The organism is Pseudoflavonifractor hominis (assembly GCF_014288125.1).
In the GTDB taxonomy this organism is placed as follows: Bacteria; Bacillota; Clostridia; order Oscillospirales; family Oscillospiraceae; genus Pseudoflavonifractor_A; species Pseudoflavonifractor_A gallinarum.
In genome coordinates, this window is record NZ_JACOPR010000002.1 from 278,401 (window position 1) to 334,706 (window position 56,306).

57 protein-coding genes and 1 riboswitch (2 of these 58 only partly in view) are annotated in these 56,306 nt (G+C 60.8%); of the genes, 20 read left to right on the forward strand and 37 right to left on the reverse strand.

The features are described from left to right. From thiE to H8S34_RS04215, 19 genes are all read right to left on the reverse strand, one after another. Window positions 1-356 carry the 5' portion of a thiamine phosphate synthase gene (gene thiE, locus H8S34_RS04125; RefSeq protein ID WP_186963117.1) on the reverse strand. 304 nt of this gene lie to the left of the window's left edge, so only the first 356 of its 660 coding nucleotides appear in the window; the start codon lies at window positions 354-356; the stop codon falls past the left edge of the window. After that, entirely contained in the window at window positions 337-1,173 is an 837-nt protein-coding gene (gene thiM, locus H8S34_RS04130) for a hydroxyethylthiazole kinase (protein WP_186963118.1), read from the reverse strand. Before thiM ends, thiE begins: the two co-directional genes overlap by 20 nt. Window positions 1,174-1,181: 8 nt before the next feature. Continuing rightward, entirely contained in the window at window positions 1,182-1,718 is a 537-nt protein-coding gene (thiW, locus tag H8S34_RS04135) for an energy coupling factor transporter S component ThiW (RefSeq protein WP_186963119.1), read from the reverse strand. Between the two features lie 13 nt (window positions 1,719-1,731). Then, entirely contained in the window at window positions 1,732-2,028 is a 297-nt protein-coding gene (locus H8S34_RS04140; protein ID WP_186963120.1) for a thiamine-binding protein, read from the reverse strand. After that, window positions 2,025-2,825 (reverse strand): bifunctional hydroxymethylpyrimidine kinase/phosphomethylpyrimidine kinase, encoded by an 801-nt coding sequence (gene thiD / locus H8S34_RS04145; RefSeq protein WP_186963121.1) that lies wholly within the window; start codon window positions 2,823-2,825, stop codon window positions 2,025-2,027. Before thiD ends, H8S34_RS04140 begins: the two co-directional genes overlap by 4 nt. A gap of 121 nt (window positions 2,826-2,946) precedes the next feature. Then, window positions 2,947-3,053: riboswitch (TPP riboswitch) on the reverse strand. 53 nt (window positions 3,054-3,106) lie between these two features. Beyond that, window positions 3,107-4,501: a sodium-dependent transporter gene (locus tag H8S34_RS04150; RefSeq protein ID WP_101692360.1), complete on the reverse strand. Its 1,395-nt coding sequence runs from the start codon at window positions 4,499-4,501 to the stop codon at window positions 3,107-3,109. A 163-nt stretch (window positions 4,502-4,664) separates the two neighbouring features. Next, window positions 4,665-4,943 carry a DUF6514 family protein gene (locus tag H8S34_RS04155; protein WP_101692361.1) on the reverse strand — a complete coding sequence of 93 codons (279 nt, stop codon included), beginning with the start codon at window positions 4,941-4,943 and terminating at the stop codon, window positions 4,665-4,667. Between the two features lie 261 nt (window positions 4,944-5,204). Further along, complete coding sequence (locus tag H8S34_RS04160) at window positions 5,205-5,651, reverse strand: hypothetical protein (RefSeq protein ID WP_101692362.1); 447 nt, start codon at window positions 5,649-5,651, stop codon at window positions 5,205-5,207. Window positions 5,652-5,663: 12 nt separating this feature from the next. Then, window positions 5,664-6,728 (reverse strand): type IV pilus twitching motility protein PilT, encoded by a 1,065-nt coding sequence (locus H8S34_RS04165; RefSeq protein WP_101692363.1) that lies wholly within the window; start codon window positions 6,726-6,728, stop codon window positions 5,664-5,666. 32 nt (window positions 6,729-6,760) lie between these two features. Next, the gene (locus H8S34_RS04170) at window positions 6,761-7,162 is read right to left on the reverse strand and encodes a hypothetical protein (RefSeq protein ID WP_145996844.1); all 402 of its coding nucleotides are present in this window, start codon (window positions 7,160-7,162) and stop codon (window positions 6,761-6,763) included. After that, complete coding sequence (locus tag H8S34_RS04175; protein ID WP_186963122.1) at window positions 7,155-7,484, reverse strand: type IV pilus modification PilV family protein; 330 nt, start codon at window positions 7,482-7,484, stop codon at window positions 7,155-7,157. Before H8S34_RS04175 ends, H8S34_RS04170 begins: the two co-directional genes overlap by 8 nt. Next, entirely contained in the window at window positions 7,481-7,978 is a 498-nt protein-coding gene (locus H8S34_RS04180) for a DUF4860 domain-containing protein (protein WP_101692366.1), read from the reverse strand. Before H8S34_RS04180 ends, H8S34_RS04175 begins: the two co-directional genes overlap by 4 nt. 35 nt (window positions 7,979-8,013) lie before the next feature. Next, window positions 8,014-8,349 carry a hypothetical protein gene (locus tag H8S34_RS04185; protein WP_186963123.1) on the reverse strand — a complete coding sequence of 112 codons (336 nt, stop codon included), beginning with the start codon at window positions 8,347-8,349 and terminating at the stop codon, window positions 8,014-8,016. 27 nt (window positions 8,350-8,376) lie between these two features. Next, a complete protein-coding gene (locus tag H8S34_RS04190; RefSeq protein ID WP_101692368.1) occupies window positions 8,377-9,423 on the reverse strand; it encodes a type II secretion system F family protein in 1,047 nt (348 codons plus the stop codon). Window positions 9,424-9,447: 24 nt separating this feature from the next. Next, window positions 9,448-10,368 (reverse strand): transglutaminase-like domain-containing protein, encoded by a 921-nt coding sequence (locus tag H8S34_RS04195; protein WP_235964110.1) that lies wholly within the window; start codon window positions 10,366-10,368, stop codon window positions 9,448-9,450. Continuing rightward, complete coding sequence (locus tag H8S34_RS04200; protein WP_186963124.1) at window positions 10,365-11,120, reverse strand: sortase; 756 nt, start codon at window positions 11,118-11,120, stop codon at window positions 10,365-10,367. Before H8S34_RS04200 ends, H8S34_RS04195 begins: the two co-directional genes overlap by 4 nt. Window positions 11,121-11,143: 23 nt before the next feature. Continuing rightward, complete coding sequence (locus H8S34_RS04205) at window positions 11,144-12,358, reverse strand: AfsR/SARP family transcriptional regulator (RefSeq protein ID WP_186963125.1); 1,215 nt, start codon at window positions 12,356-12,358, stop codon at window positions 11,144-11,146. 188 nt (window positions 12,359-12,546) lie between these two features. Further along, window positions 12,547-13,164, reverse strand: a complete 618-nt coding sequence (locus H8S34_RS04210; RefSeq protein ID WP_186963126.1) for a TatD family nuclease-associated radical SAM protein — start codon at window positions 13,162-13,164, stop codon at window positions 12,547-12,549. 48 nt (window positions 13,165-13,212) lie between these two features. Beyond that, window positions 13,213-13,983 carry a TatD family hydrolase gene (locus H8S34_RS04215; protein WP_101692372.1) on the reverse strand — a complete coding sequence of 257 codons (771 nt, stop codon included), beginning with the start codon at window positions 13,981-13,983 and terminating at the stop codon, window positions 13,213-13,215. A gap of 105 nt (window positions 13,984-14,088) precedes the next feature. Here H8S34_RS04215 and H8S34_RS04220 point away from each other — a divergent pair, with 105 nt between their 5' ends. After that, window positions 14,089-15,045, forward strand: coding sequence for a hypothetical protein (locus H8S34_RS04220; RefSeq protein ID WP_186963127.1), 957 nt, complete (start codon window positions 14,089-14,091; stop codon window positions 15,043-15,045). A gap of 81 nt (window positions 15,046-15,126) precedes the next feature. On the opposite strand, the gene H8S34_RS04225 is transcribed toward H8S34_RS04220, so the two are convergent. Beyond that, entirely contained in the window at window positions 15,127-16,071 is a 945-nt protein-coding gene (locus H8S34_RS04225) for an NAD(P)-dependent oxidoreductase (protein WP_101692374.1), read from the reverse strand. A gap of 411 nt (window positions 16,072-16,482) precedes the next feature. Here H8S34_RS04225 and H8S34_RS04230 point away from each other — a divergent pair, with 411 nt between their 5' ends. The 5 genes from H8S34_RS04230 (at window position 16,483) to H8S34_RS04250 (ending at window position 20,434) form a co-directional block, all read left to right on the forward strand. Further along, the gene (locus H8S34_RS04230) at window positions 16,483-16,719 is read left to right on the forward strand and encodes a hypothetical protein (RefSeq protein ID WP_101692375.1); all 237 of its coding nucleotides are present in this window, start codon (window positions 16,483-16,485) and stop codon (window positions 16,717-16,719) included. Between the two features lie 88 nt (window positions 16,720-16,807). Next, complete coding sequence (vanR, locus tag H8S34_RS04235; protein ID WP_186963128.1) at window positions 16,808-17,497, forward strand: VanR-ABDEGLN family response regulator transcription factor; 690 nt, start codon at window positions 16,808-16,810, stop codon at window positions 17,495-17,497. 94 nt (window positions 17,498-17,591) lie between these two features. Next, complete coding sequence (locus tag H8S34_RS04240; protein WP_186963129.1) at window positions 17,592-19,112, forward strand: Mur ligase family protein; 1,521 nt, start codon at window positions 17,592-17,594, stop codon at window positions 19,110-19,112. Then, window positions 19,099-19,938 (forward strand): epoxyqueuosine reductase, encoded by an 840-nt coding sequence (locus tag H8S34_RS04245; protein WP_101692378.1) that lies wholly within the window; start codon window positions 19,099-19,101, stop codon window positions 19,936-19,938. Before H8S34_RS04240 ends, H8S34_RS04245 begins: the two co-directional genes overlap by 14 nt. Before the next feature lie 67 nt (window positions 19,939-20,005). Further along, window positions 20,006-20,434 (forward strand): CBS domain-containing protein, encoded by a 429-nt coding sequence (locus tag H8S34_RS04250; protein ID WP_101692379.1) that lies wholly within the window; start codon window positions 20,006-20,008, stop codon window positions 20,432-20,434. A 12-nt stretch (window positions 20,435-20,446) separates the two neighbouring features. On the opposite strand, the gene H8S34_RS04255 is transcribed toward H8S34_RS04250, so the two are convergent. Continuing rightward, the gene (locus H8S34_RS04255) at window positions 20,447-21,487 is read right to left on the reverse strand and encodes a M42 family metallopeptidase (RefSeq protein ID WP_186963130.1); all 1,041 of its coding nucleotides are present in this window, start codon (window positions 21,485-21,487) and stop codon (window positions 20,447-20,449) included. Between the two features lie 85 nt (window positions 21,488-21,572). Between H8S34_RS04255 and ybaK the strand changes: the two genes are divergently transcribed. Both ybaK and H8S34_RS04265 read left to right on the forward strand, forming a co-directional pair. Next, a complete protein-coding gene (gene ybaK / locus H8S34_RS04260) occupies window positions 21,573-22,049 on the forward strand; it encodes a Cys-tRNA(Pro) deacylase (protein ID WP_186963131.1) in 477 nt (158 codons plus the stop codon). A gap of 145 nt (window positions 22,050-22,194) precedes the next feature. Beyond that, window positions 22,195-24,351 (forward strand): YcdB/YcdC domain-containing protein, encoded by a 2,157-nt coding sequence (locus H8S34_RS04265; protein ID WP_186963132.1) that lies wholly within the window; start codon window positions 22,195-22,197, stop codon window positions 24,349-24,351. 79 nt (window positions 24,352-24,430) lie between these two features. Here the strand turns inward: H8S34_RS04265 and H8S34_RS04270 are convergent, their stop codons facing one another. Continuing rightward, window positions 24,431-25,375, reverse strand: a complete 945-nt coding sequence (locus H8S34_RS04270) for a putative ABC transporter permease (RefSeq protein WP_186963133.1) — start codon at window positions 25,373-25,375, stop codon at window positions 24,431-24,433. Window positions 25,376-25,547: 172 nt separating this feature from the next. Here H8S34_RS04270 and H8S34_RS04275 point away from each other — a divergent pair, with 172 nt between their 5' ends. From H8S34_RS04275 to H8S34_RS04285, 3 genes are all read left to right on the forward strand, one after another. Continuing rightward, window positions 25,548-26,342 (forward strand): DUF4358 domain-containing protein, encoded by a 795-nt coding sequence (locus tag H8S34_RS04275; protein WP_186963134.1) that lies wholly within the window; start codon window positions 25,548-25,550, stop codon window positions 26,340-26,342. 146 nt (window positions 26,343-26,488) lie between these two features. Next, the gene (locus tag H8S34_RS04280; RefSeq protein WP_101692385.1) at window positions 26,489-26,974 is read left to right on the forward strand and encodes a MarR family winged helix-turn-helix transcriptional regulator; all 486 of its coding nucleotides are present in this window, start codon (window positions 26,489-26,491) and stop codon (window positions 26,972-26,974) included. Next, complete coding sequence (locus H8S34_RS04285) at window positions 26,955-28,337, forward strand: MATE family efflux transporter (protein WP_186963135.1); 1,383 nt, start codon at window positions 26,955-26,957, stop codon at window positions 28,335-28,337. Before H8S34_RS04280 ends, H8S34_RS04285 begins: the two co-directional genes overlap by 20 nt. 61 nt (window positions 28,338-28,398) lie before the next feature. Here the strand turns inward: H8S34_RS04285 and H8S34_RS04290 are convergent, their stop codons facing one another. Next, on the reverse strand, window positions 28,399-30,183 hold the full coding sequence (locus tag H8S34_RS04290) for an ABC-F family ATP-binding cassette domain-containing protein (RefSeq protein ID WP_186963136.1): 1,785 nt from the start codon (window positions 30,181-30,183) through the stop codon (window positions 28,399-28,401). Between the two features lie 83 nt (window positions 30,184-30,266). Next, entirely contained in the window at window positions 30,267-31,127 is an 861-nt protein-coding gene (locus H8S34_RS04295) for a LysR family transcriptional regulator (protein WP_186963137.1), read from the reverse strand. A gap of 109 nt (window positions 31,128-31,236) precedes the next feature. Here H8S34_RS04295 and H8S34_RS04300 point away from each other — a divergent pair, with 109 nt between their 5' ends. Next, a complete protein-coding gene (locus H8S34_RS04300; RefSeq protein ID WP_186963138.1) occupies window positions 31,237-32,268 on the forward strand; it encodes a YeiH family protein in 1,032 nt (343 codons plus the stop codon). A 56-nt stretch (window positions 32,269-32,324) separates the two neighbouring features. Here the strand turns inward: H8S34_RS04300 and H8S34_RS04305 are convergent, their stop codons facing one another. Further along, a complete protein-coding gene (locus H8S34_RS04305; protein ID WP_243207906.1) occupies window positions 32,325-32,693 on the reverse strand; it encodes a hypothetical protein in 369 nt (122 codons plus the stop codon). Window positions 32,694-32,905: 212 nt separating this feature from the next. On the opposite strand from H8S34_RS04305, the gene H8S34_RS04310 reads away from it, so the two are divergent. After that, window positions 32,906-33,391: a deoxycytidylate deaminase gene (locus H8S34_RS04310; protein ID WP_101692391.1), complete on the forward strand. Its 486-nt coding sequence runs from the start codon at window positions 32,906-32,908 to the stop codon at window positions 33,389-33,391. Between the two features lie 58 nt (window positions 33,392-33,449). Here H8S34_RS04310 and H8S34_RS04315 read toward each other — a convergent pair whose 3' ends face one another. From H8S34_RS04315 to dpaL, 8 genes are all read right to left on the reverse strand, one after another. Beyond that, window positions 33,450-34,787, reverse strand: coding sequence for a uracil-xanthine permease family protein (locus H8S34_RS04315; RefSeq protein WP_186963139.1), 1,338 nt, complete (start codon window positions 34,785-34,787; stop codon window positions 33,450-33,452). A gap of 207 nt (window positions 34,788-34,994) precedes the next feature. Further along, entirely contained in the window at window positions 34,995-36,335 is a 1,341-nt protein-coding gene (locus H8S34_RS04320) for a uracil-xanthine permease family protein (RefSeq protein WP_186963140.1), read from the reverse strand. Window positions 36,336-36,480: 145 nt separating this feature from the next. After that, the gene (locus H8S34_RS04325) at window positions 36,481-37,890 is read right to left on the reverse strand and encodes a uracil-xanthine permease family protein (protein ID WP_101692394.1); all 1,410 of its coding nucleotides are present in this window, start codon (window positions 37,888-37,890) and stop codon (window positions 36,481-36,483) included. Between the two features lie 354 nt (window positions 37,891-38,244). Further along, window positions 38,245-38,619, reverse strand: a complete 375-nt coding sequence (locus H8S34_RS04330; RefSeq protein ID WP_186963141.1) for a Rid family detoxifying hydrolase — start codon at window positions 38,617-38,619, stop codon at window positions 38,245-38,247. 95 nt (window positions 38,620-38,714) lie between these two features. Continuing rightward, window positions 38,715-39,656, reverse strand: coding sequence for a carbamate kinase (arcC, locus tag H8S34_RS04335; protein ID WP_101692396.1), 942 nt, complete (start codon window positions 39,654-39,656; stop codon window positions 38,715-38,717). A gap of 299 nt (window positions 39,657-39,955) precedes the next feature. Continuing rightward, window positions 39,956-41,155, reverse strand: a complete 1,200-nt coding sequence (gene ygeW, locus H8S34_RS04340; protein WP_101692397.1) for a knotted carbamoyltransferase YgeW — start codon at window positions 41,153-41,155, stop codon at window positions 39,956-39,958. Between the two features lie 145 nt (window positions 41,156-41,300). After that, a complete protein-coding gene (locus H8S34_RS04345) occupies window positions 41,301-42,713 on the reverse strand; it encodes a YgeY family selenium metabolism-linked hydrolase (protein WP_101692398.1) in 1,413 nt (470 codons plus the stop codon). Window positions 42,714-42,840: 127 nt separating this feature from the next. Next, a complete protein-coding gene (gene dpaL, locus H8S34_RS04350; RefSeq protein WP_101692667.1) occupies window positions 42,841-44,094 on the reverse strand; it encodes a diaminopropionate ammonia-lyase in 1,254 nt (417 codons plus the stop codon). Window positions 44,095-44,452: 358 nt separating this feature from the next. Between dpaL and xdh the strand changes: the two genes are divergently transcribed. The 3 genes from xdh (at window position 44,453) to H8S34_RS04365 (ending at window position 49,785) form a co-directional block, all read left to right on the forward strand. Continuing rightward, window positions 44,453-47,026 (forward strand): selenium-dependent xanthine dehydrogenase, encoded by a 2,574-nt coding sequence (gene xdh / locus H8S34_RS04355; protein WP_186963142.1) that lies wholly within the window; start codon window positions 44,453-44,455, stop codon window positions 47,024-47,026. 487 nt (window positions 47,027-47,513) lie between these two features. Next, on the forward strand, window positions 47,514-48,587 hold the full coding sequence (locus tag H8S34_RS04360) for a BMP family lipoprotein (RefSeq protein WP_180956809.1): 1,074 nt from the start codon (window positions 47,514-47,516) through the stop codon (window positions 48,585-48,587). A 154-nt stretch (window positions 48,588-48,741) separates the two neighbouring features. After that, window positions 48,742-49,785: a BMP family lipoprotein gene (locus H8S34_RS04365; protein ID WP_101692401.1), complete on the forward strand. Its 1,044-nt coding sequence runs from the start codon at window positions 48,742-48,744 to the stop codon at window positions 49,783-49,785. Between the two features lie 59 nt (window positions 49,786-49,844). On the opposite strand, the gene H8S34_RS04370 is transcribed toward H8S34_RS04365, so the two are convergent. Next, window positions 49,845-50,783: a selenium metabolism-associated LysR family transcriptional regulator gene (locus tag H8S34_RS04370; RefSeq protein ID WP_186963143.1), complete on the reverse strand. Its 939-nt coding sequence runs from the start codon at window positions 50,781-50,783 to the stop codon at window positions 49,845-49,847. A gap of 115 nt (window positions 50,784-50,898) precedes the next feature. Between H8S34_RS04370 and selD the strand changes: the two genes are divergently transcribed. The 4 genes from selD to H8S34_RS04390 all read left to right on the forward strand — a co-directional run bounded on the left by selD (window position 50,899) and on the right by H8S34_RS04390 (window position 53,800). Beyond that, entirely contained in the window at window positions 50,899-51,954 is a 1,056-nt protein-coding gene (selD, locus tag H8S34_RS04375; protein WP_186963144.1) for a selenide, water dikinase SelD, read from the forward strand. A gap of 311 nt (window positions 51,955-52,265) precedes the next feature. Then, the gene (gene yedE, locus H8S34_RS04380; protein WP_101692404.1) at window positions 52,266-53,330 is read left to right on the forward strand and encodes a YedE family putative selenium transporter; all 1,065 of its coding nucleotides are present in this window, start codon (window positions 52,266-52,268) and stop codon (window positions 53,328-53,330) included. Between the two features lie 22 nt (window positions 53,331-53,352). Further along, on the forward strand, window positions 53,353-53,556 hold the full coding sequence (locus H8S34_RS04385) for a sulfurtransferase TusA family protein (protein WP_186963145.1): 204 nt from the start codon (window positions 53,353-53,355) through the stop codon (window positions 53,554-53,556). 1 nt (window position 53,557) lies between these two features. Continuing rightward, on the forward strand, window positions 53,558-53,800 hold the full coding sequence (locus H8S34_RS04390; protein WP_101692406.1) for a putative Se/S carrier protein: 243 nt from the start codon (window positions 53,558-53,560) through the stop codon (window positions 53,798-53,800). Window positions 53,801-53,850: 50 nt separating this feature from the next. Here the strand turns inward: H8S34_RS04390 and cuyB are convergent, their stop codons facing one another. The 3 genes from cuyB to H8S34_RS04405 form a co-directional block, all read right to left on the reverse strand. After that, window positions 53,851-54,567, reverse strand: coding sequence for a cysteate racemase (gene cuyB / locus H8S34_RS04395; RefSeq protein ID WP_186963146.1), 717 nt, complete (start codon window positions 54,565-54,567; stop codon window positions 53,851-53,853). A 20-nt stretch (window positions 54,568-54,587) separates the two neighbouring features. Further along, window positions 54,588-55,796 (reverse strand): carboxylate--amine ligase, encoded by a 1,209-nt coding sequence (locus H8S34_RS04400; RefSeq protein ID WP_186963147.1) that lies wholly within the window; start codon window positions 55,794-55,796, stop codon window positions 54,588-54,590. 76 nt (window positions 55,797-55,872) lie between these two features. Then, window positions 55,873-56,306: the 3' end of a RelA/SpoT family protein gene (locus H8S34_RS04405; RefSeq protein WP_101692409.1), read on the reverse strand. 1,804 nt of this gene lie beyond the right edge of the window; 434 of the gene's 2,238 nt are visible here — the last part of the coding sequence; the start codon falls outside the window, past its right edge; it ends in the stop codon at window positions 55,873-55,875.

Here is a 56,306-nt window from a genome sequence, read left to right on the forward strand (position 1 = left end):
ACCGTGTTGGCCGAGATACCCAGGATCTTATCCGGGCCGATCATGGCGCGCACATCCTTGCCTACGATGTCGCTCTGGCCCACATGGACGCCGTCGGCATCGCACTCCAGGGCCACTTCAATGGAGTCGTTGACCACAAAGGGCACGTGATAGCGCCCGGCCTGCTCTTTGAGGATCTCGGCCTCAGCTAGAAAGGCGTCGTGGTCCATCCCCTTCTCCCGGACCTGAAGGAAAGTGGCGCCGCTGCGCAGCACCTCCTCGGTCACCTCGGGGAGGGTGCGCTCCCCCAGCCAGCTCCGGTCGGTCACGGCATAGAGCAGCATGGCGCTGCGGATCTCATCCCTGGTAAATTTCATAGCGTACTCCTTCTCTCAGTTCGTCCTCGGTCAGATTAAACACCGCGTCGATCAGATCGGTGCGGAAGGTGGCGTTTCCGGTGCCGTTTTGGAGGCGGCGGGCCTCGGCCCGCTCTCCCGCCAGATCCATGGCAGCCACGGCGGCAGCCGCTGCCGCCAGCGGGCGCTCCGGGTTGGCCCCGCAGAAGGCCCCCAGCAGGGCGGTGAGCATACACCCGCTCCCCGTCACCCGGCTCATGGTGGGCACGCCGCCCCGGATCAGAACGGTCTGTGTTCCGTCGGACAGGATGTCCACCTGGCCCGAGAGGGCGGTCACCGCCCCCGTAGACTCCGCCAGACGGCGGCACAGCTCCACGCCCCGGGAGAGATTCTCCTCGGTGACCGCGTCGCCGGCCGACACATCCACGCCGCTCCCGCCCTCTGCGCCCAGGGCCAGGGCGCGGATCTCGGAGGCATTGCCCCGGATCACGGTGAAGCGCAGCTCGGCGAGGAGGCGGCGGCAGGCCTCCCGCCGCAGGGAGGTGACCCCCGCCGCCACCGGGTCCAGTACCACCGGGATGCCCAGCTGGTTGGCCCGCTTTCCGGCCAGGAGCATGGCCTCCACATCCCCGATGGCGCCCAGGTTCAGGACCAGGGCCTGGACCCCCGCCACGGCCTCCTCCACCTCACGGATGTCATGGGCCATGGTGGGAGAGCCGCCGGCGGCCAGCAGGATATTGGCGCAGTCGTTGACGGTCACAAAATTGGTAATGCACTGGACCAAGGGGGTACGCTCCCGCACCGCCCCCAGGCAGGAGGCAAGTTCCGTTCTCTCCATGCTTCACCTCAGCGCTTGAGCTGCTCCAGCATCCGATCCAGTGCACCGGAACGCTTAAGGAGCAGGATAACGGCGCAGCCCATCAGGCCGCCCACAGCGGAGGAGGGCAGGTAAGCCGGGATGTAGAAGAAGGGGGACTGGGCGTCCAATCCGTAGAACTGCTTCATCAGGGGATAGGCCACCATGGCGCTGATAAAGCCGGTGCCGATGACCTCACCCACATAGCCCATCCACAGTTTCTGGGTCTTCTGATAGAGCAGCCCCGAGAGGAACGCGCCGAACACGGCGCCCACCACCGCCTGGATGGTCCGCCCGGTAAGCATCCGCAGCAGTCCCGTGAGGAGGGCCGCCGCAAAGCCGTACCAGGGCCCCAGGAACACCGCGCCCAGGATGTTGCAGAAGTGCTGGAAGGGCGCCATGGAGGGGAAGTAGACAAAGGTGGAGAGTACAAAGCCCAGGCCCGCCAGCATGGCAGCCAGTACCATCCGGCGCACGGAAAGGCTGTTGGCACGGGTCATGGTATGAGTATCCGCAGTCACTTTCATTTCGGCAGCCTCCTCAACGATTCTGATATTTGCCCGTCTTGTCGTCGATGGTCCACACGCCGTCGGGCTTATAGCTGATCTTCACATAGCTCATCACGCCGGGGGCGCCGGCCTCCACGCAGATACGGCAGCACTGTTTGACGATGTCCAGAAGCTCCTCCAGATCGCCCTCCAGCGTGGTCTCGAAGGGCCCCACCACATAGTGCAGCCCCGTGGAGGCCAGATAGGCGATGACCTCGTCCACGATCCGCCGGGTCTCCTCCTGCTCCATCACCTTGGGCAGGACCTGAATGGCAATGCTTGCGTTCATCGTACGCTTCCTCCTTCTGCAATGGCGTAGTTGTGCTTGAGCGGGCCGCTGCCCTGGCCCAGATCCAGCTGGGCCTCCATGGCCGCGGTAATATAGGCCTTGCCCTTCCGCACTGCCTCGGGCAGCTCCTCCCCCAGGGCCAGGAAGGAGGCGATGGCGGAGGAGAGGGTGCAGCCCGAGCCGTGGTTGTTGGGATTGTCTACCCGGGGGGAGCGGAACCAGATGGCCTCGCCCTTCCACCAGAGGAGGTCATCCGCCGTATCGCTCCGATGGCCGCCCTTGACCAGTACGCCCCCGGGGATCCGCTCTCCAATGGTGCGGGCGGCGCGGAGCATGTCTGCTTCGCTCTCCACCGCAAAGCCGCACAGCCGCTGGGTCTCGGGGAGATTGGGCGTGATCACCGCCGCCAGGGGGAAGAGCTCCTCCATCAGCGCGGTGAGGGCGGTGTCCTGCATGAGAGCGCTGCCGCTGGTGGCCACCATCACCGGGTCCACCACAATACGCTCCGCCCGGTATTCCCGCAGCTTGGCGGCAATGACGCGGATGATGTCAGCGTTGGAGACCATGCCGATCTTTACCGCATCGGGCCGGATATCCTCAAACACGCAGTCCAGCTGTGCGCCCACAAAAGCCGGGGTCGCCTCCAATACCTCCCGCACGCCGGTGGTATTCTGGGCCGTCAGGGCGGTGATTGCGCTCATGCCATACACCCCCAGGCAGGTCATGGTCTTCAGGTCGGCCTGGATCCCGGCGCCGCCGCTGGAATCACTGCCCGCGATAGTCAAAACTCGTCTCATCTGCTTGCCTCTCCTTTTTTCGTTTGGATTTCTGTGGGGCAGACCAAAAAAGGCGGGATGTCCCAACTGGGACATCCCGCCTCAAGCGTTTCTCTATGCTCCTCCGTACGAAGGAGAACCGCACGAAGTCTGTGCCGCGTCCCTACGTTGGCATTACCCACATCAGGTAAGGTCGAGGGACTCGCCCCTCCTCTCAGCCCCCTCGCGGGAGCTCCCTTGCGTGTTTTATTGTAGGACTAACGAAACCTTCTGTCAATCCCTATTTCCGGGGATACAGGCAATCAGCCCTTGGGGGCAAACTTATCCCAGTAGCCCATGAAGAAGATGATGAGCACGATCACGGGAAGGACAAAGGTAAAGTAAACGCGCAGCTTTCCGGGGAAGCGGGCGCCCTCACCCTGGTTGGCCTCCTTCAGGAAGTTCTCATAGCCCCAGCCGTATTTGTCGGAGACACAGCAGAAGAGCAGATAGACCACCGAGCCCAGAGGCAGCAGGTTGTTGCTGACCAGGAAATCCTCCAGGTCCATGATTCCCATGCCCAGCACCTTCACGCCGCTCCACAGGTTGTTTCCCAGCAGGCAGGGCAGGCTCAGCAGGAAGATGAGCACCAGGTTGGCCAGCACCGCCTTGCGCCGGGAAATGGCCCACTTGTCCATCCAGCAGGCCAGAATGTTCTCAAAGACCGCCGTCACGGTGGAGAGGGCCGCAAAGAAGAGGAACACAAAGAACATGGCGCCCCACAGCCGGCCGCCGGGCATGGCGTTAAAGACATTGGGTAGGGTGACAAAGATCAGATTGGGGCCCGCGTCGGGCTGCACCCCGAAGGCAAAGGCCGAGGGGAAGATGATCAGACCCGAGATGAAGGCCACACAGGTATCCAGGATACCCACGCTGATGGCCTCGCCGAACAGGCGGCGCTCCTTGCCGATGTAGCTGCCGAAGATGGCCATGGCGCCGATGCCCAGGCTCAGGGTAAAGAAGGCCTGACCCATAGCGTCATAGATGGCACGGAACAGGCGGAAGTTCCCCTCGCCGTCGTACATCAGGTTGTGGAAATTGGGCACCAGATAGAACTTCAGGCCCTCTATCGCCCCGGGAAGGGTGACGGCGCGCACCGCCAGCACCACCAAGAGCGCCAGCAGGCAGAGCATCATGGCCTTGTTGATCTTCTCCACGCCATTTTGCAGTCCCCGGCTGCACACCAGCATGCCCAGCACCACCACAATGGCCATAAAGAGCAGCTGGATACCAGGGGTGGCCACCATCTGTCCATAGGCATCCGCCACACCGGCGGTATCCAGACCCTCAAAGCGACCCAGCACCATCTTGCAGAAGTACAGCAGAAGCCAGCCGGCAATGGTGGTATAGAACATCATGAGCAGGTAGTTGCCCGCCATACCGAACCAGCCGTACCAGTGCCACTTGCTGCCCTTGGGCTCCAGCTGCTGGAAGGAGACGATCACACTCTTCCGGCTGGCTCGCCCCACCGCAAACTCCATGGCCATGATGGGCAGACCCATCACCACCAGGAAGGCCAGGTAGATCAGCACAAAGGCTGCGCCGCCATACTGTCCCACAATATAGGGGAAGCGCCACACATTTCCCAGGCCAATGGCGCACCCGGCTGAGATGAGCACAAAGCCCAGCCGGGACGCAAAGGTCTCTCTCTCTTTCACATCCGTTTCCTCCTTGCCTCTTTTGGGCACAACGCCCACACATATGTTGACATTTTACCCCGTTTTCCCATCAACTGTCAACCTTGCTTCTTTCCCTTTGCACACCCTGTTTCCATAAAAATACCGGAGGCCGGATCATCGATCCGGCCTCCGGTATCCATGCTTATGCGAGCCAATCCAGGACCACATCTCGCAGGGTGGAAGGAGTTACCGTGTTGCGCAGCAGGAGTTCCATTAATTCATCAATGCGGGAAACGCTTACGGTGACATGGGGGAGCTGTGCTCCCTCACTTCCATCCGCAGCCGCGATCTTTACGCCGTAGCTTTCACAGGCGAACCCATCACTCACACACATTTGGTCCACCAAGATGTAATAGTCGAAGCAGTACTTTTGACCGTCCTCACCCTCCTCAGTGCGCTGCCCGACGTACAATTCCCTCATCTTGCGCCTTCCCCTCCTTATATCAGATCACTTCCAATGCAATTATATTGTATTTCCTACGGCACGGAAAGAAAAATCGTTCGCAATTTTCCCACGGAACTGCCATTTTTCCACACATTTCCCCCAATTCCACGACCGTCAACCGCGACATTTGTCAGATTATGACGCCTTATCGGGGACTTGGTCGCACACTTTTTCTTTTCTGGCTGCAAAAATCCCGCCGGGCACCCGGAAAAACCGGGCCCGGCGGGCTGCTCTCTATTACGCTTTTCCGCTCAACCGTTCATCCACACATTTGATGAGCTCCAGTACGCTGGCATACTCCTGCCGCGGCGTCCCATCCAGCCAGTCCAGAAATCCCTGCCAGGTGGTATTCCGCCGGGTGATGACATACAGCTGAAAGGTGGCTGCTTCGCCCCGGGCGGCCTCCACCTCTTCCCGGGACATGCCGCTGTTCAGATCTTTGGCGACCAGATCGCTGCACCCCTCTCCCCGTCCGGGGCAGAAGGTACGGGTGCGCTCAAAGGCCTGAGGAAAATTCTGTGTATCAAGCACTTCCTCCAGCTGGAGCAGAAGTCCGCCGATATCGGAAAAGGAAAAGGGACGCAGCAGGCGGCGGCTCACGACCCGGCCGCAGATACGCCCGTCCGTCACCTGATCCACACAGATCCGGATGGCTGCGTCATAGTGGTTCATATTTGCCGGCATAGCTTCTCCTCCTCACCGTACTGCGGCAAGCCGTTTTTGCATCCATTCGCTGTTGATGCTGTGGCGCAGGGCCTCCTCTTGGCTGATGCGTCCATTCTGCACCAGGCGCAGCAGGCTCTGGTCCATGGAGACCATGCCCTCCGCCGCACCCTGGGAGATCACATTGTCGATCTGATGGGCCTTGGACTCCCGGATCATATTGCGGATGGCGCTGTTGACCACCATCACCTCAAAGGCCGGGGTCAGCCCCCCATCCACGGTGGGCACCAGCTGCTGTGAGACCACGCCTTCCAGCACCATGGACAGCTGGGTGCGGATCTGCTGCTGCTGCTCCGGCGGGAAGGAATCCACGATCCGGTCAATCGTACTGGACGCCCCCACCGTGTGCAGCGTGGAGATGACCAGATGGCCGGTCTCGGCGGCGGTGACCGCCGCCCGGATGGTGTCGGCGTCCCGCATCTCGCCCAGAAGGATGATATCTGGGGCCTCCCGCAGGGCGGCCCGCAGCGCGGCATCGTAGGATGCCGTGTCGGTGGACAGCTCCCGCTGGGTCACCACGCTCTCCTTGTGGTGGTGGAGGTATTCAATGGGGTCTTCAATGGTGATAATGTGGCTGTTGCGGGTGGAGTTGACTGCGTCCACCAGACAGGCCAGTGTGGTGGTCTTGCCGCTGCCCGCCGGGCCAGTGAAGAGCACCATACCCCGGGTGTAGCGGGAAAAGGCCATCACATTGTCCGGGATTCCCATGGCCTCCCGGTCAGGCAGCGCAAAGGAGACCACCCGGATCACCAGTCCCAGGGAGCCGCGCTGCTTGAGGGCGTTGACCCGGAAGCGGGAAAGGCCCCGCACGGCAAAGGAGAAATCATCGTCCCCCACCTCCAGCAGGCGCTTCATATCCCGCTCTCCCGCCAGGTGGTAGAGCTCTTCCACCAGGGCCTGAATGTCAGGGGGGAGGAGGCGTTCCCCCTCTCGCCGGATCAGGCCATGGATCTTATAGGCTGCCGGCATACCGGCAATGATGAGAATATCTGAGGCAGAGCGGGCCACGGCCCCCTCCAGGATCTCCAGAATGGTCATGCTGTTTCCTTCTTTCAGCGGGCGGGGCCGGTTCACTCGCCCAGGCCGCCATCCCACAGGTTCCACTGGTCTTGGATCTCACTCTCGTCGGGCCCGCTGGCCACCACTTCCCAGTGTTCAATGGTAACGCCGCCCTCCATCGCGCCCGACGGGATGCGTCCCAGCGTGATGTGAAGAGACTGATTCCCCTCCATGGGGATCCACTCGTCCAGCTCGGTCTCATTCCCGGAGGCAAAGGCGGCATACCGCTGGGCTGCCTCCCGGTCGGCGGCATAGTAGGACTGCACCGTCTCTGCATTGATCTCCGAGAGGGCCAGGTCCGCCTTGGCGGTCGTCAAAGTCAGTGCCGCAAAAATAGACAGAGTGAGCACCAGCAGCACCGTAATGATGGTGATGATCCCCACTCCAAAGGGAGATTCCTGCCGTCTATCCAAGGTAGGTCACCCCTTCCAGCTCATAAACCTGGATATCGTCTTGATAGATGGCGATATCCAACTCGTTCCCACGCACCGCGCACTGGGCACTAAATCCATTGTCCTCTTCCCTGCGCTGCGCGGGCTCCTCCCCGGTGGCCTTCCACTCCTCGGCGATGGATTGGGCGAGATAGACCGCCTGGGTGAGACGCGTGCTCTCCTGGCTGATACGGCGGGCATGGACCAGAAGACCCACGCAGACCGCCGCGCACAGGGCGAAGATCAGGAGATTGCACACCAGCTCGATGAGAAAGAGGTTGGCTTTTTTCGGTCCGTAACTCATCCCAACACCTCCCCGCCGGGTACCGTGTTCACGCCCATCCGGGACGTGACGCTGGCGGAACAGACCTCGCCATCCTCCGCCGTCACGGTGATGGTGAGAAGATCTCCCTCCAGCGTCAGCTCCATACGATCCAGAGGCAGAATGGCTACGCCGTCCTCGGCCTTCATGCCGCTGTCCTTCTCGGCGTAGAGCTCCCGCAGCTGTCCGTCATAGACATACAGGACCGTATGGTAGTCGCTCTCGCCGGAATCGGTCAGCTCCAGGGCGGGCAGATACTCAAAGGAGCCTACCCCCACACTCCAGGACCGGCGAACCTGATTGATCAGATAGGACAGTGCCGTGCGCTCCGTCTCATTCCCGTCGGAGACCGCTACCACGTCCCGATAGACTCCGCTGCCCAGCAGGGTGATCCCCATGGCCAGGATAAAAAAGAGGGCACACAACACCACGACCAGAGCGGAACGCAGTCCGCGCCCTTCACTTGAGAGTTTCATAACTGGTCACGCTCCTTCCAAAATGGGCCGCCCGCTCATTCCAGAACGGGATCCCCCTGCCCTGCCGCGGGCAAAACCGTGATGTCGGGCATCAGGTTGGAGGCGATGTACTGATAGTCCACAAAGATCCGGCTCTCATCAATGGATACGCCGTAGCGCTCCTCCAGATCGGCCAGACTGGCCGGATAGCTTCCCTCCAGCGCATAGCACTGGACTGCCGCACGCCGGACCGCACGTTCTGTCATGACCAGGCCCTCCTGGTCTGCCTTTCCGCCCAGTCCTCCCGCCGCAGCAAAGAGAAATACAGGCAGTACAACGACCAACAGCACCAGGGGCAGGGCCCGGCGCAGGGTATGTCTGGACTGGAACAAAAAAACACCTCCCAAAAACGGTCTTTATCAACCGCCGATGGCGGAGAGCACACCCAGCAGGGGCAGCATCACGGACAGGAGCACCAGTCCCACCGCCAGACAGAGGATGATGACCAGGCCATACTCAAAGCGGCTGAGGAGCAGCGAGAGCCGCTCATCGGCGTCAGCCTGACAGCGGCGGGAGAGCTCTTCCATGGCCTGCTCGGACACACCGGCCCGGAAACCGGCGCTCAGAAGTCCCGCCTGAAGACCGGTAAAGAGCCCGCAGCTCTCCACCGCGTCAGCAAAGGCAGTCCCTGCCGCCATCCGGTCCCGGCAATCCTTCAGGGCGGGGGCAATCCCCGTTCCGTCCAACAGGTCACAGGAGCGGTCCATGGCCTCATCCAGCGGGAGACCACTGGAGAGCATCAGCGCCATGGCAGAGGCAAAGCGGCTGCGGTCTACCGCCCGATAGGGTGCGGTACCGGAGAGCAGACTGCTCAGGGCAGCCTGCCCCTTGGCGGTGCGGAACATCCAGAGCACCCACACCGCAGCAGCCACCAGCACCACCGCAAAGGCGGCAGCCACATATTTACTCACCGCGCCAAAGGTCATCAGACCCCGGGCAACGGGGGACAGACTCACACCCAGCTGGCTGAATACCTGCTGGAACACGGGCAGTACCCGGGATACCAGGGCCAGAAAAACCACCGCGATGAGCACCGCCATGGCCGCCGGATAGGCGATGGCCCGCCGGAGGGACTGCTGAGTATCCGCCTCCCGGCGGTAGTACGCGGAGAGGGCCGAGAGCACCTGGTCCAGCCGGCCGGAGGCCTGCCCGATCTCCACCATGCGCAGCATATAGTGGGGGAATACTCCGGTCTCCTCCAGCGCCGCGGAGAGCGCACGTCCTTCCAGCAGAACGGCGTGCATCCGCTCCAGCAGTTCCTTCTCACGGGGGGATCGGGCGTCCTGGGCCAGGATACCCACACTCTCCTCCGAGCCGATGCCGGCCTGGACCATCAGAGAGAGCTCATAACAGAATACAGAGAGCTCATCCGGGCCAAGCACCTGGGGCTTTGCCGTCTTTTTCATTCTTTTCGCTCCCTTTCCGCTCCTTTAATAGGCGTATTTCTGGGAATAATTGCTGGGGGTGGTCACGTACTTCATGATGGAGGCGCTCCCCTTGCCGGTGGAGACAAAGGTGGGGTCCATCATGGTCCAGCTCTTGCCGTCAAAGTAGATGGCATTCTTGATCCAGCCCACGCCCTCCACATAGACATCGATCCAGGCGTGGTAGATCTTGCCCGCATAGCCCACGACCAGCTTGCAGGGGATATCCTGAGAGCGGAGCATGGTGGCCATGACCGCCGCATAGTCAAAGCAGATACCCTTGCGCGCAGCCAGCACCTTATCCACATCGGGCAGATAGCCCGTGGGCGGATTGGCCGCCAGATCATAGTCGTAGCTGAAGTTGCTGGTCACCCAGTTGAAGATCGCGCTTACCTTGGCCAGATCATCGGTGGCACCGGCATTCTGCACGATCTCTTTACCCTTGGCCACCGTGGTGCTCTTTTCCGTAAAGTTCACATACTGATTGGGGTAGAGGAAGGGCAGAAACTGGTTGCGCAGCTTCAGAGAGACGCTGGTGCTGTACGCCTGGGCATACTTCGTGCCGGAGGTGTTCTCAAACACCTTGACGGTGTAGCTTCCGTCTCCCTCGGTCAGAGGAAAGGTCTCATAGCTGCCGGTATTGTTCAGGTTATAGGTATAGGTCGTGCCGCCGCTCTTGGTGATCTGCACTTTGATGCGGACATTTTTTCCGCCTGTGTACTTGACCTGGATAAATCCCTCGCTCAGATTGGACGTATCCACGGCGGCTTTCGCGTTGGAGAGGACGGTGACGCCGCTCTGCATAACGGTCTTGGACGGAATGTTGGAAGCCTCCGCCCAGGTCTGAAATACCGTGCCGGCAACGCCCGCCGTCAACACCAGGGCGAGAACTGCGGCACCAACGCGCTTTTTGATGGGTAGATTCAAGGTGTTACCTCCTCAGTTGGAATAGGGGAAGGGTCCGCCGTGCCGATGTCCAGCCAGGCGGGGAAATCGTAGTCTTCGTCATAGGGCAGGATATCCACCTGCCGGGCGCGCACCACATAGCGGTGGTCCGCCACGCCAATGGGCGTACAGGTGGTCAGGGTCAGGCAGGAAAAGCCCTGGCAGTAAATAACGCTCCAGTCATCCGGCTCAATGATCTTGGTCTGATCCCAGACATACTGGTAGATGTGCGTCTCATCCACCAGATAGAGGCAGTCGCCCGGCCCGATGGTGTGCAGGTAGTAAAAGGGAACGTCGTCCGTGATCTGGCCGTTGCGCACCCAGTTCCGATGACCCGCAATGGACACATTGCCCCCAACCTCATCCGGCATCTGGGCATAATCATACAGGCCCTCCCCCTGGAGAAGGGTCTGTTCGTCCACACCGTCCAGGACCGGGACGTCCACATCAAGCTTTGGAATCACCAGGCGCATACTGCCGCTCACATAGGCCTTGCGCTTTTCGCTGACAAATACTTTATCCTGAGGGAGTCCCCCGTCATCCGCCTCCGGCCAGGGCATGGGCGTGGCAGAGGGGGAGGGGAGGACCTCCGGCGTGAGCTGGGACTGTGCCGTATACCGCGGCGTGGGCAGTGGGGCCGGCCGGCTGCTTTTCCACACAGCAGCGCCGGCCAGCACCAGCAGCACAGCGGCGGCGGCAAAACAGAGTACCGCCCAGAGTTTGCGTTGTTTCATGGAAAACCCGGCTCCTTTTTCGCTCACGCCATCTCCAGCTCCCGGATGCGGTAGGAGATCTTGAGGAAGCTGCGCCGGTGCTGCCGGTAGAAGGCAGCGACGATCCGCTCCATAACCATGGTGGAATCCTCAAAATTGGCCGCGGGCAGCATCACGACATACTGTGCCCCGCTGTACCGGGAGACCACGTCCCCCCGCCGCAGGCCGTTGGTGAGGATGGCAAGAAGCTGATCCATCGTGTTGTTGAGCGCCCCCAGTTCCGGCATTCCGCCTCCAGGCAGAGAGACCGTCAGAAGCGCCAGATGGACGCAGGTCCCGTTGCGGGCAGCCCGGCGGGCCTCCAGACGGTAGGCCTCCCGGAAGAAGCCGTATTCGCACACAAAGGCACCGGGACGGATGGCTGTCTCCTTCAGGCTCTGCTGAATGACCGCCAGATCGGTCTCCAGGCTCTTTTCCGTGTCCATAATGGCGGTATAGAGATCCCGCAGCTCGGCCGAGGGCGTGACGCCCAAACTCCGGTAGAGCAGATCGGTGGCCATCTCATAGCGCTCCAGCGCGGCGGCATCCCGTCCCTGCTTCACCAGAGAGCGCACCACTAGGATGTGAAGCCCCTCGTCCAGGGGATCCAGCTCGCTGGCGCGGCTGCACAGGGCGGTCATCTCTTCAAACTGCTCGTGCTTTTCCAGAAGGGCGGCATACTCCTTCACCGCCCGGACAAAAAGAGCGTGGTAGTGGGTGGACAGAGGGATCACCCACATATGGTTTTCCTGCTTGGGCAGGAAATCCCCTTTGTACAGTTCGGCAGCCTCCCGGTAACAGGCCATCCGCTCCTCATCGCTCCAGTCTTTCTCCTGGGCGCGCAGGCACAGTTCTTCAAAGCGGTCGGCGTCCACCACGCACTCGATCTCCCGGTTCCAGGAGTAAGAGCCGCGCTGGGACAGGATCGGGGGCATATCGCCGGGAAACAGGGGCTCGAGCATGGCACGAACCCGGTAGAGCAGGGTTTTCAGCGCATTGACGGGATTGGAGCTGTTCTCTTCCGGCCAGAACAGTTCGATCAGCTCCGACTGGGATACATTCCGATCCCGGTGTATGATCAGATAGCAAAGGACATTCCAAGGTTTCTGCGAGCGATTGATCTCATCGGTCAGGAGATTTCCATCTACCTCTATACCGAAACCGCCCAGCATAGAGACCGAGACAGACATCCGTTTCGGTACGGCGGCTGGCTGTTTCATGTGACGTTCCTCCCTTACTTTGGGACAAAGCGTGCGGCTGACATATCCTCTTTCTTCTCTTGTATGTACGTATGATTCGTTCCATTCACACACACGCGTGGCATGATACAACTATTATTATATCAGCTTTCCCCCGAAAAAGGTAGTGCTTTTCCCACTTTAAAACGCCAAAATATGGCGGTATACCCTTACTCAGGGATGTACGCTCTGACCCGGAGCCGGGCGCCCAGACTCTCGGCCAGCGTGCGGCAGCGCTGGATCTCCTCCGGCGTCTTGTCCTTATCCACAATGGTCATGACCACATGGGGCACATACGCCGTAGCCCGGCGGGTGAAGTCCAGCATGGCCTCCCAGCCCCGCACTCCATCCTTGGGCTGGGTCACGGCGCAGTACTCCTCCGCCGTGGAGCCGTTGAGAGAGATGGATACCGTGTCGATCCGCCCCGCCAGATCCGCCGTCACATCCCGGCCCTGGATCAGGTTGGCGTGTCCGTTCGTGTTGATGCGCACCGGGGGAAGTCCGGGGACCTCCTCCTTCAGCCGGTCCACCAGCCACAGGATATCATCGGTGCGGAACATGGGCTCTCCAAAGCCGCAGAACACCAGCTCCCGATAGGAGGGGAGATCCCGTTTCCGCAGGTCATCCAGAGCCTCCTCCCGGGTGGGCTCGTGCTCCAGCCACAGGTCATCGGCGTAGATGCTCCCCTTGTGCCCGTTGTGGCGCAGGCAGAAGACACAGGTGCAGTCGCAACGGTTGGTGAGGTTGACGTAGAGCGCGCCTTCATATTCATAAGATATGGTCATCATACAGATTAACTCCCTTCGATCCGGCCCCTGGGGCCGTCATGGTGCCTCTTATGCCTCGAGGCGGAAAAAGCGTCTTCCGTTTTCCGTCGTGATGCGGGCCACTTCTTCGGTGCTCAAGCCCTTGATCTGGGCCACGGTCTCCGCCATGCGGTAGAGGTAGCCCGAGTCGCACCGCCGCCCCCGGAAGGGCTCCGGCGTCATATAGGGCGCGTCGGTCTCCAGCATGATGTGCTCCAGAGGCAGCCACTCCAGCACCTCCAGCGCACGCCGGGCCTTTTTAAAGGTGATGTTCCCGGTGAAGGAGAGCATCCACCCCATCCGGACCAGAATCTTGGCCTCCTCCACACTGCCCGCATAGCAGTGGAACACACCCCGGGCATTGGGATGGGCCCGGGCAATATCCAGGCAGTCCTGGTGGGCGTCCCGGTCGTGTACGATGGCGGGGAGGTCCAGCTCCTCCGCCAGGGAGAGTTGCGCGTCATAGAACTCCCGCTCCTTGGCCCGTCCCTCCGGGTCCTTCACCCAGTAGTAGTCCAGTCCGATCTCGCCGATGGCCTTCACCCGGGGATGGGCCGCCAGGGTGCGGATGGCATCCAGATCCGCCAGGGAGACCCCCTCCAGATTTTCCGGGTGGTATCCCACCGCGGCGTAGAGGAAGGGATAGCGCTCCGCCAACTCCACCGCAAAGCGGGATGTCTCCAGATCACAGCCCGGATTGACCACCAGCTCTACCCCCCGCTCTGCAAGGCCCTCCAGGACCTGATGACGGTCGGCGTCAAACGCATCGCTGTCATAATGGGCATGAGTGTCAAAATACATGTTCTCCGACCTCTCTTGTCAAAAATCATACGGGGGCGTCTAGTGTTTTTTACCTCTGTTTATGATACAATGATTTTTACTCAAATGCAAGGGAGCGAATCTGTCATGTCTGCTGCAACCAGTTCACTTACCGCCGCCTTTTCCGCCTTTGCGCGGGAGGGCGGTTATCTGCTCCGGGACAACCGGATCTACGGCGCCTGCCGCCGGTATCCCTTTGAGGCCGCACTGGCCTCCCACGGCCGGGGCGCCGTGTGCTTTTTCTTTCGGATCAACGGCATTTTATCCACCGATCGACTAAAATCTCTGCGGGAGACTCTGGGCCAGGGCTGGACCATCGGCGTGGTCTCTTCCGGCACATACAGCCTTACCTACAAGCCTACCCGGGAGCAGAACGAAAGTCCTGATTTTGCCGGGGCCGTAGAGCACATGGCCAAGGCCCTCCAGGCGGACCGCATCCCAGTCCCCGATACCTGTCCCCTCTGCCAGAAAACGGGCTGCGACGCCCTGGCCAAAGTACAGGACTTTGGCTTTGGTCCCGTCCATCGCTCCTGTCTGCGCAAGGCGGAAAAGACGCTCCGTCCGGTACGCGCCTCCGGGAGCCGTGCTCTCGGCTTGATCGGCGCTCTTCTCGGCACTCTGGTCGGACTGATTCCGTCCATATTCACCATTGTGCTCCTGGACCGGGTCTTTCTGCTGGCCTATGCCATCCCGCCGCTGTGCGCTTTCCAGGGGTATAAGCTTCTGCATGGGCGGATGGACCGCCACGCCCCGCTGGTGACCGCCGCCCTCTTCTCCCTGGCCGCCACCCTGCTCCTGGGACTGGGGCACTGTGCCTATGCGGCGCAGGGTCTCTCCGCCCCCGCACAGCTGCTGGAGCTCTGGTCCGCCCGCTATGGCCTGGGTGAGCTGCTCAAAGAGCTGCTCGTCTGGGTCTTTGGCAGCTGGCTGGCCTGGGGGCAGTTCAGCCGTTCCTCCGGCTATGCCGCCCACTCCATCCAGACCTCTCTGGATACCATGACCGACCGAAACGGCAAGGCACTGGCCTCCTCCAAGCGCGCCTGATCGTATCTGTTCCCCATCCAAGCCCATGATTTGACATGGACCGGCGTGGCCCTCTGAGCCGCGCCGGTCCATTTGATTTTCTCAGCAGACCACATGAATGGGGCTGCCGGCCAGCCAGGCCCGCAGGTTTTCACAGACCAGGGCGGCCCGCTTCTCCATAGACTGCCCGGTGGCAAAGGCTACATGGGGCGTGGCCAGCACATGTTTGGCGCGCAGGAGGGGATGATCCTCGGGTACCGGCGGCTCCATCTCAAACACATCGATGCCCGCGCCGGCAATGCGTCCCTCGTTCAGGGCGTCGGCCAGGGCCTGGGAGTCCACCACGCTTCCCCGGGCGGTATTGATCAGCAGCGCGTTGGATTTCATCCGCCCGATGCGCTCGGCGTCCATCAGTCCTTTTGTCTCCTCTGTAGCCGGGACGTGGAGGGAGACGATGTCGCACTCGGACAGCAGGGTATCCAGATCCACCTGCTTGACCCCCGGCAGTGTCTTGGGGGAGCGGTTGTAGCCGTATACCTCACAGCCAAAGGCGTTTGCGATGGCGGCCACCCGGCTGCCGATGGCACCCAGGCCGACCACGCCGAACTTCTTTCCCTCCAGCTCAAAGCCCACCAGTCCGTTCTTGGTCCCGCCCCGGCGGACCACCTCGTCACAGGTGCCCAGGTTCCGGCCCAGCGCGATCACCATACCGAACACCAGGTCCGCCACGGCCGCCGTCGAATAGCCGGCACAGTTGGACACGGTGATCCCCCGCTCCCGGCAATAGGCGAGATCCACATGGTCCACACCGGTAAAGGCCACATTAATGTATTTCAGGTTGGGGCAGTGCTCCATGACCTCCCTGCGGTATGGAAAATTGGACAGGATCACCGCGTCGGCCTCTCTGGACCGCTCGATCAGGGTGGGCACGTCCTCCACACGGGTATCATAGGCCACGACCTCCATCCGGCCGTCCACCGCTTTCTCTACCATGTCCAGCAGCTTTTCCTGCTCAATCCCCAGAGGTTCCAACACCATCAGCTTCATCGCATATCGCTCCTTCCGCCCCATATTAACTCGGTCGTTCTGTTGTCTGCCGGTTGGCCCGGCGGGGTCCATTATAGGCCTTTTTTTCTTCTCCCGCAAGCGGCAGGGCTGCCGCCCATTACGCCGCGTCAGACAGCTCCTCCCGCGCCTCCTGTTCACTGTCCGCCGAGAAGCAGAATCGCCCGGCATGGTCATATACCTCCACATGTCCGCAGACCCATCGAAATTCGTAATACATCAGGAGACGCCCCTTTCTGTTCTGAGAAGTTGTCTTTAGCATACGCCTCCTACAGTCCATTAAACCGGACTCTGACACGCATGTTCCGGTTTTAGACTTTTTTAATCCTTTCTTTACCGCCCTTTCAGGCTTGCGCGGTATACTGGACCCAACCTGAGAAAGGAGCGATAGCGATGTTGACACTCACACTATGTACGGCGGCCCTCTTTCTTCTGGCCCTGATCGGTCTGGTCCTTGTGGCGGTAGGCCTGCCCTTTGCGGTCCTCTTTTTTGCACTGCTTCCCCTGGCGCTGCTGCCGGTGGGGGCGGTCATGCTGCTTTTGGGCCTGCTCCGCACACCCCGGCAGGCAGAACGGATCCTGCCCGGACTGGTGGTGTTTCTTTTGGGTCTGGCTCTGCTCTACCATTAACTTTTTCTTACGTTTCCCCCCACTTCTTGACTTGTGTCCCGGCAGACGGGTATAATGTCGATACGATTTCTGAGAAGGGGGAGTGCCCATGGAAACCCATATTCTGGTGGTGGACGACGAGCCGGAGATTGCCGATCTGGTGGAGGTCTATCTCCAGAGCGAGGGCTTTACCATCCACAAATGCGGCAGCGGCACCGCCGCGCTGGAGGTGGTGCGCTCCGTCCCCCTGGATCTGGCTATTCTGGACGTGATGCTCCCCGATATCTCCGGCTTTACCCTTTGCAGCGAGATCCGCAAGGAACACCATTTCCCCGTGCTCATGCTCACGGCCAAGGTGGAGGACTCGGACAAGATCACCGGGCTGACCATCGGCGCGGACGACTACATCACCAAGCCCTTTAACCCCCTGGAGCTCATCGCCCGGGTCAAGGCCCAGCTCCGGCGCTATACCCGTTACAACGAGACCGACAAGAGCGCCGGGGAGGTCATCGACTTCAACGGTCTGGTCATCAACCGCTCCACCCATGAGTGCTGGCTCTACGACCAGCCTCTGGTGCTCACCCCCATCGAGTTTGACATCCTCTGGATGCTCTGCGAGAACCGGGGACAGGTCATCTCAGCGGAAAAGCTCTTTGAGTCGGTCTGGAAGGAGAAGTATCTGGACCGGAACAACACGGTCATGGTCCACATCCGCCGCCTCCGGGAGAAGATGGGGGAGCCCTCCCGCAATCCCCGCTTCATCAAGACGGTGTGGGGCGTGGGCTACAAAATCGACTGATACAACAGGCGGAGCCGGGACGGCTTCGCCTTTTCTTTTGCCGGTGGGTATGCTAAGATATACAGATACCGAATCTACACGGGTGGTGACCGATATGCAACGACCCCGCCTTCCGCTGGGCGATTACTATCAGCTTCTTCTTCAGCACGGCCTGCTGGCCGGCGACGCGCCTCTTCCCACCGTTCTGGAGCGCACGGTGGAACTGGTCTCCTGCGACTCCCAGAAAGTGATTCCAGGCACTCTCTTTCTCTGCAAGGGCGCGGCTTTTAAGGGACAATATCTGGCCGACGCCATACAGCGCGGGGCCTTTGCCTATGTGAGCGAGCGCCCCTATGAGGAGGGGGGAGACGTCCCCTGCATTCTGGTCCGGGACATCCGCACCGCCATGGGCCTGCTGGCCGACCACTCCCACGGCCATCCCTCCGGCCGCCTTACCATCACCGGGATTACCGGTACCAAGGGCAAGACCACCACGGCCTACTATATCAAATCCATTGTGGACGCCTGGCGAACCGGTCAGGGCCTGCGGGAGAGTGCCATCCTCTCCACCATCGTCACCGACGACGGGCTGGAGCGCCGTCCCGCCAAGCTCACCACTCCGGAGCCTCTGGATCTCCAGCGGCACCTCCTCAACGCGGTGACCGCCGGGAGTGAGTATGTGACCATGGAGTTCTCCAGCCAGGCCCTCAAATACGGCCGGGTCATCGGGGTGGATCTGGCCTGCGCGGTGTTCCTCAACATCGGCGAGGACCACATCTCCCCGGTGGAGCACCCCGATTGGGCGGACTATTTTGCCTCCAAGCTCCTCATCTTCCGGCAGGCCCGTACCGCCTGCATAAACCTGGACTGTGACCACGCCGCGGACGTGCGGGAGGCCGCCTCGGTCTGTCAGCGGGTGGTGACCTTCTCCCAGCACTCCGCTGACGCCGACGTCTATGCCAGCGACGTGCGCAAGGTGGGCCACACCATCCGCTTCCATGTGCGCACCCCCCGGTATGAGGGGGAGCTCACCCTGGGCATGCCCGGCCTTTTCAATGTGGAGAACGCTCTGGCCGCCGTGGCGGTGGCCGAGGCCTACGACATCCCCATGGAGGCGGTGGAGCAGGGCCTCCGCCAGGCCGCCGTGCCCGGCCGGATGGAGCACTATGTCTCGGCAGACGGGCAGGTCTCGGTCATCGTGGACTATGCCCACAACGGCATGAGTCTGGAGTACCTCCTCCGCTCCGCCCGGACCGAGTATCCGGGGCGGGAGCTCACCGTCCTCTTCGGCTGCACCGGCGGCAAAGGCATCGACCGCCGGGAGGGCATGGGGACGGCCGCCGGAGCCCTGGCCGACCGCATCCTCCTTACCGAGGACGATCCCGGCCCCGAGGAGGTCACCGACATCTGCGCCGACATCCAGCGCTATCTCACCCCCTTCGGCAAGGTAGGGGAGGTCATCCCCGACCGGGAGGAGGCCATCTCCCGGGCCATCCTGAACTGCCATACTCCGGCGGTGGTGGTCCTGGCCGGAAAGGGCTGCGAGCACCTGCAAAAGCGGCGCAACGGTCCGGAACCCTGCGTCCCGGACGGCCTGCTGGCCCAGCAGGTGCTGGACCGCTATGACCGGGGCTGAGCTGAGCGCCGCCTTTGCGGCGGCCGGTGCGGCGGGCTGGGGCCATGTGGCCTATGAGCGGCTGCTCCCCGCCATGAGCCGGGAGGCGCGGGACCGGGCAGAAAACCTGTGTCCCGGCGCTCAAAGCGTTCTGGTGGCCGCCTTCCCGTACTACGCCGGGCGGACGCCGGGCAATCTCTCCCTCTACGCCCGGGGGCGGGATTACCACCTGGTGATTACCGAGGCACTGACCACAATTTGTCATATGCTGGAGGAAAAATACGAATCGTATCGTTTTGTGCCCGGTGCGGACAACTCCCCCCTCCCGGAGCGGGAGGCCGCCCGCCTGGCTGGGCTGGGCATAATCGGGCGGCACGGCCTGGTGATCCTGCCCCCCTACGGCAGCTGGATCTTCCTGGGCACCATCCTCACCGATCTGGACCTTGCCCTCCCGCCCGCTTTGCCCAGCGGGGGGTGTATGGCGTGCGGCAAATGCCTCTCTGCCTGTCCCGGCGGCGCGCTGCGGGGAGATTCCTTTGATCCGGAGCGCTGCCTCTCCCACCTCACCCAGAAAAAGGGAGAGCTTCCGCCGGAACAGGAAGCCCTGGTGGCCGCCCACCCGCTCATCTGGGGATGCGATGTATGCCAGCTGGTCTGCCCCCACAACGCCGGAGCCGTGGAGACCCCGCTCGCCCCTTTCCGGGAGGATCGGCTCGATTCTCTCACCAGCGAGGCGGTGGAAGGCCTCACCAACCGGCAGTTCCGGGAGGCCTACGGAGAACGGGCCTTTGCCTGGCGGGGCCCGGCCGTCCTGCGGCGCAATTTAGCCCTGCAAAAAAAGAAGTGACAAACGCATAACCGCCGCCTGTTCTGGCGATACTCAGGTATCAAACACCAGAAAAGGCGGCGGTTTTATGTTGGTACGTGATTTGATGAATCCCCATGTGGTCTCCATCACCCCCGTGGAGAGCGCGGCCCTGGCGGCCCGGCTGCTCTCCCGGTATGATCTGGGGGCCCTGCCGGTGTGTCAGAACGACGGACGGCTCAAGGGCATGGTGACCGACCGGGACCTGGTCCTCCGGTGCCTGGCCCCCGGCGAGAATCCGGAGCGCCTGCCGGTGGGGGACATCATGACCCGCTCCTGCGCCTGGGTCAGTCCCAATGCCGACGTGCGGGAGGCCGCATCGGTCATGGCAGCGGCCCAGGTGCGGCGGCTGCCGGTGGTGGAGGACCGCCGGGTGGTGGGCATGGTCTCCCTGGGCGACCTGGCACGTAGCCGCACCTGCGATATGGAGGCGGGGGCGGCTCTGGCCAACATCTCCCAGGGCGTGCGCCGGGTATAGGGGTGCGGGCCGTTACTGGCAGTCCAGGTAGCGCTCCACCAGGGCCATGGTTCCCAGCATGGCCTCCAGATGAGTGCGCTCCATGCCGTGGGAGGCCTGCACTCCGGGACCGATCAGGGCGGCAGGGGCATCCAGGCCGGACTTCCAGGCCACCGCCACATCGGAGGAGTAGTGGGGGTAGACGTCCAGCACGGCAGGAATGCCGTTCTCTTTGGCCAAAGAGACCAGGCGGCTCACCATCCCGTAATCAAAGGGACCGGAGCTGTCGGCGGCGCAGATGGAGACATGGTACTCGTCGCAGTTCAGGTCGGCCCCCACGCAGCCCATATCCACGGCCAGCAGCTCCTCCAGATCGAGGGAGAAGGTGGCCCCGCCGTGGCCCAGCTCCTCATAGACGGTAAAGGTCACCTCCACATTGCAGCGGGGGCGCTTGCCGCTCTCCTTCATCCAGCGCAGCAGGGTGAGCAGGATGGACACGCTCCCCTTGTCGTCGATGAAGCGGGATTTGAGGAAGCCGCTGTCGGTAAAGACCGTCTTGGGATCGTAGCAGATATAGTCCCCCACCTCGATGCCCAGGGCGCGCACATCCTCGGCAGAGTGCACCTTCTCATCCACCCGGACGTACATATTCTGCTCGTCCTGGGGCCGGGTGCGGGCGTCGTCAAAGACGTGGGCCGCCGGGGAGAGGGAGAGAATGGTGCCGGTGTAGATCCGCCCGTCCCGGGTGTAGATCTTGCAGTACTCCCCGTGGAGAGAGGGAAGCACCGCGCCCCCCACCTTGGTGAACATCAGCTCTCCGGCGGGGGTAATGGCGCGCACCATCAGGCCCAGGGTGTCCACATGGGCGCAGATCCCGACGGTACGGGTCTGGTCCCGGCCCTCCACCAGGATGGTGAGGTTTCCCTTCTTGCTCCGGCGGGTCTCATATCCCATGGCCCGGGCCATCTGCTCGGCGGTCTCTACCGCCCGGGCGGTGAACCCGGTGGGGCTGTCCACCCCCAGGATGGCATGGGCGGTCTCCTTCAGACAGGGGATCATATGCTGAAAATCCATTTGAAACGTCTCCTTGCTTGTGGTATGGTAAAAAGCAGTTCCAGCATACCTCTATTCCAACGAAAAAGCAAGGAAGCGATCCATCATGGCAGAAGAAAAGACCAATGTCATGCGCCTTCTGGACCAGAAGAAGGTGCCCTATACCCCGCACCACTACGCCTCTCCTGACGGCGCGGTGGACGGCGTCACCGTGGCTGGGCTCATCGGCCGCGCCCCCGAACAGGTATTCAAGACCCTGGTGACCTGCGCCCCCTCCGGCGCCCACTATGTCTTTGTGGTCCCCGTCCTCCGGGAGCTGGACCTCAAGGCCGCGGCCAAGGCGGTGGGGGAGAAGTCCATCGCCATGCTCCGGCAGGCGGAGCTTCTCCCGCTTACGGGCTATGTGCACGGCGGCTGCTCTCCCCTGGGGATGAAAAAGCAGTTTCGCACCGTGCTGGATGCGAGCGCCCAAAACCTGGAGACCATGGTGGTGAGCGCCGGGAAGATCGGCGCGCAGGTGGAGCTCCCGCCCGCGGAGCTGGCCCGGCTGGCCCGGGCCCAGTTCGCCCCCGTGGCAAAATAGCATACCACCGCCTAAAGTCCCGGACCTGTCGTCCGGGACTTTTTCATAATTTGGAACTCTTTGGGTTTCTTTTTGTCTATCTCTATGATAGCATGGAGGTGAAAACCCCTGCAAAAACGGCAGACAACGGAAAAAGGAGGTACTTATGAAAAAGCTGCTCTCTCTGCTGCTCTGTGCCGCACTGCTGACCGGAGCTGCCCTGCCCGCGCTGGCGGCGGAGGACTCTGCCGACGCCCAGCTGGCCCGGGTGACCCAGGCCGTCAAGTCCACACTGGATCTGGACACGGAATGCTACACATCCTTCCACGGGGAACGGCAGGAACAGGCCCTCGCCACCCTCTGGTCCCTCTACTGGGAGGGGGAGGAGGGCTCTCTCGCCGTCAGCGCCCTGGAGGACGGCACCATTGTGGAGTACCGGCTGGACACCCCGGAAGCAGAGCCCCTCTCTCAGAATTCCCTGCCCGCCTTTCCCGCCGGAAATCCGGCAGAGGCCCGTGCCTCCGCCCAGGCCTTCCTGGACCGGGTGCTGGACCCCACGTCGGAGTCAGTCACGCTGGAGGACCCGGCCGCCCCGGACCGGTTGGACAGCGATTCCTACCGCTTTTCCGGCTCGGTCCTCCTCCACGACCTGCCTTCTCCGCTGCACTACTCTCTGACCGTCCGGGCGGAGGACAGTACGGTCACGCGCTTCTACCGGGATGTGCCTGAGACCCTCTTCCTGGGCAATGTGCCCTCTCCCGTCTCCCGGACCGATCTGGACAAAGCAAGCCAGGCCCTCCATGATACCCTGGAACTGCGTCTGGAATATGTGCGCCTCGAGGAAGAGGACTCCGCCGCTACACTGGTCTACCTGCCCGAGTCCAGCCACCGCTTCTACGTAGACGCCCAGACCGGCCGGCTCACCGATCTCACGGAGCTGGAGCGGGATATGTCTACCGCCGGCGGCGGCAGCAACGGCGATGCCGCCGCCCCGGAGGCCGCTCCGGACAAGGGGCTCTCCGAGGCCGAACAGGAGGGCATCCGCAAGCTGGAGGGGGTTCTCTCCTCCGACGCGCTGGACCAGAAGCTGCGCTCTGTTCCCGCCTATGGTCTGGATCGCTATGAGCTGGTCTCCGCCGTCTTTTCCCTGGAGGAAGCACCGGAGAACCCGGAAAAGCCCGCGGTCCGCTGTGTCCTCCGGTACAGCCGCTCTGCCGACGCGGGCGTCTACTCCCGCACCTTTGTGGTCGACGCCCGTACCGGCGCGGTGCAGTCTCTCTTCTCCTCCCGCCCCTGGGCGGAAGAGCCCAGCCCCGCCCTCTCTCAGGAACAGGCCCTCCGCCGGGCCGAGGCCTTCCTGGCCGAGTTCTGCGGGGAGCAGGCCGACCATCTGGCCCTCTACCAGCCGGAGGAGGCCGGGGAGGAGGCACAAGCTGTCTACTCCTTCCAGTTTGCCCGTCAGGAAAATGGATACTTCTTCCCGGAACACTTCTACTCCCTGGAGATCGACGGAGAGGACGGCTCGGTGTGCGGCCTGTCCTTCTGCTATGACGAGGGGGTCACCTTCCCGCTTCCCGAGGATCTCTGCACGATGGAGGAGGCCCTGGCCATCTGGGCGGAGACCTATCCGGTGACCCTGGGCTATCTGCTGGTGCCCCAGACGCTGGATCCGTCTGACCCCGCCGCCCTGCGCCTGTCCCAGATGGGGTGGACCTCCTACTACACCCTGCGCCTGGGCTATACCATGGACCAGGAGGAGGCCTATCAGGGTGTCCATGCCGGGACCGGCGAGCTCATCCGCTTCGACTACACCAGTTCGAGCGACACCCTCACCTATGACGATCTGGATGGCCACTGGGCCCGCGCCAGCATTGAGCGTCTGGCCCCGTACCGAGTGGGGTACGAGGGCGGTTCCTTCCACCCGTCCCAGACTCTGACCCAGTGGGATCTGGTCTGTCTCCTGTTCAGTCTCCGCTATCGTCCCCTGGACCCGGCAAATGCCACCCCGGAAGAGCGGGACACCGCCTATTCCGCCGCCTACGAGCTGGGATTCCTCACCCGGGATCAGCGTTCCGAGGAAGCTATCCTCACCCGCGCCGACCTCATCCGCTGTCTGCTGGACGGCGCCGGATACGGTCCCGTGGCCCGTCTGGAGGGGATCTTTACCTGCTCCTATCCTGACCGCGCCGCCATCCCTGCCGCCGATCTGGGCTATGCCGCCCTGGCCCAGGGCCTGGGTCTGGTGAGCGGTCCCTGGTCCGGGACCCGGAATGCTACCCGGGGCGAGGCTGCCGCTCTTCTCTGCCGCCTGATGGAGCGTTGATCTCACAAAATGACACAGCAAATGCGCCCGGCCCCTCGTCTGCGGGACCGGGCACATTTTATAAGTACGTATATTTCTCCTATGTATCCTCTTCGTCCTTTTTCCGCATGCCGCGGGCCCGTCTGCGCAGCTCCTCCAGAGCGGCGGCATACCGGGTGGAGGTCATATGGGGGAAGGCCCGCAGCAGACGCCGCTGGCCAAAGCCATAGGTGGAGAGCAGTTCCTCGTTGGCGGCCTTGAGCTCGGCCAGCGCGGCCTCCCGCCGTTTGAGAGCGGCCTCCCGGGCGATACGCCGGGCGGTCTGCTCCGCCTCCCGGGCCGCCAGACGCTCCGTGAGGTCCTCCCGAAGATCGGCACCCCGCTCAGCCAGGTCATCCCGCAGGTCATTCAGGTCCTCTTTCAGGTCGGCTCCCCGCTCGGAGAGGGAAAGGGTGGCGTCCGCCAGGTTCTCGCCCAGCTCGTTGGAGGCCGCCTTGATCCGGGCCGCCATCTCCTCCAGCTGACGCAGACGCTTGTTCAGGCCAATCATGGAGGCCACCGTGGCGGACAGATCCACCGCCGTCAGCACAAGGAACAGCACCAGAAGCACCAGCCCCACCGGACGGGGGATGTGCCGCGCCATCCCCATCACCGCCGGGTGGATCATATCCATGATGATCAGGCAGGCAAAGCCCCACAGCAGAGAGAAAAGGGGGCAGATATAGCCGTTGAGATTAAAGGGTTGGTCGGAGTAATCCCACCACTTTTGATGAAAGAGCTTTTCCAGCACAAACCCGGTCACCCACTCCAGCGCGCTGCACAGCACCACCGAGCAGAGGAAGAGCAGCAAAAAGCGCTCCCGCACCGGGGCCAGCAGGGAGGTCACCAACACCACGCCAAAGCCGTAGATCGGGCAGAGGGGGCCGTTGAGAAATCCGCGGTTGACAAATTTCCCGGTTCGCAGGGCCGCATAGCACACCTCACTGCACCACCCCAGAAAGGCGTACACAAAAAAATACCATAGAATCGGATAGATTTCCCGCATCACAATCTCCTTCTTTTGACTGGGGGGACTGGCCCCCTGCTTTCAAAACCTGATAAAATTATTTTAACATATTTTTGCAGCGAACAGGGAACTTTTTTGTCCCGCCCCCGTCTAACCTTGCGACCAACTTTTCCGGCCCCTCTGCCGGAGGACACAAAGGAGATATAACGGTATGAAACAGCTCGGCACATTTGCTCTGGCCGCCGCCCTGACTGGCAGCCTTCTCACTCCCGCCCTGGCCGCAGGCTATGCGACCTCCATCACGGTCAACGGTACCGCGCTGGACACCTCCGCGCTTCCCGAGGCCCAGGGGCTTCCGCTCCGGCTGGTGGCTGAGGCCGATCACGGCTCCGCCTCCTGGTTCGCCGAGGAGAACTCCAGCTCCTTCTATTTCAGCAAGCACCGGGTGGAGGTCTCCTTCCAGGACGGCTCCATTACCGTGGACGACAACCTGGTGGAGGATGCCGTGGCGCAGGTCGTGGACGGTGTGACCTTTGTCCCCACCACCGTGCTGGACGGTCTGGACGGCATCACGCTGGAGGAGACCGAGGCCGGTGTGAGCATCACCACCCCCAACAACTCCCCCCTGGTCAAGCTGGCCTATGAAGTGGCCGATGCCGGCGGAGTTGGCTACGGCATGGCCGTGGACGCCGAGAGCCTGGACACCTATGGCATCCACAGCGACAGCTTCACGGAGGCGGCCGGCTTCTTCCCCATGATCACCTCCCCCGACACCATCATCATCGGCAAGTTGGCCGAGGGTAAGGAGGAGCAGGCCAGGGCGGATCTGGAGGCCTATCGCCAGCAGCAGGAGGACACCTTCTCCTGGTATCTCTCCCAGAACCTCCCCAAGGTGCAGGACGCCCGCACGGTGGTGAAGGACGGCTATTTCCTCTTTGTAATCGCCGAGAACGCCGATGAGGCTGTGGCCGCCTTTGAGAGCGGACTGGCTGGCCTGGAGGGCTGATTCTCTCCAATTCCCTTTGCAGACTCTATCCTGCAACCTCCCACGCAACTGCGTGGGAGGTTTTTTTGCCTACTATTTGCTTGCGCAAGCAAATAGTTTTTGCTATAATAAGCCTGCCAAAACAGGGAGAAGGGGGGTGAACCGGGATGAAACTGATCAAATGGCTCTCAATTTCCGACCGGCACACCAAGATGTACCTGGACCGCTCGCTGGCTCCGCTGGGGTTAAACAGCAGCCAGCATATGTACGTCGTGAAAATCTGCGAGATGCCGGGGGTCACACAAGATCAATTCATGCACTTTTTTTATGTCCACCCCAGCAATGTGACCCGGGCTCTTTCCGCGTTGGAAAAGGCCGGCTTTCTCCGGAGGGAGTCCAACCCGGAAGACAAGCGCACCTGCCGGCTCTTTCCCACCCAGCGGGCCCTGGATGCCCGCCCCCAGATCCTCTCTCTGGTACGCCAGTGGCAGGAGCAGGTCATGGAGCCCTTTTCCCCGGAGGAGCGGGAGATCTTTCTGACCCTCCTCCAGCGTGTGGGGGAGCGGTCCGTCTCCCTCGCCGGGGCCGACTATGCCCTGGCCCCCATCAGTCTGATCGGAAAGGAAGAGGAATATGGAGAATCATCTCAGTAATCCACTGGGGTATGAGCCGCTGCCCAAACTGCTGCGCAGCTTCGCCGTCCCCAGCGTCATCGCCATGCTGGTCAGCTCTCTGTACAACATTGTGGACCAGATCTTCATTGGGCAGGGTGTGGGCTATCTGGGCAATGCGGCCACCAATGTGGCCTATCCCCTGACCACCATCTGTCTGGCCATCGCCCTGCTCATCGGCATCGGAAGTGCCTCCCGCTTTTCTCTCTCCCTGGGCGCAGGGGAGCCGGAGCAGGCCGCCCGGGTGGTGGGCAACGCCATCGCCATGATGGCGGTCCTGGGCATCCTCTATGCGCTGCTGGTAGAGCTCTTTCTGCACCCGCTTCTCCTGGCCTTCGGTGCCACGCCCGATGTCATGCCCTATGCCATCGAGTATACCCGGATCACGGCTCTGGGCATGCCCCTGCTCATCGTGACCAATGCCATGAGCAACCTGGCCCGGGCCGACGGCAGTCCCAAATACTCCATGACCTGTATGCTGGTGGGCGCGGTTATCAACACGATCCTGGACCCTATCTTCATTTTCGTGTTTCACCAGGGGGTGGCCGGCGCCGCCCTGGCCACGGTCATTGGTCAGTTCTTCTCCTTCCTGTTGGCTGTGCGCTATGCCTTCCGCTTCCAGCACATTAACCTGCGGCGGGAACACCTGCGCCTGAGCCTGAGTGAGAGCCTTCAGACCGCTTCTCTCGGCATGAGCAGCAGCCTCAACCAGGTGGCAATCACCTTTGTACAGATCGTCATCAACAACTCTCTGACCCACTACGGCGCCAGCTCGATCTATGGCACCGACATCCCCCTGGCCGCCTGCGGCATCGTGATGAAGACCAACGCCATCCTGCTGGCTGTCGTCATCGGGATCTCCCAGGGCTCCCAGCCCATCATTGGATTCAACTACGGCGCCAAGCAGTACGACCGGGTCCGTGGAATCTATCGCCTGGCCATCGGATGCAATCTGGTGGTCTCCCTGGTCGGCTTCCTTCTCTTCCAGTTCTGTCCCCGTCAGATCATCTCTATCTTTGGCAGCGGCAACGCGCTCTATTTTGAGTTTGCCGTCCGGTTTATGCGTATTTTCCTCTTTATGGTGCTGGTCAACGGGGTACAGATGCTCTCCTCCAACTTCTTCTCGGCCATTGGAAAGCCGGTCAAGGGCCTGGTCCTCTCCATGACCCGGCAGGTCCTTTTCCTGATTCCGCTGCTGCTCCTTCTGCCCATCCTGATGGGCGGGATCGACGGCATTCTCTTTGCCGGACCGGTGGCCGACACGATGGCTTTTCTCACCACGGTATGTCTGGTCTCCCGGGAAATGAAGCGCATCCGGGGACTGGAAGCCCAAAATGCCGGATAAATCGCTCCAACTGTAATAAAAATGCGGGCAGCCTCTTCAGGCTGCCCGCGTTTTTTGTGCCCTACTGGGCGGCGATGCGCTCGGCCAGATCGTTGAGATAGACCCAGCGCTCCATCTTTTCCTCCAGCGCGCTCTCCAGCTGACTCTGCTCCTCCTGGAGCCGCTGCAGGGCCACATAGTCGCTGCCGCATGCGCTCTGCTGGGCCTGATTGTCGGCCAGCTGCTCCTCCAGCGCTGCGATGTCTGCATCGATGGTCTCGTACTCCCGCTGCTCCTTGTAGCTGAACTTCAGCTTCTTGGGCGCGGAGGGCCGGGACTCTTCCTTTTTGGGGGCCGGTTTCTCGGCCTTCTTCTCCGCCCGGCGCCGCTCGGCCAGGGCCGCCAGATAGTCGGTGTAGCCTCCGGCATAGGGGGTGACCCGGCCGTCCCCCTCCACCACGAAGATGCGGCGGGCCACCTTGTCCAGGAAATAGCGGTCGTGGGAGACCGCCACCACCGCCCCCGGGAAGGTCTCCAGATAGTCCTCCAGAATGGTGAGGGTCTCGATGTCCAGGTCGTTGGTGGGCTCGTCCAGCAGCAGGATATTGGGAGCGGAGGCCAGGATAGAGAGGAGGAAGAGCCGCCGCTTCTCCCCGCCGGAGAGCTTATCGATGGGGCTCCACTGGACATCGGCGGGGAAGAGGAACTGCTCCAGCAACTGGCTGGCCGTGATGACGCCGTCCACCGTCTCAATGCGCTCCCCGATCTCCTTCACATAGTCGATGACCCGGGTCTCGCCGTCCATGGGCGGGTTTTCCTGGGAAAAGTAGCCAATCTTTACCGTCTCACCCACGATGACTTCCCCCTGGTCAGGCGAGAGGCGCCCGGCGATCAGATTGAGCAGAGTGGACTTGCCGCTGCCGTTGACCCCCACGATGCCGATCCGGTCATCCCGCAGGAGCATGCAGTCAAAGTCCCGCAGCACCTGCCGCCCCTCAAAGGACTTGGAGACCCCCCGGAGCTCCACCGTCTTTTTCCCCAGGCGGCTGGCCACCGAGGAGAGCTCCAGCCCGGCCCGCTCGGTGGGGCCGCTCTGATTTTTCAGGGCCTCGTAGCGCTCCAGACGCTCCCGGCTCTTGGTGCCCCGGGCGGTGGGGCCCTGCATGACCCACTGGTACTCCCGCCGGAGGATGGACTGCCGCTTGCGCTCACTGGCCCGGGCCGACTCCTCTCGCTCCGCCTTCCGGCGGAGGAAGTCCTCATAGCTGCCCTCGTAGAAGTAGAGCTTTCCCCCGTCCACCTCGGCCATGCGGTTGGTGACCCGCTCCAGGAAGTAGCGGTCATGGGTGATCATCACCAGCCCGCCGGCAAAGCGCTGGAGCCACTCCTCCAGCCAAGTGACCATTTCGCTGTCCAGGTGGTTGGTGGGCTCGTCCAGGATGAGCACGTCACAGGGCCGGGCCAGAGCGGCCGCCAGGGCCACCCGCTTGCGCTGCCCGCCCGAGAGCTCCTCCACCCGCTGCTCAAAGCGGGTGATCCCCAACCGGGTCAGGATGGTCTTGGCCTCGTACTCCGCCAGGGCACGGGCATCGGTGGAGAGGCCCAGCAGCACCTGCTCCAGCACCGTGGTCCCCGGGGCAAATTCCGGATTCTGGGGGAGATACTCCAGGCGCACATTGGGGAAGCGGGTGACACAGCCGGTCTCAGGCTCCTCCGCCCCGGCCAGAATGCGCAGCAGGGTGGACTTGCCCGCGCCGTTGACGCCGATGACGCCCACACGCTCCCCGGGCTCCAGATAGAAGGACACCCGGTCCAGCAGGACCCGGGTCCCATAGGTCTTCGTAATGGATTCTGCGGATAACAGCATACAAACGCTCCTTTGCTCGGTGCATCACAAAAGGTCACACCAGTATACATGAACGGGAGAAAAAAGACAACTGCTCTGGGGCCTTACGCCATCCAGTCCTCCCACTCCCCGGCAAAGAGATTGTCCCGCAGCCAGACAAAGTGGAAGGCCCCGCTCAGGGCCTGCCCGGCCAGATCAAAGCGGGCCAGCTTGCCGGCGGCCAGCTCCCGCTCCACCACCGGGGCATAGAGGAAGGAGACCCCCAGGTTTTCCACCACAAGGGCCTTGATGGTGGAAAAGTCGCTGATCTCCACCACGCCGGAAAAGCTGCGCAGGGTACAGTGGTTCTGCCGCAGGGCGGCCTCCAAAATGGCCCGAGTACCCGACCCCGCCTCCCGGACCAGGAGGCGCTCGCCCAGGACCTCCGCTAAGGGGACCGTCCGACCCGCCAGGGGATGCTCGGGCGCACACACGCCGAAAAAAGACTCCCTCCGGTAGAGACGCACGGCATACCGCTCCCGGTCAAAAAAGCCCTCCACCAGCGCGAAGTCCAGCCGCCCCTCCTCCAGTGCCCGCAGCAGAGCGCGGGTATTCTCCACCGTCAGGGAGACCGTCCCTTCCGGATGGCGGCGCAGAAAGCGGCTGATGAGCGGGGCAATGACAAACTCTCCGATGGTCTTGGTGGCACCCACCCGCAGGACCCGGGGGGCTGGAACGGCCATGGCCTGCTCCATCTTCCGGCTGTTGTAGGCCAGGGAACGGGCCATCTCCCGCAGGCGCACGCCCGCCTCCGTGAGGCGCAGGGTCTTTCCCTCATAGGAGAAGAGCCGGCAGCCATAGTGCTCCTCCAGCGCGCGGATCTGATGGGTGACCGCCGGCTGGGTCACGCACAGCCGCTGGGCCGCCCGGGTATAGTGCATGGTCTCGCACAGGACCAGGAAGGTATGGAGTTTGGGATCCAGCATACAATCACCCATTACAGAAAATTATGGAAAGATAAAAAATCATCATTTTATTTTATCGTCAGGCCGTACTATAATCAAGGGGAAAACGAAAACAAAGGGGCGTTCTGATATGAACTTTGTCAAACAGAAAGGACCTGGCCTGCTGCTCTGTCTGGTTATCGCGCTGCCCTCCTGGTGGCTGGGCAAGCTTTTTCCGGTCATTGGCGGACCGGTCTTCGCCATTCTCTGCGGCATGATCATCACTCTGCTGCTGACCGATAAGACCTGGTTCCAGCCGGGCATCGCCTACACCTCCAAAAAGATCCTGCAATATGCGGTCATCCTGCTGGGCTTTGGCCTCAATCTCTCGGAGATCGCCAAGGTAGGGGCAAAATCCCTGCCCATCATCTGCTCCACCATCGCCACCTCCCTCATCATCTCCTTTGTGCTCTATAAGCTGCTGAAGATGCCCGCCAACATTTCCACCCTGGTTGGGGTGGGCTCCTCCATCTGCGGCGGCTCCGCCATCGCGGCCACCGCTCCGGTCATCGGAGCCAACGATGAGGAGATCGCCCAGGCCATCTCGGTAATCTTCCTCTTCAACGTACTGGCCGCCCTGCTCTTTCCCACCTTTGGCGGGGCCATTGGCCTGAGCAACGAGGGCTTCGGCCTTTTTGCGGGGACCGCCATCAACGACACCTCCTCGGTCACCGCTGCCGCATCCACCTGGGATACCCTCCACGGCACCAACGGCGCGGTGCTGGAGTACGCCACCATCGTCAAGCTCACCCGCACCCTGGCCATCATCCCCATCACACTGGCCCTCGCCTTCTGGCGGACCTGGCAGGTCAAGCGGGGCAGCAACACCTCCAGCGGCACCTTTGATCTGAAGAAGATTTTCCCCTTCTTCATCCTCTTCTTTGTGCTGGCCTCGGTCATTACGACTCTCTCCACCTCCTGCGGTGTGCCCTCCGCCTTCTTCCAGCCCTTCAAGGAGCTGTCCAAGTTCTTCATCATCCTGGCCATGGCCGCCATCGGTCTGAACACCAATATCGTCAAGTTGGTGCGCACCGGCGGCAAGCCCATCTTTATGGGTGTGTGCTGCTGGGCCGGTATCACGGGTGTGAGCCTGGGCATGCAGCATCTGCTGGGCCTGCTGTAATCCCGGACATAAGACAAGGCGCGTCCCCGATCGGGGACGCGCCTTGCAGCGTTCACTCAGCTTTTTTCCTCAAAGCTCACGCCGCAGTTGCGGCAATTGACCGTGATCTTTCCTTTTCCTCTGGGGACCCGCAGATATTGTCCGCAATTGGGGCACTTGAAATAGCGGTGTTCCTTATCCCGCGAGATGGTCCGGCGCATTTTACACCAACGGATGGCCGGTCCAGCCAGGGTAAGAAAGCGGGCGTTTTCCGCCCGGCGCTTGGCATACTGCCGGGAGAAGATGCGGTAAAAGGACCAGAACAGCACCGCAAGCGCCAGCCAGGACAAGAGCTCCAGATGGGGCAGTCCGGACAGAACTACCAGGAGCACATAGACCGCCAGAAGAAACCAGGAGAGTTGATCGCCGCCATATCGCCCATACATGAATCTCCGAAGCCAGTTCATATGTGCGGTCGTCTCCTTTGCTGTGAAGTATGGGGACGCAGATGCGTCCCCGAATTATTTTCTGTTCTAATGATACTGCCTGACCCCCCAATCGTCAAGAAATCAAACGTAAACAATATGTGAATTGTGCTTGCGTGGGGCGGACAAAACCGCTATACTAAAAAAAATAGGTCCCTCGGGAGGGAATTATCATGGCACGTATTGACAAAGAAAACTATTACCTGGACATTGCGGAGACTGTACTGGAGCGCTCCACCTGTTTACGCCGCTGTTACGGCGCCATCATCGTCAAAAATGATGAGATTGTCTCCACCGGGTACAACGGCGCCCCCCGTGGACGGCGCAACTGCGGGGATCTGGGCTACTGCACCCGGGAGGCCATGAATATCCCCTCGGGCGAGCGGTATGAGCTGTGCCGCTCGGTCCACGCGGAGGCCAATGCCATCATCTCTGCCGCCCGCAGCCAGTCCATCGGCGCCACGCTCTATCTGGCCGGCCGGGACGCCAAGACGGGAGAGCTGCTCTCCGATGCCACCTCCTGCTCCATGTGCCGGCGCCTCATCATCAACGCCGGGATCGACCGGGTAGTGATCCGCCGCACGAAAGAGGACTACTCCGTGGTCCACGTGGAGGACTGGATCCGGGAAGACGATTCTCTTCCCAGCTCTGTAAAGTAACAGATCAGAAAGGCGCGCACCTGATAAAACAGGTGCGCGCCTTTTTTCATGCAGACAATTATACGCTCTTGCTCTCCTGCACCGGAGCATCCTTGGGAAGCGCCAGGTTGAGGATGATGGCCATGATGGCGGTGACTACCACGGGGCTGCTGCCGAATACGGTGGTGACCCACTGGGGGAAGCCCTGGAGGCAGTCCTGCACCTGCGTGATGCCCACGCCCAGTGCCACAGACAGACCGACTACCGTGCTGCTGCGCATGGTGAAGTTCTCAGAGGTGATCATGCGCATACCGGTCATGGTGATCATAGCAAATACAGACACCGTCGCGCCGCCGATGACGCTCTGGGGAATGGTGGTAAGCAGAGAGGAGAACTTGGGAACAAAACCCGCAATCGTCAGAATAATGGCGGCAAAGGCAAACACGGCCCGGTTGATGACCCGGTTGACCGTCACAATACCCACGTTCTGGCTGTAAGTGGCCGCAGGCAGGCCGCCGAACAGCGCGCCTACGATGCTGACGATACCCTGGGCAATGATGCCGCCCTGAAGCTCCTTGTCGGTGGGCATACGGTCCATACCACCCATGGTGGTGGAGGAGAGATCTCCGATGGTCTGCACCGCGTTGACCACATACACGATACCCAGGGAGATAATGGCGCTCACATTAAAGGAAATATCAAAGTGCAGAGGCATGGGAACCTGGAAGAAGCCCGCCTCGCTCACCGCGTCAAAGCTCACCATGCCCAGGAAGAAGGCCAGCACATAGCCGACGATCATGCCCCAGAGAATGGCGCCCAGCTTGAGCACACCCTTGGAGAAGTTGTTGAGGATGACCACCACCAGGAAGGTCACAATGGCCACCAGCCAATTCTTCATGGAACCAAAGCCCTCGGTGCCTGCGCCGCCGGCCATATACTTGATGGCCGTGGGGTACAGGGAAAGGCCAATGGTAAAGATGACCGTACCGGTCACCAGCGACGGGAAAAAGACCCGGATCTGCTTGACAAAAATGCCAAACAGGATGGCAATGATACCGCCAAAGATTTCCGCACCCAAAATGGTGGGCAGATCAAATTGCCCGCCAATGGCCAGCAGTGTGGGGACATAGGCAAAGCTGATGCCCATAACCACCGGAAGGCGCGCGCCGATGCGCCCAAAAATGGGGAAAAGCTGGATCAGGGTCGCCAGCGCCGTCACCAGCAGAGAGACCTGGATCAACAGTGTTCGGTCCGATCCGGTAATGTTGCAGGTATTGGCCACCAGAATGGCCGGGGTCACGATTCCTACTACCGCGGCCACCACATGCTGAAGTCCCAGAGGGACCAATTGACCTGGAGCAGGTATGCCCTCATATTGGAATACGGACGCCCGCCCCTCACGGGAAGTCTGCTTCACCCAAATCACCTCATTAATTTTTTTTAGTTTTCATAAAATATTTTCTTTAATAAAATGATACCCCCATTCTTTTTCATTTTCAAGAAAAATATGTCCGGCAGATCATCAAATTATCCCCAATCTTTTTGTGCAAAAAAACAATATATCGCCCTGGTCAATCCAACCAGAGCGATATATTGACGGATTTTGTCCAAACTCAAGATAAAATCACTTTGTCTCAGGGTCAGGGTCCTTCGGCAGGATCAGGTTGAGGATCACAGCCACCACCGCGGCCCCCACAGGTGCAAAGGAGCCAAACACATTCTGCACCCACATGGGGAAGAGCTCCAGGCAGCCAGGGGCCATGGTCACACCGATCCCCAGGGCCGCCGCCAGTCCCACAATGGTGCGGTTGCGCATGGTGAAGGGGCCGGCAGAGACGATCATGTTGACGCCGGTCATGGCAATGATGGAGAACACCGAGATAGTGGCGCCGCCCAGAACGGCATTGGGAATGGTAGTGAGCACCGCCGAGAACTTGGGCACCAGTCCGGCCACACCCAGCACGACCGCTGCAAAGGCAAACACACTGCGGTTAATGACCTTATTCATGGTCACGATGCCCACGTTCTGGCTGTAAGAACAGGTGCTCAGTCCTCCAAACAGAGCGCCGATCACCGAGGTGACACCCTGGGAGATGATACCTCCCTGAAGCTCCTGATCAGTGGGCATGCGCTCCATACCGCCCATGGTAGTCGAACTGATATCTCCAATGGTCTGGAGGGAGTTAGCAATGTAGAGGATGGCCATGGCCAGGATCGCGGAGCCGTTAAACTCCAGGCCAAAGGATTTTACCGGCGTTGCCACGGCAAACCATCCGGCGCCGCCCACGCTGCTAAAGTCCACCATTCCCAGGAGCAGGGCAAGAAGATAACCTCCCACCAGGCCCCACAGCACGGCGCCCAGCTTCAGAAAGCCCTTTCCAAAATTTTGGAAGGCCAGCACCAGTGCAAAGGTAAAAATGGCCACGCCCCAGTTCTTGGGGGAGCTGAAATCCGGGGTACCTGCGCCGCCCGCCATGTATTTAATGGCCACGGGATAGAGGTTCATGCCCACCGCCAGAATAACGGTACCCGTCACCAGAGGCGGGAAGAGCTTCCGGATGGGCTTGATGCACAGTCCAAAGAGAATCGCCACCACGCCTGCAATGATCTGGGCCCCCAGGATCTCCGGCAGGGTAAAGGTCTTGCTCATCAGCGTGGGGATGGTAAACCCTACGCCCATAATGACCGGCAGGCCGGAGCCGATGTATTTGGTAACGGGGAAGAGCATCAAAATGGTGGAAAACGCGGTCATCAGAAGGGCCATCTGCACCAGCAGGGTGGTGGTGGCATCATCCAGTCCGCAGTTCTTGGACACCATCAGGGCCGGTCCCACCGTGCTGACCACAGCTGCCACCACATGCTGCATGCCCATGGGCAGTATTTTGGGGAGGGATGCTTTTGCCTTCCACTGGAACAGTGGATCTGCTGCCGCCACCGGTTTTGAGACACCTTGTGCTTTACTCATACTTGGTTACCTCCTAATTCCTCTTCTTCTGTATCCAATGTACGGGAGAGGTAACGCGATTCATACATCAGATCATAATACTATTTTCAGCGCGCCGTACTATACCATGAAACAAACCCAAATGTAACGGCTCGAATGGTCCTTTTTATTTGGCGGAGACTTCCTTACTCTTTAGCGCCTCCATCTGCTTTTCCTCTCGCTCGCGCTGTTCCTGCTCGTCATCCAGATCTTCCTGGTTTTTGGGAAGGAGCAAATTCAGCGGGATGGCAATCAGTGCCGCGCCGACCGGTGCAAAGGATCCAAACACGGTATCAAACACCTCGGGCAGGCCGGACATACATCCGTCTACCTGGGTGATTCCGATGCTGACCGCTACCGAAAGCCCCACGATGGTAGCCTTTCGGTTGGTGAAGCGGCCGCTCCCGGTCACCATCCGTACGCCGGTCATGGTAATTACCGCAAACACCGAAATGACCGCGCCGCCCAGCACGCATTCCGGAACTGTGGTCAGTACAGAGGCAAATTTAGGCACCAGGCCGCAGAGCAGCAGTGCAAAGGCCGCAATGGCAAACACAACCCGGTTCACTACTTTGGTCACCGTTACGATACCCACACATTCACTGTACGAGCAGGTGGGCATCCCGCCAAAAAGAGCACCCACAATGGCCCCGACACTCTGAGCCAGGATTCCGCCCGAGAGCTCCCGGTCGGTGGGCATCCGGTCAAAGCCGCCCACGGTCAGAGAGCTCATGTCCCCGATGGTCTGGAGCGAGTTTGCCACAAAGAGAATCGCCATGGAAATGCAGGCAGTGGTATTAAAGCTGACTCCAAATTGCATCGGCCGCGGGAGGGAGAACCATCCGGCCTCTCCAATGGCAGAAAAGTTAACCAGCGGCGCTACACCAATTTCCGTCAAAATAACAGCTAAAATATAGCCGGCAATCAGTCCCCAGAGAACGGCTCCCAGACGGATGATTCCCTTGCCCCAGTTATCACAGATGACGACTACCAACAGGGTGAACAGGGTGACGATCCAGGCGGGCGCTGTTCCAAAATTATCCGTATAGCCACCGGCCATGTTCCGCATTGCAATGGGATACATGGACATACCAATGGTCATGACCACCGTGCCTGTCACAATGGTGGGGAAGAGCTTACGGATCGGTTTCAGGAAAACAGCAAACAGGGCTCCCGCGATTCCGCCTATGATCTGCGCCCCCATCATTTCTGCAAAGGTAAAGCGCTCAATCATCAGTGTGGGAAGAATGAAACTGATACCCATCACCAGGGGCAGGCCGGAACCAAATCCCCGGACAATGGGAAACAACTGGAGCAGAATCGCCACAGCGGTCATCAATAGGGATACCTGAACCAGCATGATTTTCTGATCTGCCGCCATATTGGCCGTATTGGCCACCAGAAGTGCGGGGGAAACGGTACTCACGATCGCGACCACTACATGCTGAAAGCCCAGTGGTATCGCCTTGTCCATGGGTGGAATCCCGTTTAGCTGAAACAGGGTCGAGGGGGACGTCTGTCGGGTATGCTGCTGCATAATAACACCTCATTTATTTTTTAGACGCGGTGGCACCGCGTCGGGGATTTTTAAAATCGGCGTGGGGGGTCTCAGCCTCTCCTCCTTCATTTCCCGTTTCTTTCGTGCTGGGTCTCAGCCTCTCCTCCTCTTTCTATTTACTTTTTCATCCGATGTATCCCCATAATCATCAGATGACTATATCACTATAACACATTGCACAATTCCCCGCAAGAAAAAACCATTGCTCATTGTCAAAAATTCTAACCTTCCATTTTGTGGATAATCACAATGGTAGTACCAGATCAGCGCATAAAAAAAGATCCCATTCCCGAGACGGGAATGGGATCCATTGTAAAACGTCAAGGATACCGCTTACTTTACCGCAATGGCCTCGATCTCAAAGAGGGCACCCTTGGGCAGATTCGCCACCTGATAGCAGGAGCGGGCGGGGGGATCGGTGTGGAACACGCCGGAGTAGATGGCGTTGATGGTAGCAAAATCGTTGATGTCGGCCAGGAAGACCGTGGTCTTCACCACATCAGCATAGCTCATGCCGGCCTCCTCCAGAATCGCACCCATGCTCTTCAGGGCCAGAGTGGCCTGCTCGGATACATCCTTGCCCAGGGTGCCGGTGGCCTTATCCACGCCCAGCTGGCCGGAGATGAAGAGCATGTTGCCCGCCTGCTTGGCGTGGCAGTAGGGGCCGGTCGCGGTAGGGGCGGCGGCAGCGGTAATGGTCTTGTTCATGGGAAAACCTCCATTCAGATGCGGGAGTTTCTCTCCCGGATAAAACTACGGAAGGGCCGGGGCGTGTTACGCCCCGGCCCGGTAAATACGGAAAATCAGCAGTGGATGCTGGTACCGGTCTTGCCGGCAACGCCGTCCTTGGCCTTCTCCAGCAGAGTGATGAGGGCAGTACGGCCGGGCTTGGACTGGGCAAACTGCAGAGCAGCCTGCACCTTGGGCAGCATGGAGCCGGGAGCAAACTCGCCGTCAGCGATGTACTTCTCAGCCTCAGCGGGGGTCAGCTCGTCCAGCCACTTCACATCGGGCTTGCCGAAATGGATGGCCACCTTCTCCACGGCGGTGAGGATGATCAGGCAGTCGGCGTCCAGCTGCTGAGCCAGCACGCAGGAGGCGAAGTCCTTGTCCACCACAGCGGCAGCGCCGTCCAGACGGTTGCCCTCACCGTGGAACACGGGGATGCCGCCGCCGCCGCAGGCAACGACCACATGGCCGGCGTCCACCAGGGCCTTGACGGTATCGATCTCGGCAATGGCCTGGGGCTTGGGAGAGGCCACCACACGGCGGTAGCCGCGGCCAGCGTCCTCCTTCACCACATAGCCGCGCTCGGCAGCCAGCTTCTCAGCCTCTTCCTTGGTCATGAAAGCGCCGATGGGCTTGGTGGGATTCTCGAAGGCGGGATCGTTCTTGTCCACGATGACCTGGGTCAGCACGGTGGCGCAGGGCTTGTTGATGCCCCGGTCCAGCAGCTCCTGCCGCAGGGCGTTCTGCAGATCGTATCCGATGTAGCCCTGGCTCATGGCCACGCACACGGACAGGGGGCAGGGGATGTACTTCTCGGGGTTGGAGCGGGTCAGCTCGGTCATGGCGTTCTGGATCATGCCCACCTGGGGACCGTTGCCGTGGGCAATAATGACTTCATGGCCCTCCTCGATCAGGTCGGCAATGGCCTTGGCGGTCTGCTGCACCGCGATCATCTGCTCGGGAAGGTTATTGCCCAGCGCGTTGCCGCCCAGGGCGATGACGATTTTTTTACCCATTAGTCGCACCTCATTTTTCCGTATTATTAAAATACGCAGTCTAATTTGATAAGGCTATCATAAAGCCAAAGTCTTCAGATGTCAAATGGTATTTCAGACAAAAATGTAAACTCTTCTAATTTCTTTTCTCTTTCCCGCCGCGCAGCACCCAGAAATTGGTTTGGCCCGCCCGACAAACCATGATTCGTCAAGCGGGCCTTGCCTTGCGCAAAGGGGTTATATAGCAGGCGTGAGGGCCGGAGGCGAAACCGGTCGCGCCATACTACTGAGAAAAACCGTGAGGTATCTCCAAAAAAGACTTACTTCTGGAACCAACGGGCCATGCCGCGCTCCTCCAGAGCCTTCAGAGTGGCCTGGGGATCCTTCACCTTGGCCAGGAAGATCATGGCGGCGATGATGTAGGGCTTGAAGGAAGCTTCCTTGTACAGGGGGTCACGATAGCGGTCGAACACGGAAGCCTCGACCTCGCCGTCCTTGCAGGAGACGTCGTTGATGTCGGCAGGCAGGCAGTGCATGTACAGAGCCTTGCCGTTCTTGGTGGTCTTCATGAGCTCCTCGGTGCAGCACCAATCCTTGTGGTTGGCGTTCTGAGCCAGCAGCTCCTTCTCCAGAGCCTTGATGCCCTCGCTGTCGCCCTCGGCGTACAGGTTGGTGCGCTTCTCCATGGCGGCAAAGGGAGCCCAGCTCTTGGGATACACGATGTCGGCATCCTTGAAGGCCTCGGCCATGGAGTGGGTCTTGGTGAAGGTACCGCCGCTCTTGGCAGCGTTGGCCTTGGCGACCTCCTCGACCTCGGGCATGACCTCATATCCCTCGGGATGGGCCAGGACAACGTCCATGCCGAAGCGGCTCATCAGGCCGATGATGCCCTGGGGCACGGAGAGGGGCTTGCCGTAGGAGGGGCTGTAAGCCCAGGTCATGGCGATCTTCTTGCCCTTCAGGTTCTCCACGCCGCCGAACTCATGGATGATGTGCAGCATGTCGGCCATGGCCTGAGTGGGGTGATCGATGTCGCACTGGAGGTTGACCAGAGTGGGCTTCTGCTCCAGGACGCCGTCCTTGTTGCCCTGGGTCACGGCCTCGACCACTTCCTTCTGATAGGTGTGGCCCTTGCCGATGTACATGTCGTCACGGATACCGATGACGTCGGCCATGAAGGAGATCATGTTGGCAGTCTCACGGACGGTCTCGCCATGGGCGATCTGGCTCTTGCCCTCGTCCAGATCCTGCACCTCGAGGCCCAGCAGGTTACAGGCGGAGGCGAAGGAGAAACGGGTACGGGTGGAGTTGTCGCGGAACAGGGAGATGCCCAGGCCGCTCTCAAAGATCTTGGTGGAAATGTTGTTCTCACGCATGTAGCGCAGGGCGTCGGCCACGGTGAAGACAGCCTCGATCTCGTCGTCGGTCTTGTCCCAGGTCAGGAAGAAGTCACCCTCGTACATCTCCTTGAAGTTGAGCTTGTTGAGCTTGTCAATATAAGCCTGCAGTTTGGCATCCATAATCTTGTTCTCCTTTATATTTGAGTTTTCAGTTCAGTTCTGTATGGACCGGAGGCGAATCGGGTCGTCACAGATTCAGATGGAACAGGGAGGAGGGGGCCGCCGGACCTTCCGGCGGTCCTCCGCCTGTATGCACAGGAAAAACTTACTTAATGTCGTTGTCGGTCAGGGTGGCGCGGAACTGGGTCACGTCGTCGGTCTTGTTCTCCTCCTTGTACAGGCCGGGCACGGCGGAGTACAGGGCGGCGCAGCGGACCAGATCGTCCTTCCAGGTGATCTCGTTGGGGGCATGAGCCTGGCTCTCAGCACCGGGGCCGAAGCCGACGCAGGGGATGCCGTAACGGCCCTGGATGGCCACGCCGTTGGTGGAGAAGGTCCACTTGTCGGTCAGAGGACGGCCCTCGCGCAGATGCATGGCATCGCGCTTGGGATCGGCGTCGGTGTGGCCCAGACGCTTGTCGCCGAACAGGCCGTGGTGAGCGTCCACCAGAGCCTGCACGTGGGCGGCAGTCTCCTTGTTGATCCAGGTGGGGAAGTAGCACTCGGTCTCATAGACCTCGCCGGTCCACGCGGGACGGTCGTACATGTACATGGAGACCTTCACATCATCGCCGTACTTCTTCACGCTGGGCAGCTGACGGATCTCCTCCAGGCAGGAATCCCAGGTCTCGCCGGCGGTCATGCGGCGGTCGATGGAGATGGCGCAGGAGTCAGCCACAGCGCAGCGGCTGGGAGAGGTGTAGAAGATCTGGGAGGTGGTGCAGGTGCCGCGGCCCAGGAAGCGGGCATCCTCATAGTGCTCGGGGTTGTACTTGGGGTTGAGCATCTTCACGAGGCCCTTGATCTCGGTGGAGTCGGCATCGTCATTCTCGTTGAGGGCGCGGACATCCTGAAGAATGTCGGCCATCTTGTAGATGGCGTTGTCGCCTCGCTCGGGAGCGGAGCCGTGGCAGGAAACGCCCTTCACGTCCACGCGGATCTCCATACGGCCGCGGTGACCGCGGTAGATGCCGCCGTCGGTGGGCTCAGTGGAGACCACAAACTCGACCTGCTCCTTCTTGATGCCGTTGGCGGGGAAGAACTTGTTGACGATGTACTGCCAGCACATGCCGTCGCAGTCCTCTTCCTGAACGGTGCCAACCACCATGATCTTGTATCCGGGAGGAATCAGGCCCAGATCCTTCATGATCTTGGCGCCGTAAGTGGCGGAAGCCATGCCGCCCTCCTGGTCGGAACCGCCGCGGCCGAAGATCACGGCGTCATCCTCGTAGCCCTTGTAGGGGTCGGCTTCCCAGTTGTTGATGTTGCCGATACCCACGGTGTCGATGTGGGAGTCAAAAGCGATGATCTTGTCGCCCTCGCCCATCCAGCCGATCACGTTGCCCAGGCCGTCGATCTCGACCTTATCGTAGCCCAGCTTTTCCATCTCGGCCTTGATGCACATGACGACTTCCTTCTCCTCGCAGCTCTCGCTGGGATGGGAAATCATGTCCCGCAGGAAGCGGCTCATGTCAGCGCGGTAGCTCTCGGCTGCGGCCTTGATCTTTTCAAAATCCATGACTAATCCTCCAAATTACATATATGACTTTTTTTGTAAACAATGGGTAAGCAATCCGGCGGCCCCGCGGCCACGGGGCCGCCGTTTGCTGAGAGACGTCTGTTCGCTTGTATCGCAGGAACCAGTCTTACTTGTTCAGTCGATAACCTTCGTACTCAGCCAGCGGCGTGCTGGTGGTGGGATATTCGCCGTCCCAGATGATGCGGCGGAACTTCTGAGGATCGGTGTTGCCCTCGGTGGAGATCATCAGCACCTGGCTGAAGCGGTCCAGGCCCAGATAATCCTTGAGGTCCTTGTAATCGGGGTTGTTCATGATGGCATCCAGGCAGCCCATGCCCACGGCGCCGGACTCGCCGGAGATGACCACGGGGTCGCCGTCGCAGGGAACGCCCAGCATACGCATGCCCTTGGCGCTGACCCAGTCGGGGCAGGAGGTAAAGACGCTGGAGTGGTTGCGCAGGATGTCCCAGCCGATGATGTTGGGCTCACCGCAGGCCAGGCCGGCCATGATGGTCTTCAGATCGCCGGTGACGATGCGGGGATTGCCGTCGCCCACCAGAGCGCCGCGGAACAGGCAGTCGGCCGCGGAAGTCTCCATGATGACCACCTTGGGAGGATCATTGGGGAAGAGGTTCTGGAAGAAGCCCTGCACCGCGCCGGCCAGAGAACCCACGCCCGCCTGCACGAACACGTGAGTGGGACGGTTCACACCGATCTGACGCAGCTGCTCGGCCGCCTCAGAAGCCATGGTGCCGTAGCCCTGCATGATCCAGGAGGGGATGTCCTCGTAGCCCTCCCAGGCGGTGTCCTGCACGATGACGCCGTTCTCGCACTCGTCGGCCTCAGCCGCAGCCATGCGCACGCAGTCGTCGTAGTTCACGTCCTCGATAGTGACCTTGGCGCCTTCCTTGGCAATGTTATTGTAACGAGCAATGGAGCTGCCCTTGGGCATATGGACAACAGCCTTCTGACCCAGCTTGTTGGCAGCCCACGCCACGCCGCGGCCATGGTTGCCGTCGGTGGCGGTGAAGAAGGTGGCCTGACCAAACTCCTTGCGCAGCTGCTCGCTAGTCAGGTAGTCATAGGTCATCTCGGACACGTCCTTGCCGGTCTTCTGCGCGATGTACCGGGCCATGGCAAAGGAGCCGCCCAGCACCTTAAAGGCGTTCAGGCCAAAGCGATAGGACTCATCCTTAACATAGATGCCGCCCAGGCCCATGTAGGTGGCCATTCGCTTCAGGTTGGCCAGAGGTGTCACGGAATACTGAGGGAAGCTGCTGTGAAACGCGCGGGCCTTGGCCACGTTCTCCAGGGACATGACTTCCAGCCACTTGTCGTCGCTCTTGGGCATCCGGTTGGGTACCCACTTAATCTGTTCCATCTCCATTTTACTTCATTCGCCTCCGTAAAAATTTGAGAGATTACCTCGCGGAATTTCTTCCGCTTTCCGCAACCATAATACCATATTATACTGATAAGTCAAGTGGTATCCTAAAAATTTTTTATTTTAACTAAAACTATTTTTGAATTTTGTTTATTTTACCTACAAGCCCAATATTGCCTTTCCAAAAAATTAGTGCTAAGCTATAAACAAGAAGGAAAATAAGCTTATTTTGAGATTGGAATGTGCAAAATGCAGATGGGCTGTATCGCCCCCGCCGGATACGTTCGATCCGCATCTACACCCCACTCCCGCACGGTAAGAACCATCTCAAAGGATTTAAAGGAGGCAACTTAAGATGTTCACTCTGAACGTCAACGGCAAGACCGTAACCGTCGAGCAGGACCGCAAACTTATCGATGTCCTGCGCGAGGACCTGAAACTCACCTCCGTCAAAGACGGCTGCGACCAGGGCGCCTGCGGCGCCTGTACCATTCTGGTGGATGGCGCCCCCATCAAGGCCTGCGTCCAGAAGGTCTCCAAATTTGAAGGGAAGGAAATCCTCACGGTCGAAGGACTGAGCGAGCGGGAGCGTGAGGTCTATGTCTATGCTTTCGGCGAGGCCGGGGCCGTCCAGTGCGGCTTCTGCATCCCCGGCATGGTCCTGTGCGGCAAGTCCCTCATCGACCGCAATCCCAATCCCACCCGGGATGAGATCGCCTTTGCCATCCGCAACAACATCTGCCGCTGCACCGGCTATAAGAAGATCATCGACGCCATCGAGCTGGCCGCCCGCCTGATCCGGGAGGACCGCAGAGATCTCAAGCCTCCGGTGGTCACCGGCGTGGGCCAGCGGGCCCACCGGGTGGACGTGGCCGAGAAGGTCCTGGGCTACGGCCAGTATACCAATGACATCCAGATCGACGGCATGCTGGTGGGCTCCGCTCTGCGCGCCCAGTATCCCCGGGCCCGGGTACTCTCCATCGACACCAGCGCGGCCAAGGCCGTGCCCGGCGTCCATGCCGTCCTCACGGCGGCGGATATCCCCGGTTCCTTTAAGGTTGGCCATCTGAAGCAGGACTGGGACGCTCTGGTTCCCGTGGGCCATGTGACCCACTACTTGGGCGATGCCGTGGCCCTGGTGGCCGCCGAGACCTGGGAGCAGGTCCAGCAGGCCAAGGCCCTGATCAAGGTGGAATACGAGGTGCTGCCCGGCATTTTCGACGCCCGGGAGGCCCTGAAAGAGGGCTCCCCGCTGGTCCACGAGAGCAGCAACAGCAATATCCTGGCCCATGAGCATCTGGTCCGCGGCAACGCCGACGAGGTGCTGGCCAAGTCGGCCCATGTGGTCACCCGGTCCTACTACACGCCCCCCACCGAGCACGCCTTCCTGGAGCCCGAGTGCGCCGTGGCCATGGTGGATGACGAGAATCAGGAGGCCCTCATCTACTCCAGCGACCAGGGCACCTACGATACCCAGCATGAGTGCTCTCTCATGATGGGCTGGAAGCCGGAGCAGATCCACGTGATCAACGCCTTGGTGGGCGGCGGCTTCGGCGGCAAGGAGGACGTGAGCGTACAGCACCACGCCCTGCTGCTGGCCTACCATACCCACCGCCCGGTCAAGGTCAAGCTGACCCGGGATGAGAGCATCCTCATCCATCCCAAGCGCCACGCTGCCTGGATGGAGTTCACCACCGGCTGTGATGAGAACGGCTACCTCACCGCTATGAAGGCCGTGGTGGTCACCGATACCGGCGCCTATGCGTCCCTGGGCGGCCCCGTGCTTCAGCGCCTGTGCACCCACGCCGCCGGCCCCTATAACTATCAGGTTATCGACATCGACGGCACCGCCGTCTACACCAACAACCCGCCCGCCGGCGCCTTCCGCGGCTTCGGCGTGACCCAGAGCTGCTTTGCCACCGAGTGTAACCTGAACCTGCTGGCAGAGGCAGTGGGTATCTCTCCCTGGGAGATCCGCTACCGCAACGCCATCCGTCCGGGCCAGGTCCTGCCCAACGGTCAGATCGCCTTCCCCGGCACTGCCCTGGCGCAGACTCTGGAGGCCGTCAAAGAGGTCTATGAGAACCACCCCAGAGCCGGCATTGCCTGCGCCATGAAGAACGCCGGCGTCGGCGTGGGCCTCCCCGACTGGGGCCGCTGCCGCATCACGGTGGAGGACGGAAAAATCTGGCTGCGGGCCGGTGCCTCCTGCATCGGACAGGGCCTGGGCACCGTTCTCACCCAGATCGCCTGCGAGACGCTCGGCGTGCATCAAGACGTAGTGGTCTATCCCCAGGCCGAGACCAACAATGCCCCGGATGCCGGTACCACCTCCGGCTCCCGTCAGACCCTCATCACTGGTGAGGCCTGCCGCCGGGCCTGTCTGGAGCTCAAGAAGGTCCTGGACGCCGGCAATTCCCTCGCCGATCTGAATGGCCGGGAGTTCTATGGCGAGTACCTGGCCGCCACCGACAAAATGGGCGCCGACAAGCCCAACCCCGTTTCCCACGTGGGATACGGCTATGCCACCCAGGTGGTCTGCCTCAATGAGGACGGCACCATTGAAAAGGTCGTGGCCGCTCACGACGTGGGCCGGGCCATCAACCCGCTGAGCGTAGAGGGCCAGATCGAGGGCGGCGTGGTCATGAGCCTTGGCTATGCGCTGACCGAGGACTTCCCCCTGGTGGAAGGCAAGCCCACCGCCAAGTTTGGTACCCTGGGACTCTTCCGCGCCAACAAGACCCCCCCGGTGGAGGCCATCATCGTGGAGGCCAACCAGGACTCTGAACTGGGCTATGGCGCAGTTGGCATCGGTGAGATCACATCCATCCCCACCCCTCCCGCGGTGCAGGGTGCCTATTATAAGATGGACGGCCAGTTCCGTACCACCCTCCCCCTGGAGAACACCCCCTATTCCCGCAAAAAGTAAATTTTACCCTGACCGAGAGGCGGCGTGCAGATGAACTGCACGCCGCCTTTTTGAAGTTCCATAAGGTAAACTCCTCATTTCATTTTTGTCTATTTTGACAAATACCTTTTAAATAATCACCTTTATTTTATTTAAATAGACCATTTCCTCTTGACTTTTTTTCATTCCTCCTTTAGAATAGTGGCAAGTTCACCACATGTAGTCTTCATATGATATAATCTTTTTGTGATTCTTGACGATATCACTGTGGTGAGCCATTCCTTTCACCCACGGGGGTATGACCTTGGACGGACGCAACTCTGTCCCCATGCCGAAGGGTCTCAGAGGTTCTCCAAGCCTGTGCCCGCATCTTCCGTCTGGAGGTGCATACAGGAGGCATATCCGGCGGTGTCTGTCACACCGGCGAATCAGCCCGCTCTCATGGGCGCGTATCCCACTGCATAGACTGGATGCTCCCAGTCATGCCAATCAAAAGGAGGATAATGTAATGAAAAAGCTGATTCCCTTGTTCCTCGCCGGCGCTCTCATGGTGGGGATGTCCGCCTGCGGCGGCTCTTCGGCCGAGCCGTCCACTGCTCCCACAGGCGATTCCGGTGCTTCCGGCGGCTCTGAGTATGATGACATCAAGATTGCCGTCATGCTCTCCGGCCCTCCCACCGACGGCGGCTACTGCCAGCAGGGCGCCGACGGCGTACGTGCCATTCAGGAAAAATACGGTCTGGATGACAGCCAGGTCGCGATCATCGACTCGGTCACCACGGCCGACATGGCCCGCTCTGAGGCCGAGAACATGGCCGCTGAGGGCTACAAAGTCATCTTTGGTCAGGGCGGTGAGTTTGCCGAGTACTTCTCCGAAGTGGCTCCCGACTATCCTGACACCTGGTTCGTCACCAACGGTGGTTCCGTGGTGGGCGAAAATCAGTTCCCCATGTGCATGAGCACGGAGGAAGGCGGTTATGTCTGCGGCGTGATCGCGGGCATGATGACCAAGACCAATACGGTGGGCGTGATCGCCGGCGGTGACTGGCCCTCCTTTACCAAGCCCGGCGTGGGCTTTGCTCTGGGCGCCAAGAGCGTCAACCCCGATGTGACGGTCAAATCCGCCGTCCTCAGCGCCACCAACACCAACGAGGCCTATGAGACCGCGCTGAGCCAGATCCAGAGCGGTGCCGACTTCCTGTTCCCCAACGCCAACGAGGGTACCTCCGGTGCCATCAAGGCCGTGTCTGAGAACCCCGAGGTCTATGGCTTCGGCGTGTTCGGCGACTACATCTCCGGCGCCCCCAACCAGGTCATCGGCAACAGCCTGCCCGACGCCCCCGGCGCCTATGTGGCCGTGTTTGATGCCATCATGAACGGCGAGACCACCGGCGACATTATGTTCCTGGGCATGAAGGAAGGCGTCATCTCCTTCGAGTGGAACGAGGACCTGAAGGCCACCCTGCCCGAGGATGTGGTGGCTGCTGCGGAGCAGACCATCGAGGACATCAAAGCCGGCAAGATCGACATCCCCAACGAGTATGAGATCGGCGAGACCGGAACCGAGGTCTATTTCAACTAAATCACACCATCAAAATGGGCCCGTTTGGATGACCAAACGGGCCCATTTTACCGCCGTTTCCCTTGACGGCGGAATCCTTTTTGATTATGATAGTGGTATCGGAAAATTCTTCTGATGACCCCGCGCACTGATTCATTTTGAGGAGGATACCCACATGAAAAAGGCACTTTCTCTGCTCCTGTCCTGCTCTCTTCTCACAGCGGCTCTCTCCGGCTGTGGCGGCGGCGGGACCGAACCCACCCAGGCTGCTTCTGACGACCCCTCTACCTGGAAAGTCGGCGTCATGCTCTCCGGCTCTCCCACCGACGGCGGCTACTGCCAGCAGGGCGCCGACGGCGTGCGTGCCATTGAGGAGAAGTACGACTGCCAGGTGGCCATCATCGACTCGGTCACCACGGCTGACGACGCCCGGGCCGAGGCCGAAAATATGGCTGCTGAGGGCTACAAGATCGTCTTTGGCCAGGGCGGCCAGTTTGCCGAGTACTTCTCCGAAGTGGCTCCCGACTACCCCGACACCTGGTTCATTACCAACGGCGGTGCAGTTACCGGTGAGAATCAGTTCCCCATGTGCATGAGCACCGAGGAGGGCGGCTATGTCTGCGGCGTTCTGGCCGGCCTGCTCACCCAGAGCGGCGTCATGGGCACCATCGTCAGCGGCGACTACCCCTCCTTTACCAAGCCCGGCGTGGGCTTTGCCCTGGGCGCCAAGAGCGTAGACCCCAACAACGTGGTCAAGTTCTCCGTCCTGAGCGCCTCCAACTCCAACGAGGCCTATGAGACCATCCAGAGCCAGATCCAGGGCGGCGCCGACGTGATCTTCCCCAATGCCGACGAGGGCAACAGCGGCGCCATCAAGGCCGTGTCTGAGTCTGAGGGTGTGTATGCCTTCGGCGTCTTTGGCGACTACATTTCCGGTGCTCCTGAGCAGGTGGCCGGCAACATGATGGTGGACGCCCCCGGCGCCTATGTGGCTGCGTTTGAGTCCGTCATGAACGGTGAGGCCTCCGGCGAGATCCAGTATCTCGGCATGAAGGAGGGCATTATCTCCTTCCAGTGGAACGAGGACTTCAAGGCCACCCTGCCTGAGGATGTGGTGGCTCAGGTCGAGCAGACCGTGGAAGACATCAAGGCCGGTAAGATCGATATCCCCAACGAGTACGACATCGGCGAGACCGGTATTACCGAGTATTTCAACTAAATTTCGCCCCTGAGAAGCGAACGGAAACGGCCCTGCCGCAGCTGCGGCAGGGCCGTTTTTTACAGTGTCGGTTCCGCTTTGAGGCTGCCCGCCTCAATCTCCCCCTGAAAATACCGGGGGAGCTCCTGCAGCAGCATAGATGCGGCCGGGGAGTGGGGCCGGGTGCGGTGATGGATCAGATAGAACTGCCGGTCCAGCAGAGGACTGTCATAGTCAAAGGACAGGATACTGCCCATCTGTACATAGTCCGCCGCCGCAAGCCCAGACACAATGGAGATACCCAGGCCGTTCTTGACCCCCTGCAAAATACTCTCCGTGCTCTGAAGCTGGGCCGCCAGGGTCAGCTCCCGGGGATCGATTCCAATGCCCCGCAGGAATTCCTCGCTGCGCTTGCGGGTACCCGAGCCGGGCTCCCGCACTAGGAAGGGACTGGCGCGCAGCACCTGTCCGGAAATGGTCCCGTCCAGTTCCCGGAATTCCGGCGTATTGGGCGTAACGATCACCATGCGCTCGGAAAAGAAGGGCGTACAGACGCATCCCGCCTTCTGTACCGGTGAGCCGATGATTCCCATCTCCGCGCCGTTTTCAAAGATGCGCTGGGCCACCTGGCTGCTGTCTCCCTGAAACACCTGGAAAAAGACCTTGGGATAGCGCTTGCGCAGATGGGGCAGAATGCGGGGCAGCAGGTACTGGGAGGGCACGGTGGAGGCCGCAATGGACAGGGCGCCCTGGATGTCGGAGGAGGCCGTCTTGACCTCCTGCTCCGCCCGCTCGCACAGGCCCAGGATCTGGTTGGCATAGCCGTAGAGGATATTGCCGGTTGCGGTAAGCTGGATCTCCTTGGTGGAGCGGACCACCAGCTTACTGCCCAATTCCCCCTCCAGTGCGCTGATGTGGGCGCTGATGGTGGGCTGGGTCAGGTAGAGGGCGTCGGCAGCCTTGGAAAAGCTTTTGAGGCGGGCCACCTGCACAAAGACCTCCAGTTGCTTGAGTTGCATAATGATCGTTCCTCTCTCTTCTTCTCGGGTTGTGGTTGCTATTTGCAGGAAACAGGGTTAGAATAGAACACGCTCTCCCCCGGAGAGCCATAACACAAGAAAGTGGGTGCGGAATATGTCGTCGGATGTAAGCAAGATCAAGTTGACCGAGATGACCTCAGCCGGTGGGTGAGGGGCCAAAATAGGACCGGGTGTCCTTGGAAAACTGCTCGCCGATCTGCCCCGCATCTATGATCCGAATCTGATGGTGGGGTTTGACTCCAGCGACGACGCGGCGGTCTACCGCGTCAACGATGAGACGGCCATGATCGCCACGGTGGATTTCTTCCCTCCCATTGTGGACGATCCCTTCCAGTTCGGTCAGGTGGCCGCCACCAATGCCCTGTCCGATGTGTGGGCCATGGGCGGCACGCCGAAAATCGCCATGAATCTGCTCACCTTCCCCAACTGCCTGCCTCTGGAGGTGGTGCAGGGCATCCTGGCCGGCGGATATGACAAGGTGATGGAGGCGGGTGCCGTCATCGTCGGCGGCCACAGCATTGAGGACAAGGAGCCCAAATACGGGCTGTGCGTGATGGGATTTGCCCATCCGGACGAGGTTCTCACCAATGACGGGGCCAAAGAGGGTGATATCCTTGTCCTCACCAAGCCCCTTGGTACCGGCATTCTCTCTACCGCCGCCAAGGCTGGGCTTCTCACCCAGGCGGAGTATGACGAGATGCTCGCGATCATGACCACCCTCAACAAAAAGGGACAGGAGGCCATGCTCCCCGTGCATCCCACCGCCTGTACCGACATCACCGGCTTCGGCCTGCTGGGCCACGTGCAGGAGATGGCCAAGGGATGCGGCCTGAGCTTTGAACTCTGGGCCGATGCGGTGCCCATCGTCCCCAAGGCCCTGGAGCTGGCGAAAGACGGTATCATCCCGGGCGGCGCCTACAACAACATGGGCTATCTGGCCGACGATGTGGTGGTGGAGCCCGGTGTGGCGCTGGAGCGGTCCGACGCCATGTACGATCCCCAGACGGCAGGCGGCCTGCTCATCACGGTGCCCGAATCCCGCTCCAGTGAGCTCCTCCAGCGTCTGAAAGACCTTGGCGTGCCCGGCGCTGCCATCGGTATGGTGAAAGCGCGCGGGGACAAGCTGGTACGTCTGCGTCCCGGCTATTGATTTTATGCTTTACGCGATAGAAAGACGGACTCCGGCTCAGCCGGGGTCCGTTTTTTTGCGCGGATCTCACAGGATGCTCCTCCCCATACTGTTCCCCCTCAGTATACACCTTCCGTTTGCACTTGGAAATATTTTATTTAAAAATAAAATAAATTATATTGTAATTATTCCACATGCTTCTTTATTGATTTTCTCAATATTACCACCATATTTATATCGTTGTTTTCAATTTCCATTCTGCGGAAAGGGCGGCTATAATAAACGAGTAAGTACGCATTGTGTGGCGTGCAAGGGTAAAGGAGGAACTTTTTATGTCAAAGCTGAAACAGCACGGCCTTATTATCGTGGCCGGCGCGGTGGTGGGCTTGATCGCCGCCATCCTCTCCTGGCAGGGAAATCCCTACAACATGGGCTTTTGTATTGCCTGCTTCCTGCGGGACATTGCCGGCGCTGTGGGACTCCACCGTGCAGAGACAGTTCAGTACATCCGGCCTGAGATCATCGGCCTGGTTCTGGGCGCCATGGGTATGGCCATGGTGGGCAAGGAATTCAACGTCCGCGGCGGTTCGTCCCCAGTCCTGCGCTTTGTGCTCGGTTTTTGTGTGATGGTGGGTGCCCTGATGTTCCTGGGCTGCCCCCTGCGTATGGTCCTGCGCCTGGGCGGCGGTGACCTGAATGCGGTGCTCGGCCTCATCGGCTTCGCTCTGGGCATTCTGGTGGGCACCTTCTTCCTGCGCGCCGGCTTCACCCTGAAGAAATCCACCCCCCAGCCCAAGGCCGAGGGCTTCGTGATGCCCCTGATCTCCCTGGGTCTGCTGGTACTGCTGGTGCTCCGTCCCGCCTTCATCTTCTTCTCCTCGGAGGCTCCCGGCTCCAAGGCCGCTCCCATCGCCCTGGCCCTGATCGCCGGCCTCGTGGTGGGTGCTCTGGCCCAGAAGACCCGCCTGTGCATGGTGGGCGGCATCCGCGACGCCATCCTGTTCCAGGACTTCCACCTGCTGCTGGGCTTCATCGCCATCTTTGTGGCCGCCCTGGTGGGCAACCTGATCCTGGGCAATCCGGTCAACTTCTCGTTTACCGATCAGCCCGTGGCCTATAACGACGGCCTGTGGAACCTGCTGGGCATGGTCCTGGTGGGCTTCGGCTCGGTCCTGCTGGGCGGCTGCCCCCTGCGGCAGCTCATCCTCTCCGGCAGCGGCAACAGTGACTCCTCCGTGGCCGTTCTGGGCATGGTCGTGGGCGCCGCCTTCTGCCACAACTTCGGTCTGGCCTCTTCTGCCAAGGGTCCCACCGCCAATGGCCAGATCGCTGTGATCCTGGGTCTGATTGTGGTGGCCGCCATCGGCGCTGCCAACCTCAACCGCAAGAAAGCCTGATTTCGGAAAGGAGCATAGAACCATGAATGAACTGGATGCCCGGGGCTACTCCTGCCCCGAACCCGTTTTGATGACCAAGAAGGCCCTTCAGAAGGGCACCCCCCTCAAGGTGCTGGTGGACAGCATGACTCCCGTGCAGAACATCACCCGCTTCGCCTCCAACGCCGGCTATCAGGTGAGCCACCGGGCCGTGGGCGATGACTTTGAGCTGACCATTACCAAGTAAGATGGAACAGATCGCCACCTTTCACACCCACTTCGGCGCCCTGACCTTTCAGAAGAAACTCCGGGCGCTGGGAGACAGCGCCGCCATGATGCCGGTGCCCCGGGCACTGTCCGCCTCCTGCGGCACCTGTGTCAAGTTCGGTATGGACTTTGACCCCGCCATGGCCGATGAGGACCTGGACGCGGTCTACGCCGTGGAGGGAAGCGGGAAGTACCGCCTGCTCTTCCAAAACGAAGAGGAATAAACAGCAAAAACCCCCGCCGTTCCAATTGGAACGGCGGGGGTTTTCCACATTTAGCACTCCCGCAGTGGATAACCGCAGGCGGTCACACACCGACGGGCCAGCACATCTAGGGCGTCCAGGTAGAATTCCGGCAGGCCGTGGAAGGTCCGGAAGACCGACAGCTCGGTACAGCCCAGCACCGCACCGTCGCATCCCAGTTCCTCCCGCACGGCCCGGTCAATGGGGACAAAGTCCTCCGGTGTGCCTCGCCGGCCCTGCTTGATCTCATCGTAGATGATGGACATGACCCGGCGCTGGATCTCCTCCGGCAGCGGGGGACACTCGATCCCCAGCGCCTGGAGCTCCCGCTGATAGACACCGGTGCGCACCGTGCCGTCGGTGGCCAGAACGCCCACCCGGCGGCATCCCCGCCGGGCCAGCACCGCGGCCGATTCCCGGACCATGTGGAGCAGCTTCATGCCCCCCAGGTCCTCCTGGAGCCGGGCGGCAAAGTAGTGGGAGGTGTTGCAGGGAATGGCCAGAATGGAGCAGCCCGCCCCCTCCAGCACCCGGCCCCCGGACAGGAGGGCCTCATAGCACCGCTGGGCATCGCCGCCCAGAATGGCCCCGGTACGGTCGGGGATCCAGGTATCGTTGTAAATCAGCGTGGGGATATGGTCCTGGTCCCGGTCGGCGTCGGTATAGTCCACGATGCGCTGGCACAGCTCCAGCGTGGCCTGGGGGCCCATGCCGCCCAGGATACCCAGCTTCGGTCGGTCGTTTGCCATGGGCTCCTCCTCTCGGTCGGTCAGTTGGCTTTCTCCATGGAGCTGGCATAGCGCTTCTTGTAGCGCCACTGATCCCGGATGATGCGCAGCTTGTGGATCAGATTGCGGTCGGCCTTGTAAAAGAGGGGGTTGACCACCGCGTTTTGCTCTTCCAGGGCCTTCATCTCCCCGTGGAAGCGCTTGGGAATGTAGTCGTAGGCCACACTCCGGGGAATGACCCGCCACATATGGCGGTTCTTCGTGATGGTCAGCTCGCAGCTCTTGTGCTCGATGCGGTCCTCCACCAGATATTTGGCCAGGTTGTAGCCCGCGCCGGTGACGTAGTAGTTGCTCCGTCCCTGGCGGGTATTGATCTCAAAGACCTTGAACTTGCCGTCCCGCTGGTCGTACTTCACATCGAAGTTGGAGAAGCCGGTATAGCCGATGGCCTCCAGGAAGGAGCGGAGCTTCTCGCACAGCTCGGGCTCGGGCTCGGTGATGATGACGGCGTGGTTGCCGATGCCGTGGCGGGTATGCTCCTCCAGGAGCACGTGGCCCACGCACATGAGGCGGACCTTGCCGTCCTCGCCGGAGTAGTTGGTGACCACCCGCATGAAGCTGTCATCCCCGGGGATGAAGTCCTGAATGATGAGGGAGTCCTCATAGCCGTGCTCATAGATCTCGTCCAGCACCCGGTCTACCTCCTCCCGGGTCTGGAGGATATAGGCCTTCTTCTGGGTGTCAAAGGGATGGTCCCAGTAGGTGGCCGACTCGGCCGGCTTCACCACGAAGGGGCCGGAGAAGGGGAGGGTGAAGTCGTGTCCCATGCCCTTTTTGTAGACAAAGGTGGCGGGGTGGTCGATGCCGTGCTGATCGCACAGCTCGTAGAATTTCTCCTTGTGGATCAGGACCTCCATGGTGGCCAGATCGATATAGGGCGCAATGACATTTTCCGGGAAATGGGGCAGATTGCAGGCGATGGAGGTCAGATAGTTGTCTCCGCAGCCCAGCACGATGACCTTCCGGTCGGAGAACTCGGCGGCCACCTTCTTCACATTCTCCAGCACCACCTCCGGGGCGTCGTTGTTGGCGCACACCCGGTAGTCGATGATGTCGCTGCCTACGCAGGGGCCGGAGGGATACATCCCATAGGCCACGGTACGCACGCCGTAGGCCTCATGAAAGGCCCGGGCCATGCTGTACACATTGATATCCGCCCCCAGCAGAAGGGGCACAAAACGCTTTTCCATTGAACACGCCTCCACAGCGGAGGGAGCCCCTCCAACGGCGGGACTCCCTGGAATAATGATTGTATAACGGACTGGCTCAGCCCGTGGTACGCTTGACCTGATAGACCCCCTGGATCTGCCCCAGCTTGTTGATGACGCTGGTCAGCTCGTCCTGGTTCTTGACCTCCAGCAGAATGGAGGCAATGGCGTAGCCGTCGGGGGTGGCGTGGACGTTGAGTCCGTTCACCTTCACCTTGGCGGCGGAGAGGACCATGGCCACATCCAGGGTCAGGCCGTCCCGGTCCTTGGCCGAGATGTCCAGCGCGGTCTGGTAGGTGGTCTGATCTCCCTCCACCCAGGAGACCTTGACCCAGCGCCCGGCCTCCTCGGGCTTTCGCTTCTCCGGGGCGCAGTTGGGGCAGTCGGAGCGGTGGACCGATACGCCGAAGCCCCGGGTGATAAAGCCCACCACCGGGTCCCCGGGCACAGGGGTACAGCACTTGGCAAACTTGACCAGACAGTTGTCCAGTC

Bases quoted from the DNA above. Each gene is read 5' to 3' on its own strand.
- H8S34_RS04140 (WP_186963120.1), bottom strand. From the start codon at position 2,028: ATGAACGCAAGCATTGCCATTCAGGTCCTGCCCAAGGTGATGGAGCAG.
- yedE (WP_101692404.1), top strand. From the start codon at position 52,266: ATGTCAAAGCTGAAACAGCACGGCCTTATTATCGTGGCCGGCGCGGTG.
- H8S34_RS04295 (WP_186963137.1), bottom strand. From the start codon at position 31,127: ATGCTGGATCCCAAACTCCATACCTTCCTGGTCCTGTGCGAGACCATG.
- vanR (WP_186963128.1), top strand. From the start codon at position 16,808: ATGGAAACCCATATTCTGGTGGTGGACGACGAGCCGGAGATTGCCGAT.
- H8S34_RS04320 (WP_186963140.1), bottom strand. From the start codon at position 36,335: ATGAGTAAAGCACAAGGTGTCTCAAAACCGGTGGCGGCAGCAGATCCA.
- H8S34_RS04220 (WP_186963127.1), top strand. From the start codon at position 14,089: ATGTCTGCTGCAACCAGTTCACTTACCGCCGCCTTTTCCGCCTTTGCG.
- thiW (WP_186963119.1), bottom strand. From the start codon at position 1,718: ATGAAAGTGACTGCGGATACTCATACCATGACCCGTGCCAACAGCCTT.
- H8S34_RS04300 (WP_186963138.1), top strand. From the start codon at position 31,237: ATGAACTTTGTCAAACAGAAAGGACCTGGCCTGCTGCTCTGTCTGGTT.
- thiD (WP_186963121.1), bottom strand. From the start codon at position 2,825: ATGAGACGAGTTTTGACTATCGCGGGCAGTGATTCCAGCGGCGGCGCC.
- H8S34_RS04210 (WP_186963126.1), bottom strand. From the start codon at position 13,164: ATGATGACCATATCTTATGAATATGAAGGCGCGCTCTACGTCAACCTC.
- cuyB (WP_186963146.1), bottom strand. From the start codon at position 54,567: ATGGCAAACGACCGACCGAAGCTGGGTATCCTGGGCGGCATGGGCCCC.
- H8S34_RS04215 (WP_101692372.1), bottom strand. From the start codon at position 13,983: ATGTATTTTGACACTCATGCCCATTATGACAGCGATGCGTTTGACGCC.
- H8S34_RS04190 (WP_101692368.1), bottom strand. From the start codon at position 9,423: ATGAAAAAGACGGCAAAGCCCCAGGTGCTTGGCCCGGATGAGCTCTCT.
- H8S34_RS04160 (WP_101692362.1), bottom strand. From the start codon at position 5,651: ATGCCGGCAAATATGAACCACTATGACGCAGCCATCCGGATCTGTGTG.
- H8S34_RS04200 (WP_186963124.1), bottom strand. From the start codon at position 11,120: ATGAAACAACGCAAACTCTGGGCGGTACTCTGTTTTGCCGCCGCCGCT.
- H8S34_RS04165 (WP_101692363.1), bottom strand. From the start codon at position 6,728: ATGACCATTCTGGAGATCCTGGAGGGGGCCGTGGCCCGCTCTGCCTCA.
- H8S34_RS04225 (WP_101692374.1), bottom strand. From the start codon at position 16,071: ATGAAGCTGATGGTGTTGGAACCTCTGGGGATTGAGCAGGAAAAGCTG.
- H8S34_RS04240 (WP_186963129.1), top strand. From the start codon at position 17,592: ATGCAACGACCCCGCCTTCCGCTGGGCGATTACTATCAGCTTCTTCTT.
- xdh (WP_186963142.1), top strand. From the start codon at position 44,453: ATGTTCACTCTGAACGTCAACGGCAAGACCGTAACCGTCGAGCAGGAC.
- H8S34_RS04270 (WP_186963133.1), bottom strand. From the start codon at position 25,375: ATGCGGGAAATCTATCCGATTCTATGGTATTTTTTTGTGTACGCCTTT.
- H8S34_RS04275 (WP_186963134.1), top strand. From the start codon at position 25,548: ATGAAACAGCTCGGCACATTTGCTCTGGCCGCCGCCCTGACTGGCAGC.
- arcC (WP_101692396.1), bottom strand. From the start codon at position 39,656: ATGGGTAAAAAAATCGTCATCGCCCTGGGCGGCAACGCGCTGGGCAAT.
- H8S34_RS04400 (WP_186963147.1), bottom strand. From the start codon at position 55,796: ATGGAAAAGCGTTTTGTGCCCCTTCTGCTGGGGGCGGATATCAATGTG.
- H8S34_RS04285 (WP_186963135.1), top strand. From the start codon at position 26,955: ATGGAGAATCATCTCAGTAATCCACTGGGGTATGAGCCGCTGCCCAAA.
- H8S34_RS04245 (WP_101692378.1), top strand. From the start codon at position 19,099: ATGACCGGGGCTGAGCTGAGCGCCGCCTTTGCGGCGGCCGGTGCGGCG.
- H8S34_RS04265 (WP_186963132.1), top strand. From the start codon at position 22,195: ATGAAAAAGCTGCTCTCTCTGCTGCTCTGTGCCGCACTGCTGACCGGA.
- H8S34_RS04250 (WP_101692379.1), top strand. From the start codon at position 20,006: ATGTTGGTACGTGATTTGATGAATCCCCATGTGGTCTCCATCACCCCC.
- H8S34_RS04230 (WP_101692375.1), top strand. From the start codon at position 16,483: ATGTTGACACTCACACTATGTACGGCGGCCCTCTTTCTTCTGGCCCTG.
- H8S34_RS04305 (WP_243207906.1), bottom strand. From the start codon at position 32,693: ATGTATGGGCGATATGGCGGCGATCAACTCTCCTGGTTTCTTCTGGCG.
- H8S34_RS04360 (WP_180956809.1), top strand. From the start codon at position 47,514: ATGAAAAAGCTGATTCCCTTGTTCCTCGCCGGCGCTCTCATGGTGGGG.
- H8S34_RS04205 (WP_186963125.1), bottom strand. From the start codon at position 12,358: ATGAAACAGCCAGCCGCCGTACCGAAACGGATGTCTGTCTCGGTCTCT.
- H8S34_RS04175 (WP_186963122.1), bottom strand. From the start codon at position 7,484: ATGAGTTACGGACCGAAAAAAGCCAACCTCTTTCTCATCGAGCTGGTG.
- dpaL (WP_101692667.1), bottom strand. From the start codon at position 44,094: ATGGAACAGATTAAGTGGGTACCCAACCGGATGCCCAAGAGCGACGAC.
- thiM (WP_186963118.1), bottom strand. From the start codon at position 1,173: ATGGAGAGAACGGAACTTGCCTCCTGCCTGGGGGCGGTGCGGGAGCGT.
- H8S34_RS04365 (WP_101692401.1), top strand. From the start codon at position 48,742: ATGAAAAAGGCACTTTCTCTGCTCCTGTCCTGCTCTCTTCTCACAGCG.
- H8S34_RS04255 (WP_186963130.1), bottom strand. From the start codon at position 21,487: ATGGATTTTCAGCATATGATCCCCTGTCTGAAGGAGACCGCCCATGCC.
- H8S34_RS04325 (WP_101692394.1), bottom strand. From the start codon at position 37,890: ATGCAGCAGCATACCCGACAGACGTCCCCCTCGACCCTGTTTCAGCTA.
- H8S34_RS04290 (WP_186963136.1), bottom strand. From the start codon at position 30,183: ATGCTGTTATCCGCAGAATCCATTACGAAGACCTATGGGACCCGGGTC.
- H8S34_RS04310 (WP_101692391.1), top strand. From the start codon at position 32,906: ATGGCACGTATTGACAAAGAAAACTATTACCTGGACATTGCGGAGACT.
- H8S34_RS04385 (WP_186963145.1), top strand. From the start codon at position 53,353: ATGAATGAACTGGATGCCCGGGGCTACTCCTGCCCCGAACCCGTTTTG.
- H8S34_RS04280 (WP_101692385.1), top strand. From the start codon at position 26,489: ATGAAACTGATCAAATGGCTCTCAATTTCCGACCGGCACACCAAGATG.
- ybaK (WP_186963131.1), top strand. From the start codon at position 21,573: ATGGCAGAAGAAAAGACCAATGTCATGCGCCTTCTGGACCAGAAGAAG.
- H8S34_RS04390 (WP_101692406.1), top strand. From the start codon at position 53,558: ATGGAACAGATCGCCACCTTTCACACCCACTTCGGCGCCCTGACCTTT.
- H8S34_RS04370 (WP_186963143.1), bottom strand. From the start codon at position 50,783: ATGCAACTCAAGCAACTGGAGGTCTTTGTGCAGGTGGCCCGCCTCAAA.
- H8S34_RS04330 (WP_186963141.1), bottom strand. From the start codon at position 38,619: ATGAACAAGACCATTACCGCTGCCGCCGCCCCTACCGCGACCGGCCCC.
- ygeW (WP_101692397.1), bottom strand. From the start codon at position 41,155: ATGGATGCCAAACTGCAGGCTTATATTGACAAGCTCAACAAGCTCAAC.
- H8S34_RS04345 (WP_101692398.1), bottom strand. From the start codon at position 42,713: ATGGATTTTGAAAAGATCAAGGCCGCAGCCGAGAGCTACCGCGCTGAC.
- H8S34_RS04180 (WP_101692366.1), bottom strand. From the start codon at position 7,978: ATGAAACTCTCAAGTGAAGGGCGCGGACTGCGTTCCGCTCTGGTCGTG.
- H8S34_RS04155 (WP_101692361.1), bottom strand. From the start codon at position 4,943: ATGAGGGAATTGTACGTCGGGCAGCGCACTGAGGAGGGTGAGGACGGT.